Origin of the sequence: Streptomyces viridochromogenes (genome assembly GCF_001270495.1) — a bacterium.
Taxonomy (GTDB): Bacteria; Actinomycetota; Actinomycetes; order Streptomycetales; family Streptomycetaceae; genus Streptomyces; species Streptomyces viridochromogenes_A.
In genome coordinates this window covers 1-57,671 of record NZ_LGUR01000211.1, presented here as the reverse complement: position 1 = coordinate 57,671, position 57,671 = coordinate 1, and the positions used below count along the sequence as shown (strand labels likewise).

Below are 57,671 nucleotides of genomic sequence, written 5' to 3'. Positions count from 1 at the left end.
AGCAGCCACACCGCGGCGCTGAAGGCCGCCTGCCGGCCCCCATGCGCGTCGAGGAGCCTGTACCCGCCGACGGCACCGTCCACGTCGTCCCGTGCCAGTCCGCGCCCGAGCAGCAAGGCGGCGCGGGTCAGCCGGGACGGGGCGACCGTGTCGAGCTCCTCCAACTGTTCCAGCGCGGCACCGGCGTCGGCGACGCCCTCCGGGTCCCGCGACGCGTAGCAGAGCACCCGCAGCAACGGCCGCTCAAGCCCCGCGGTCCGGCCCGCCCGCCACAGCGCGTCGCAGTCCCGCCTTCCCTGTCGCCACGCGCCCGCTGTGTCGCCCTGGCCGTGCAGCAGCCCCGCGCGGGCCCAGCTCAGCAACGGCAGGTGCTCCGCGCCGTCCGCGACCCGGTCCAGCCAGGCCGCCGCCCGCCCGAGGTCGCCCCGCCGGCGGCAGATCTCGGCGGCGAGGGCACGACTGTGCAGGTACAGCGGACCGCGCCCGGTGGCCCCCGGGCCCGCCTCGAGGCTGCCCGCCAGGCTCAGGGCGACGTCCCAGGATCCGGTGAGGTACTCGCGGACCAGGGCTTGGTGGACGTGCAGCGGACTCTCCGGGAACACCTTGGGCCTCTTTCCGGGCAGGGTCGCCCAGCAGCTCGCCAGATCACCGAGCCCGAGCGCCTCGCGGATCGCGTACGGCACCCCGGGCGCCCGCGCGGCACCCCGTGCCCCCTCGGTCCACGTGTTCAGGGCCCGGATCAGCACCTCGGCCTCGTCGGCGGACGGCAGCTCCGCCGAACCACCCGCGAACACCGGCAAGCAGTCGGACGGCAGTCGGTGCGTCCCGGAGTGCAGGCGTGCGGCGAGGGTCACCAGTGCCACGGCCTCCGGCATCCGCCGCGCCACCCGGGCGGCCGGGGAGTCGTGGTCCACGGTGTACAGACCGAGCCACTGATCGTGTACGGCGGCCAGGGCCCAGGCCTGTGCGAGCTGCGCGAGGACGGCTCCCGGGGCGAGGCGGGGCAGCAACCGGGTGCCGAGGGCGAGCAGCTCGGCGGGGAGGCCGTGGCGGAGCAGGAGGGGGACAGCGCTGTGCAGGATGCGGGGCAGGTGTGCGTCGTCGGCGGGGAGCTCGTCCAGGAGCGCCCGGCAGGCGCCGAGGGTCCGTAACGGCTCCTGCGGGTCCTGCTCTCGGACGGCGGCCAGCAGCAGTTCGGTCCGCAGGGGAGGGAGAAGCCGGGTCCCGGCCGCGAGCGCGTGGTCGACGAGGCGCGGGGCAGGTGGCCGGGCGCGGTGCGGCCGGTACGCGTTGAGCACCAGCCGGACGTGCAGCCGGGCGACGTCGTCCTCGGTGCGGTGGGCCGGGAGTTCGGCGGCCGCGGGGACGGTGCAGGTGAGCCGCTGCCGGTCGTCGACGGCGACCAGTTCCAGGGACACCAGGGTGTCGAGGAGCCGGCCCAGGCGGTCCTGTGTGGTGCCCAGTTCGGGAGCCAGATTCAGGTAGTCGTCCACGGTGGTCTCCCCCACCCCCGTCAGCCGGGTCAGCAGGGCCAGCACCTCGCCGGGGAAGGGGTCGTCGGCCGACCCGCGCCCGTCCGTACTCGGCAGCCATTCCCTTGGCCGTGCCTGGAACAGGGGCAGCAGTATCGGGGTGCGCGGGTCGGCCAGGTAGACGCGTTCGTCGACCACGACCAGCCGGTCGCGCTCCCGCAGCGTATCGACCGCCCGCATCACCGCCCCCGGGTTTCCCCCGGCGTCCGGTCCGAGGCCACGGCGGACCGCGGCCACCAGCTCCGCGGCGGGCGGCACGCCGAGACGGCTGCTGATCAGCTCGGCGCACTGCCCGACGGTCAGGGGCGGCAGTTCCAGGGTCCGGTCCGCCACCCCGGCCAGTCCCCTGACCAGGCTCGGGTCCACCGCCTCCAGCACCCCGCACACCAGGACGCACGCACCGGCCGACCGCAGTCCCAGCAACAGCGCGGCGACCGGACCCCGGTCCTGGGCCGCCAGGCGGTGGGCGTCGTCGAACAGCACCGCCAGCGGCCGGGGCCCAGCGGCCCGTATCACGGCCGACAGGGTCCGCAGCATCAGGGCGAGCCCGTGCCGGCCGCGCCGGAGCGCCGCCGCCCGGACGGCGGCTCCCGAACCGCCCTCCTCGGCCAGGAGGGCGCACACCTGGTCGACAAGCGAGTCCAGCCCGGGTGTGCCGCGCGGCCCCGGCCGCAGTCTGATCACCAGGTGCCCGTCGCGCGCGACCGGGCGCAGCGCGGCCTCGGCCAGTGTGGTCTTGCCGACCCCGGGCTGGCCGTGCACGGCCAGCAGACGCCCCCGGGAACCGGCGTCGCGCAGTGCGGCGCCGAGCTCGTCGAGCTCGTCCTCGCGCCCGACCACTACGGTGGTCTCCCGGTTCGGAATGGGTGACACCCTCGGCACCTCCGAGTATGCGCTTTGATCGAACTTCCATCCGGACAGCCCTAGTTGATCTATAATTGCTTGAACGGTCAATAAGGCTGCTGGTCCGTCCGGCATGCTTCCGGCACGGGTGGAAGGCGGCTCACCAAAACCTTCAGGGGGTGGCCATGACCGCACGCTGCGCCGATCACCCGGGCACGAGCGAGGAGCCCGCCGGCCCTGCCGCCCCGCGGGAACCGGTCGGGCGGGACGACGAGATTCGCCGCCTGTGGGACGCGGTCACCTCCCCCTCCGGCCCCTTCGTCGTGCTGCTGCACGGTGAGGTCGGAGCCGGGCGCAGCACCGTGCTCGCCACCCTCGGCCGTCGGCTGCGGGCCGCCGGCACCCCCGCGCACCTCGTGCGGTGTCTGCCCGGCGAGGCGCTGACGCCGGGGCTGCTCGCGCACCGGCTGCTGACGGCGCTCGTGGATCCGACGCCCGCGTCCCCCACGGCCGGCCGCACCCTCGAACCCCGCCGGGGCGGTGCGACCACCAGTCCGTACGACCAGTGTCCGCGGGACGGTTCCGGTGCCCTGGAGCAGGCGCTGCGTGCGCACGGGCCCGTCGTCCTGCTGGTGGACGACGCCCAGCACGCCGACCCGGAGACGCTGGCGCTACTGCGCTCTCTGTTGCCGACGCTGCCGTCCGTCCGGCTCGTCCTGAGCGTCGTCGGGCCCGGGTCCGCTCCATGGGACGGGACTTACGTCGTCGAGCTCCCCCCGCTCACCCGGAGCGACCTGGTCCGGTTGCTCACCGACCGGCTCCGGGCCGTACCGGACGACATCCTGGTGGACGAGGTGCACCGGCTCAGCGGAGGTAACCCCGCGGCGGTCATGGCGGTTGTCGCGCCCGCCGGGTCGGCCATGATCCGGGTGCTGATCGGCCGCGCGCATCTGGTGGCGGACCAGCCGCCGCCCGTGCTGCGCGGCAACGACCGTTTCACTGCGTTCCTGCACGGACTCGGCGACCCGATCTGGCGGACAGCCCGCGCGCTGAGCCTGCTGGAGGACCTCGCCGAACAAACCCCGGACCTCATCGCCACCGCGACGGACCTGCCCCGCGAGACGGTCACGGAGGCGCTGGACCACCTGACGCGATGCGGCCTGGTGACGGGACCGCGATCCGCGGACACCGACGCGCGGCCCCCAGAGGCCGGGCCCCGACCCCTGGGGACCGGGGTGCGGTCCCCAGCGGAAGGCACGCGACACCCGGAGAACGGAGCGCGGTCACCAGGTGTCGGGCCACGGTTCCCGGAGGCCGAGGCTCGGTCCCCGGAAGTCGGGCCGCGATCCTGGAAGGCCAGCACGCGGATTCCGGAAGCCGAGACCCGGTCCTCCGACGTCGGGGCGCGGATTCCGGAAGCCGAGACCCGGTCCTCCGACGCCGACACGCGGATTCCGGAAGCCGAGACCCGGTCCTCCGACGCCGGCACGCGGATTCCGGAAGCCGAGACCCAGTCCTCCGACGCCGGGGCGCGGATTCCGGATGTCGACGCTCGGTCCTCTGCAGCAGGGGCGCGGGAGCCGGTCGGCTGGAGGTTTCGGATTCCGCTCGTCGGCGTCGCCCTGCGGACCCGGGCGGGGCCGTACGAGCGGCGGGTCGTGTCGGCCGTTGCCGTGCGGGCCCGCTGGGCGGCGGAGGACCGGGCGGACGGGGACGGCACCCGGCAGGGCGACGATCCGGCGCGGGACGCCTGGCTGGCGGACCGGCTGGTGGACGCCGGCGGCCTGGTCGACCGGGAACGGGCCGCCCGCGACCTGTTCGGCATCGTCGAGCGGCTGTCCGACTCCCGGCCGAGGCAGTCCGCCGGATGGCTGACGGCCGCCGTCGAGGCCTGCGACGACGACCAGCGGTGCGCGGCCGCGGTGACCGACTACGCGGTGCGCACACTGCACATGAAGCAGTTCCAGCCCCTCGACGAGACCGTGTGGGCGCTGGTGCGGAACCTGCCCGAACAGCCGGACCCCTGCACCCGGCGGCGACTGCTGGCCGTCGAAGTGGCCCAACTGGCCGCGCGCGGCGACACAGCCGGGCTGTCGCAGCGGTACTGGGCGCTGGTCACGAACGCGCGCGAGCGCCTCATGGTCCCCGCCGTGCTGGCCGCCTCCCTGCTCGGCCGCTGGTCTGACATCCCCACGCTGCTCACGGCCGCGGACACGCGCCGGTTCACGGAGGAGTGCGAGCGGCAGGCCGCGAACGCCTCCAGGGCGGTCGTCGGGCTCATCGCGGGCGATCCGACGCCCCTGTACGACTTGCTGCGGACCCCGGCCGACCGTCCCTCCAGCCACGTACGCACGTTCGAGTACACGGCATCCCTGTGCGAACATCTGCTGATCGCGGAGGACTCCCGGAAGGTCACGGAGCTGCTCGCCGAGCAAGGGGTGACCGTGGACTGCCTGCCCCTGAAATACACCGTGATGCACCGATTCCTCACCGGCGCCTGGCAGCAGGCGCTGGCCGCCGCCGGCTCCCTCATGGCCAACAGCCCGCCGACCGCGCGCGGACCACTCGACCTCCTGGTCCACGCGAGGGCGGCCACCGCGCTGCTCGCACAGGGCTGGCCCTCCCGGGCGGGGACGGTGCTCGACCTCCCGGACCCGGCCGGACTGCCGATGTCGTACCTGCTGGCCGCCGAAAAGGCCGCGGTCCACCGGTTCCTCGGCCGGACCGACGCGGCACGCGACACCCTGCGCCAAGGGCTGTCCGAGGCCACCCGCAGCGGCTTCGTGCTGGGCACGGCGGCCTTGTGGTCGGGACTGACCCTGATCGAGGCCGAGAGGGGGCGGCCCGACCTGGTCGCGTCCGGTCTGGGCGAGCTGTCCCGCGTCGCCCGCAGGGGCCGCGACTGCGACCGGCTGACCCATCTGCGCACCCGCATCGAGACCCTCACGGCACTGCCCGGCCCGCACCGCCGGCCCTTCAAGGGGGTCCCGGACGCACGCGCCGCTATCACCCTGGCCCGTTCACTCGGGCAGCCGTTCGAGCTGGCCCGGACGCTGCTGGCAGTCGCCCGGGCCGAACACGCGGCGCCCGGACGCGGGGAGCCACCGCACGGCGACGCCACTGCCGAACAGCTGCTGCGCGAGGCGTACGACCTGTTCGGTGGGCTGGGCGCGCTGCTGTGGCGGCACCGGACCAGGGCGGCCCTGCGGGAGGCCGGACTGCCGGTGCCCCGGCACCCGGCGGTCGCCGAAGAGACCGAGGTGCTGCTGGCCCGGCTGGTCTCCGAGGGGCTGTCGAACCGCCAACTGGCCGAGGTCCTGGCGGTGAGCGAGACGAGTGTGTCGACCCGTCTGAACCGTCTCTACCGGCGCATCGGCGTACGGTCCCGAGTGGAACTGGCCACCGCCGTGGCGACCGGCCACCACGCTCCTCCCACGGAGCCCTGACGTCCGAGGCCAGCCCGGAACGAAAAGTCCCCGGACCGTCCATGAGGCCGCGATCAACCATGATCAATCGTGAGAAATTCCATGTCAGAGCCACAGTCAAGCGCCGATCCTTTGTAGGTGAAGTACAAGGAGACGGCGCGGGGCGGGCTCGCGGTGAACATCATCGAGTGCTGAGGGAACAGGCCCTGACCAGCGCGTTCGTGTCTTTCAGCGCTGTCGGGGCCTTTCCTTCTTACGCGACGGAAAGTCCCTGGAAGCTCCCTGGGACTGACGTGAAAGTCCCTGAAAAGTCCCTAGGAAATCCCACGAAAACAGGCGTCTGACCTGGTGGTTCGCGCTACCTGCCAGTCCGCGGACCGCCTGGAGCGACGGCTGGCCGACCTCTTCCCCACGTTCACGACGGCACAGGCGCGTCGGGCCCTGCTCTCCCCCGCGATCTGGCGTCCTTGGCCGCGGAAGGAAAGATGGACGAACTGTCCCGCGGGGTGTACCGGCGGACAGACGCCTCGGAGACCGCACACGCGGACCTACTGGCCGTGTGCGCCTCGCGCTGTCATGTGCGGTGAGTCTGCCCCGCCCTGCACGAGCTGATCGACGACATCCCTGCGGCGGTACACATCGCCGTGCCGCCCGGTTCACCCGCCCCACGATTTCCTACCCGCCGACCGTGGTGGCGCAGTACGCCTCGAAGACCTTCACCCTCGGCATCGAACGGTTCCAACCAGCCCAGGAGAGACCATCCCCGTGTACAACGCAGCCCGCGGCGGGGGCAGCGAACTCCCGCACATCGCGCGCGAACTGCGCGCGCTCTCCATCGCCCGCCCCTCGGTAGAGGCAGTGCTCGCCTGATAGCCCCCCACCAAGCGACACCACCGCCGACCGCGTCCCCAACGACCTGCGCAACCTGACCCGCCGCAGCAGCCGGCCCACGGACGAGATCATGGTCGAGCTCACGCCGACAAGCACAGCGGCCCACGCGGTAACAACAGCAGCCCTTGGAAGGGACGCCGCCCTCCTGCGCCTCGGTCGTCACAGTCGCCGGTGTCTCCCCGCCCGCGCGCTCCGGCGCATCGATGTGGAGCAGCTTGAGCAGGTCGGCAGTGACCACCCGATAGGCGTTCCCCAGGCGGAGGACCGCGCACGGATACTGGCCGCGCCTGGCGATGTCGTACCCCGTCGTCCTACTGAGTGACAACGCGCGGTTCGCGGTCTCCAAGTTCACAGCCGCCGGCAGTGCGAGCAACTGCTCGCGTGTCAGCCCCTGCGGTGTATCGGTTCCTTTGAGGGTCACCGGTGATCTTTAGCCCACCTGGCGGTCGACATGCCGGCCCTGGGCTCCGGTCCGCGACTGCGGATCACCAGTCACTCGCCGTGGTAGAGGCGGGTCAGGTCGATCAGCTGGACGGTGGGGTCGTTCTTGGCGAGATGGCGCAGTTCGTCGGTGAAGCCCGCTCCGCTGAAGCAATGCAGCCGGGTCGCCTCGGTCGCGGTGCCGCGCGTGGCGAGCAGAGCGCGGATGTGTCGGAGGCGTTCCAGGTGGCCGACCCCCATCACGTCGTTCCACTTCGCCTCGCCGATGCCGAGCAGCGCTTCACGACCGTTGTCGGTCTCGCCATGGACGGCGACGTCGACTTCGTGACTGGTCCTGGCGGCTGGATCGTTGACTGTGCCGCTGGCGACCCGCGTGACCTGTCCGCCATGCGTGTCGGGCTCTGCATGCCAACGGGCCCACTCCCGGCAGATCTGCTCGAAGTGCGGTCCGACGACCTTGCTGCGGAAGGTGGACTGGGCACGCTGCCATACGGCGGGAGCCCGCCCAGGCCGTTCCAGGTCGCCCCATGCCGGGCGCATAACCGCGTGGTAGAAGGTGACGAGCGGCTCGGCGATGCGGTAGGCGGAGCGGTTGCGGCGGAAGGCGTCCGCCTCATGGGTGATCATGCCGACGTCCTGGAGAACGCTCAGCGGATGGGCAAGGTCGGTGGACTTGCGGCCGAGGTAGTCGGCGATGCCGCCGCGAGCGGGGTTGCCCGCGGCGATGGCCGCCAGTACGGAGTGGTACAGGGCGGTGTCGTGGAGTTCGGGCTCTTCGGCGAGCAGGTACCGGGCCTCCCTGAAGAGCGGGCGTGCCGGGTTGAGCACGGCACGGGTCACCCAGGCGTCGAAGTCGTCCGGCCCGGCCGGAGTGTCCCCTTGGGTGAACTCACGGCGGTAGGCAGGTGTGCCGCCGACGATGGCGTTGGTCAGCAGCGCGGTACGCGGGTCGGTGATCTGCCAGAAGTCCGCCGCGAGGCGGAAGTCCAGGGTGGGAACGACCAGTTCGAGGCCGGCACGACCGCGCAGCGGAGCATTCCCGGACAGCAGCCTGCCCATGAAGGACAGCGCGGAGCCACACAGCAGCAGGCGTACCGGGGTGTTGGTGTGCTGGGCCGCAGGGTCGAGCACACGCTGGATGATCGAGGGCAGGGACGGAGACGCCTTGGCAAGGAAAGGGAACTCGTCGATGACCGCCACTGTGGGGTCGCCGCCGCCGGCGATGCGCATGAGTTCGGTGACCGCCTCGTCCCAGTGCGCGAAGCGGAACGGAGTGGGCTGGCCCCGATACCGGGCCAGCGCCTCGCCGAACTGGCGCAGGGCGTCCGCCTCGGTGGTCTCGGTGGCGGTGAACATGAAGCCGCCGCTGGCACGGGCGACCGCGTCGAGCAGGAAGGTCTTGCCCTGACGACGGCGGCCGGAGACCACGCCGAGCGTGGCCCGAGGGCCGGGCAAGGCGGCGAACCGGGTCAGCTCGGCCCATTCGAAGTGCCGGTCGAACATCTCAGCAGGCTTGTCCACGGACCCTCTCTTGGATAGATGCATTTATTATATCTGAGCTTATTGAAGGGTCCCCCGGCTGGCGCATGGCTGTTCCCTATGGCGCGCGCCACGGGGAACAGCCTTTGCCTGACACCTGTACGTCACGCGGCGGTCGGCACGGCCGGCGCCGCAGGCACGCCCGGCACTCGGCCCGTTTGGCGAACCTCCGCACCTGTCTGAGCGATCAGTTTCGCGTCCTTCTCGTGGAGGCTGGCCAGCAAGGACGTCACCAGGTCTTCCAGTCGGGCTCCAGCCGCGTCCCTGGGCACGGTCACCCAGGCCGGTCCGCCCTGCGCCGTGTCGCTCACGGCATGCCCCCAGAAGCGCTTCGCGTCGAATTCGCTCTCAAGGATCCGCACCCCGCAGTAGTCGATCAACTCCTGCAGCGACGCGACCGTCTCGGGCTGCGCGTACTCCCGCCCCCGTGCGATGAAGTCGTTCAGCCTGGATCGCAGTTCATCGGCTTCCTCCAACGTGAGTGCGACGTGCTTCGAGCCCCACAGGCCGCCAACGGTCAGGTCGATCTGCGGCCACCGGGCGTGCGCCATGTGTTCCATGACGACTTCAAGGGTTTCGGGGTCGGGCTCGTCCTTGGTGCGGGCGACGGGCTGGAGGTCGAGTTCCATGGTGTGCTCGTGCGTGGCGTGGAAGTGATCGACCAGGAGCCCGTCCAGGGTGTGCCCGTCGTCGTCCCGGTACTGGCACCAGGGCGGGCAGAGAGCGACGAGTTCGAGAGGACGGGCGGCGGACGGGTAGTGATCGACGCTTTCAGGGGCGCCACCGCGGATGACGGTGTCGTACCGGTGCCTCAGCCCGCGCAGACGCATCGCGAAGTGCTCCAGAGCGTCGAGGAGGGCGCCCAGAGCCGCACTGTCCAGCTCGGCGGTGCCGTCGGCGGCCGACAGCCACAGCCGGGGCGACTCGCCGCGTGCCTCCTCGTCGTGGGTCAGCCCGATCTGCACGAACAGCAGGGGCACTTCGAAGCCCAGGGCCATCCCTTCCGGCGCCGGCAACCGGACCGGGACACTGACATGACTCCCTGTCGCCTCGGCATGCGCCTCCTGCCCGCACCAGGCAGGGCAGGGGTGTTCGGAGGGCTGCAAGGTCAGGACTGTCGCGTTGGACATGACGTCTCCTTGAGGTCGGAGTGACTTCCTGTCCAGAGGTTTGCCCTGCTCGCAGACGTGCGGGCCTACACTCGCGTTCTGGGCATTGAGCCCGTGGGCCGGCATCAGGCTGGAGCCCGGCGACGACCACGCGACCACGGCGGACGCGTCCATCACCCCTGCCCCGCAGCAAGGACCGCACCGGCAAGCGGGGCACGTCCGCCCATGCCGAAGCCCTCATCCAGCGCCGACTCGAAAGCGACCGGCTACGCGAACTCATCGAAGACGCCGAAACCGAACACGGACCGTCGACCAGGCCGCGGTCGATGCCAAGCGGGCGCTCCTACGCGGCGACACGGCAGGCTCGGCGGACGCCGCGGGGGCGGCATCCGAATCCTGGACTGCCAGGGCCTGTCCAAACTCGTACGCCGCATCCCCGAACTCACCGAATGGCCGGCCGCCTCCGAGGACATCCGCGTCATCACCAACTCGCTCACCCGCGTCGAAGCCTGCGACCCCAAGACCGACCAGACCCCCTTCGACTACGCCGTCTCCCGTGTCAACAGCGCCCCGCCCACCGAAGCCATCGCCCGCCACTCCGGCAGACTCCTCGCCGCCCCGGGCGATGGCTTCGATCATCCGGTCCGCCGTGGCACGGGAAGCTGCGGGCAGTAGCCCTCCTCGGCCAGCCAGGCCCTGACCCGGCCACGCTGCCGCTCATCGCTGAGCCGGTGATACCGGCGCCAGGCACGCTCGTCACAGGCGAGGACGTCCTTGAAGCGCCGGAAGGCGCCCCGCCCGCCGACGGCGATCCGCAGTCGGTCGGCGAGGGCCGCACCGTCGAGCCCTTCGATGAAAGCTCCATGTCTCCGCAGCCGGCACGGGAACCCAAAGCCGGCACATGCACCCATCGCTCGGGATCATCCACCTCCTCGACCTCGGACCCGGCGTCCAGGCCCTCGGTGAACGTCGGCCAGCAGTCTCCGGTGGACAGATCGAGCCGACCACCGGACTCGGCCGGATCTCCCTCCAGCAGCATGGCAAGCATCTCCGGATCGACTGCCAGCGGGCGCAGGAGAGGGATCACGGCGTGTCCCGTGACTGTGCGCAACCGGTCTGCCAGTTCCTCGTCGCCCCGGAAGCCGCGCTCCTGGAGTGCGCCGAGAAAAGAGGCCGCCATCTCCGCCGCCCCCGGCAGCCCTTGCGCTGCGGCCCCGGCCACACCATCGCCGGCCAGTTGCAGCACCTCACGTACAGGGCCACGGCTCACTGCGGCGAGGAGCGCCGCCCAGTCCTGTTCGTGGAGCGCGCCGCGCACGGCCCGCAGTCCGTCCTCGCCCCATTCCTCGGCCACGCCCCGACGGTAGCGCGCGCCACTGAGGACGTACGACGCCGCGGGCCTCCCGGCTCCGTGCGTGTGCCGACGCCGCCCGCGGGAATGAGCAGGGCTGCCCTGGTCAGCGCCGCCGCTTGCGGCCGCTCTTGCCGACGCGGCGCCCGTGCTTCCGGACTCGGCCGAGGCGGGCGGCTGGAGTGCGCAGTGTTCGGGCCGCCAGCTGCCTGAGTTCTTCGAGCCCCGCCCGGTCCGGGTGCGCGGAGTCCAGCGCGGCGGCGACCGCGTCCCTGGCCTCGGGGCCCTGGGCGCGCAGCGCATCCGCGGCGCCGTCCTCTCCACCCGCCAGCTCCATGAGCTGGAGCAGGCTCTCGGCGAGCACCAGCAGACGCTCCGCATCGGTCATGTCCTCGGGGGACAGCAGTTCACGGTGCGCCAGCGCGTTCAGCGCGAGCGGCGCCAGCCGGGCATCGCCGCGCAGCGCGCGCAGCAGCCGTTCTCCCTCGCCGTCCGGCAACGCCGTCAGAAGTACGTCGAGCATCGCCTGTGCCCGCGTGCGGAAGGCCATGGTCCGTACAGCGTCAGCGAGTTGCCGCAATGCGGTATCCCACTCACCGCGGGCCGACATCCAGCCGGCCAACTCCGCGCGGGCGGCATCCGGGTCGTAGTCCTCGGCGATCACCCCCAGCAGGCCGGCCGCCGATGCCTGGGCCAGTTCACCGACCAGCGGTGCGTCCCGGCCGACCGCCAGCAGGCGCTGCCGTACGGCCCGGGTGCCGAGCTCGGTGAGACGGATGAGTTCGACCGGTCCGGCAGTCAGCTCCTCACGCCGGGCGCGGGCGCGCTCCTGCGCCGACACGTCCTTGGGCGCTCCCGCGATGCCCAGCAGCTCCGCGAGCTCCGGCGGCATGTCCGCGGGCAGCTCGTCTCCGGCACCGGAGAGGTCGACGTCGAGGAACACCGGATCGGCCATACCCCTGTCACGCTCGATCGCACCCAGGTCCACCAGCACGTCGAGCACCGTGCGCAGATCCCGGTCGGCGTGGTCGAACCACATACTGTGCTGGAGGTCCGCCCCGCCGTCGAACTGGAACCGAGCACGGTAGGCCAGGTGCACGGAGTCTCGCAGGTGCGGCCAGGGCATCGAGTGCGGCAGGCTGTAGAGCGTGTTCAGCACATCCTCCAGCACCTCCTCGTAGACATCGAACAGCATCGACTCGACGTGCCACCCGCTGCGCGCCCCGATCAGTGCCTGCCGCAGCTCGGAGCACGCGTCGAAGGCACGCAGCCACAGCTGAAGCGGGTCGGCGAGCACCGGCCGGGCCTTGGCCACCGCATACAGCCGTCCCTTGGCCACCCGGACCAGCCGCGCCTTCTTCGCCCACTCCACCAGCAGCCCCAACCGCGGCAGGTCGGCCGAAGAGCGCACGCCTTCCCACTTGTCGCCAGTGCCCAGTACGTCCACCAGCTCGCGCGCGTCGGCGATCCGCAGCCGACCCGCCGCCGTCACCGCACGACCGTCGCGCCCCACCCACTCGGCGAGCCCGCGCAACCGCGCCACGACCGCAGACTCCTCAGCCCGTCGACGCAGTTCGTCGTCCGGGGGCAACACCACGGGCAGTTGCGGCTCGGCCCGGACCACGCCGGCCAGAGCACGGCCGGTCAGCCGCCGTTCCATGACCGCGTCGAGGGCCTGCTGATCGTAGGCGACCTCCCCGCGCTGCGCCCGCTCCGCGAACCGCTGCAACGCCGCCCCGTCCAGGACGTCCACACCCTGCTCAGCGGCTGTCATCGCCCAGAACTTCGCCAAACCCCATCGGGTGCGGTCCGCCATCGCCGCCGGATACTCCTTTCCGACCGCGTCGACCGCGGTAAGGGAGTCCTCTAGTGCGGGACCGCGTGGATCCGCCAACTGCGCGGCATGCAGAAAACGCAACAGCGTACGCAACGTGCCCGGCGCATCGCCGCGTTCCTCTCCGGGAAGTTCGGTGACCTGCTCCGGTAACCAGACCAGCAGCAGTTCCTCCACATGCCTCGGCTCCCACAGCCCCAACCGGCCGTCGACAGTCGCCCGGTGCCGGTACTCCAGCGCCGCCTCGGCCAGGAAACCGTCCACCGGCAGCCCCCGCTCCCCGGCCCAACGAACCAGCCGGTCGACCAGCAGCGCGCCCCCCGCCTCGAACTCCTCCTCAGCCCCGGCTTCGAACCGCATCCGCATGAACCCGCCCGCCCAACCTGTCCGCAGACTGCTTGCCTCGCCACGCTATCGCCGAACCGCGACACAACAACCCGGCCGAGGAACAACAGCCCACCACCGGGCGAATGTCAGCCTTAGCGGAGCGGTCCGCACCCTGGTCTGCTCAAGGCCGCAAGGCCTCGCGTCAGGGGAAGCAGGCCGTGAACAGTCACCCTGATGAAAGGGGGTGGTAGGCAGGGTGTGCGGTTTCCTTGAACGTGTGTACCTGACGCCAGACATGGCTTGCGGGTCCCAGGCCGTCCAGGGCCCGACCCACCTCCCTGAGGGCCCGCCCGTCGACCGTCGCATCCAGGACCGTGATCGTCGCGGCGTCGACGTCGTCCGGACGCAGGCGGTCCAGCGTCGTCACGGCGCGGAGTCGGAGGGCGGTGCGGGCCACCTGGGTGATCGCCGTTCTGGTCACGGGGCTGGTGTCCTGGCCGACGACCAGGAGCCGGTCGGACTGGGCCAGTGCCGCAGCGACCGCTGTGTGCAGATCGTCCATGGTGTAGCACCACTCGCGTGGATGCTGGCCCCGCAGGCGCGGATGGCGACGGCGCAGCACCCTGAGGATGTCCGCCACCTCGGAGACGAGGGCACCGGGGGCGACGACGAACGCGAGACGGTCAGGGTCCGCGACGGCGAGGGTCTCCGCCTGTCGTGGAGTGCTCACCACTCTGAGGTCCCCCTGGAGGGTCCGGCCCACCCAGGCGCCTGATCCTGTGAGCGGTGTGCCCACGACGACCACCTCGTCCCCCCGTTCCAGGAACCGGTGCAGCGCACGTTCCGCGTTCTCGGCCGACGGGCACGCGGCGGCGGCAGGGCAGCCGCAGACGCGCCACCGATCGCGGGAGCCCCCAGGAGCCTGCGGCGGCACCGAGGCGCTCAACGGCCGCGGGCCAAGGGGGTCCTGTGCGGCCACGTAGAGCACTCGCCGGGTACGCAGCACGGCTCGCCAGGAGTCGATCTGCCGGCGGGCGAAGCAGAGGGCGGGGGGATCGTCACTGCGGGCGGCGAGAGCGAGGCCGCGATGTCCGCCTTCGGGGCGCTCGTAGGAGACAGTGAAGACAGTCGTCGGCGCGGTCGTGAGGCCGTCTCGGAGTTCCTCGTCCGGTAAGGGGCGGGAGTCGGCGGCGAGACCGGACTGCCGAGCGTGTGCGGCGACCAGACGATGGGCCGGACAGTCAACCGGGCCGCGCGTGGGATGCCGCCAGGATGTGGCCACCATGAGGCTGCCGGGGGTGACATGGAGGCTGGTGGAGTCGAGCACTTCCGCGAGGACGCTTCGGTTCATCTTCCTGGTGGGGTTCGAAGGAGGGCGAGTCTGCAACGTCATCCAACAGGTCCGCGCTGCTCGGGCCCTCCCCGTGCCCGCGTTTGTCACTCCAACGGTCCCCTCCGGCGTCCGCGCGTGCGCATCCCACGTGCTCGTCCGAGGAGTGCCGCAGCAGCGGGGTTCTCGGCGTTCGGGCGGAGTGAGGCGATCAGCGTGCGAAGGCGGTCGTCGGCGCGGGCGCTGCGTATGTCCGGAAAGATGTCGAGGAACTCGTGCCAGGTGCGGCACGCCTGTTCCAGGTGGCCGGACGCCAGCTGGGTCTCGGCCAGTTCGGCGAGGCAGAGGGCACGGGAGCGGCGCTCGCCGGCGGGCCGGTCACGCAGCGAGAGGGCGAGCGCCCGGGCGGCCGTACGGTGCTCTCCCTGGCTCTTGGCCACGGTCGCCCGCTGGAGCGCGAGTGAGCCGGAGTGGAAGGCGCCGATGGCGGAGGCGCCTTCGGCCGACCTTTCCAGGCAACGCTCGGCCGCCATGAGGTGGCGGGTGTACCGGCGGTCGCCCCGGCGGGCCTGAGTCACGGCCAACTGGCCGAGAAGGAAGGCTTGTTGGTGCGGCGGTGCGTGCCGCACGCCGGTCCGTACGGCATGTTCGGCCAGGTGATCGGCCTCGGCGAAGTGCCCCAGTCCGTGGGCCTGCACGCTGAGTCCCCGCAGAGCGAGCGCGTAGCCGATGATGTCGCCCGCCTCACGGGCGAGTTCGACGCTCGTGAGATAGAGACGCTGGGCCGCCGCGTGGTGGTTCATGTCGAAGTGAGCGAACGCGCAGAGATAGGTGAGCTGTGCGGCCACCGTGAACAGCTCACGCCGGACGGCGGGTTTCAAGTCGCCTCGGAGCCAGGGAAGCAGCGTGGTGGACAGGTACTGGCGCAGGGGCTCGCACACCGATCCGGCTCCGAGCACCATGTCACCGCGCGAGAACACCATGAGCAGTTCCCGGGCCGAACTCACGTGCGCCGGACCGACGGAACTCGGCGGGTCCAAAGCGGCGGGCCGGCCTTCTCCGGCGGCCGGCGGACCGGACGGAATCACCAGTTCCGCCAGCGAGTAGGCGCCGACGAGGGCGATGCGGCGGCGGTCGGTGTCACGCAGTATCCGGTCGAGGCGTTCCACGGCGCTCCCTTCACCGGGCGGCGTCCCGGCGCCGTGTCCCGGCAGCGTGGTGTCGAGCAGCCCAGTGTCCTGCACCAGGACCGGTCTGCCGAGACGGCGGGAGAGGGCTTCCGCCACGAGGGCGGGAACGGGCGGTCGGGGGCGACTGCCGGCCAGCCAGTGGGCGACCGTGGTGCGGTCGTAGTGCAGCGGGGTGCCGCGCTCGGTGCCGAGCGAGTTGACTTGGCGCGCGAGTTGGGCCCCGCTCCACCCGGCCTCGGCCAGGAGGATTCGCAGGGCCTGGTTCGGCGTACGGGGCGATCGCACACTCCTCTCCCTGTCCCTCTCTTCCGGTCGCGTGCACTTGCGTTCAACGTCCGCATGTGTTCAACACGTTTGCCTCCCGCATAGGCGGTGGAAGCGCTTTCGACCAGGCAGGCTCAGGGTGCGGCGCCCCTCTCGGCCGTGAGCAGTGCGCACTGGAGGCGCACCCGTGACGGTCGTACGCCCCTCGTGCACCGACGACCTGCCCGACCGGGCGGAAGGACGAGATGTCCACAAGTCCCTCGCGCGGACCGAAGCGTCCGGCTTCCTGGCACGGATCCGTCCATCTGTTCCCGGGCCAGGGAGACTTCTCCGTCGGCGCCCTGACCCGCGCCGCACGCGCCGCCCGCGCCGCACGCGCCGCCCATGCCGCCCGCGCCACCCGTTCCGACCGCCTGAACCCGGCCCTTCGCGAGGTCTTCGAGCAGGTCGACGAGGTCGCGGTCGAGCGCGGCATGCGACCGCTCGGTCCCTGGCTGCTGGGGCGACAGCCGCCCACCGGAGCCGAGTTGGCGCAGGCGGCCACGGGCTCCTCCCAACTGGCCCTGTTCGGTGCCTCGATGGCGGTACACCGGGCACTGAGCGCGTCCGTCGGAGCCCCCACGGCGGTCGTCGGGGTGAGCTTCGGGGAGATCGCCGCGCTGACCGCCGCCGGGGTCCTCAGCGTCGGCGACGGGGCACGCGCGGCCCATGACCTCGCTGTCGTGCTGTCCTCCTGCCCCGGCGGACTGACCCTGCTCGGCTGCTCGGAGCAGTCCGCCCGCCGGCTGCTGGACCGCACCGGGGCGCCGGACGCCGTGGTGGCGGTGGTCAACGACGACCGGTCCGTGGTGATCGCGGGCCCCGTGCCGGCCCTGGCCCGGATCGAGAAGGTGGCCGACGACACGAACGTGGCCGCCGTACGGCTGCGGCTGCCGTTCTCCTCCCACCACCCGGCGCTGGCCGCCCAGTCCGAGGTGTTCGCGTCGTCGGTGCGCGCCTACGCCCTGGCGCCGGCGCGCGTACCCGTCTACTCGGCCGTGGCCGGACGCCGCTACCGCCCCGACGACGACCTGCCCCGGCGCCTGGCGGACTGCCTGGTGCTGCCGGCCGTGGTGCCCACCGCGCTGCGCCAGGCGGCCGCGCACCGGCCGGAGGTCTTCTTCGAAGCGGGCACGGGCGACGCCCTGGCCTCCAGTGCCCGCAGGGTCCTCTCCACAAGCCCCGCACCACCACCCGTCCACGCCCCGCTCGCCGAACCCGACTTCCCCTGGTGACGCACGCTCCCCCTGGAGGACCAGCGATGCCCCCCGCACACCGGCCCACGGCCGCCCGCGACGAGATGCGGCGGCTCGTCCACGGCCCCTGCGACCCCGCCTTCCTCTCCGAACTGCACAAGGCACTCGCCACCGACGCCCCGGCCGGCAGCGGAGGCCGACAACTCCTGGACCGTCTACGGCGGTTGGGCGAGCCGCTGCCGTACGACCTCTTCGACGACCCGGCGCGGCTGACCGCGGCGCACGCCTGGGCGGCGGTCGCCGACCCCTCCCTCTGCCTGGCGGCACTCGTCCACCACCTGCTCTGTCTGGGGTCCATCGTCCAACTGGGCGGCGATTCGGTCGACTTGACGTCCCGCGTGGCGGCCCTGCGGTCCGGCCGGGCCAAGGGCGTCTACCTGATCACCGAGGCAGGGCAGGCCAACAGCCACCTCGCGACCCGCACCCGGGCCGAACTCGACCCGTCCACCGGCGAGTTCGTCCTGCACACCCCGGACGAGGCGGCCGCCAAGTTCGGCAGCGCGGGCACCCTGGACGTACCGCAGACGGCGGTGGTGCCGGCACGGCTGGTCACGGGCGGCACCGACCACGGGGTCTTCGCCTTCGTGGCCGACCTGACCGGCGACGGCGGAGCACTGCCCGGCGTCGAGATCTCCTCGCCCATCGGTCTGGGCGCGCTGCCCCTCGACTACGTCCAGGTGCGCTTCCACCATGCCCGGCTCCCGCACGCCCACTGGCTCGCCGACGGCGCCCGCATCGCGCCCGACGGCACCTTCCACGATCCCGCCGGGTCCGCCGCGGGACGCCTGCAACGCACCCTGCGCGTCGGCCAGGGGCTGTGGGCGGCCATGCCGGCGGTCGCCGCAGCCACCAGCCGGCAGGCCGCCGTCCAGGCCGTCACCTACGCGCAGGGGCGCCGCACTCAGGGGCGGCTGGCCCCCGGCGTCCCCCTGCTCACGTACCGCACCCAGCAACGCGCCGTGCTGGGCGCGCTGGCCGACGCGTTCGCCCTGTCCTGCGCCGCCCATGGAGCACGCGCGCTGTGGGAGGAGTCCCGCAATGCCCCCGCGGAGGGAAGCGTCACGGAGATGGGGTTCAGTCCGTGGACCGCCGTCAGCCGTCCGCTGGCCGCGTACAAGGCCGCCGCGGTCCGGCTGGCCGCCCGCGTCACCGCCGAGTGCCAGCGCCGCTGCGGCCTCTCGGGACACCTGGACGCCAACCGGCTGGCCGGATACCACGGCTTCCACCACGCCTTCGACACGGCCGGCGGGGACAGCCAGCTCATCTTCTACGACATCGGGAGCGCCCTGGCCGAAGCGGCCGGCCGGAAAGCGGACGACAGGAAAACGGACGCCGGGACTTCGCCCTCGCCGCTGTCCCCGGGGTGGTGGCCGATGGTCGTACGCCGTCATCGGCACGACCTGACCCGGCACCTGGCGAAGCGGCTGGGCGGCACCGAGGCCGCCGTCCCCTTCGAGGCGTGGAACCCCTTGCTGGAGGACGCGGGTGTGCTCGGCGAGGTCTACGCGGACTCGCTCATCGCCGAGGACGTCGTCCGCGCCCTCGCCGGGACACAGGACCGCGACCTGGCCCGCGCGCTGCGGCCGCTGGCGGCACTGCACGGCGTCATGGCGGCCCGCCGCCGATCGGGCTCCCTCCTCGCGCTCGAAACGCTGCGGCCGGCGGACATCCAGGCCCTGTCCGACGCCGCCGACCGGCTCTGCGACGAGGTCCGGCCCCACCTGCCGCTGCTCATCGAGGCGTTCGCGCATCCCGCCGACCTCGCGCCCACGGACTGCGACACCGCCCTGCGGACCACGCTCACCTGGACACGAGGAGGCACGGCATGACGGGTGAGCGCCGTATCGGCGTCCTCGGTATGGGCACCCACCTGCCGCCCACCGTGCGCACCAACGCCGAGGTGGCGCTCGGTGCGGGCGTGACGGCGGAGTGGATCATCGAGCGTACCGGAGTCCTCAAACGCCATGTGGCCGCCGACGACGAGGCCGCCTCGGACCTCGCGGCACACGCGGTGCGGGCGGCGGCCGACGCCGCGGGCGTCGACGTGGCCGACATCGGCCTGCTGGTGTGCGGCACCTCCACACCCGACGAACTGGGACCCTCGACCGCCTGCCGCATCCAGACCGCGGTGGGAGCCCGTGCCGCCGTCGCCCTCGACGTCAGCGCGGCCTGCTCGGGCTGGCTGTTCGCAGCCAAGGTGGCCCACGACTGGCTGCGCGGCAGCCCGGAGATCCGGTACGCGGCCGTCGTCGGCGTCGAGGCCTACTCGAAGTTCCTCGACCCCACCGACCGGGGCACCGCCGTCCTGTTCGCCGACGGGGCCGCCGCCGCGATCCTGGGACCGGTGCCGGGTGGCCAGGGGTTCACCCATTTCGGCCTCGGCTCCGACGGCGCCCTCGCCGACCGCGTCCTGATCCCGGCCGGCGGCAGCCGCAGCCCGGCCAGCGCGTCCACCCTCGGCGAGCGCGCCCACTGCATCCGGATGGACGGCCGCACCATCGGCCGGTTCATCACCGACACCTTCCCCCGGCTCATCACCGACGCCCTCGGCCGGAGCGGGCTGAGCATCGAGGACATCGACTGCTTCGTCGCCCATCAGCCCAATCCCGTACTGCTCCGGCGCATGGGTGCCGACCTCGGCATCCCCGCCGACCGCCTGGTGGTCGTCGGCCACGAGGTCGGCAACATCGGCGCCGCCAGCGCGCCCTACGCACTCGCCCGCGCCGTCTCCGCACACCCGCTGCGGCCCGGCGACCGCGTCCTGGTGGCCGTCTTCGGCGCCGGCATGACCTGGGGCAGCGCGCTCCTCACCTGGAGCGGCGCACCCGCCGTCACCTCTGTGGCCACGGCCACCCACCGTCCGTCCGAGTCAGAAGGAGCCCCGCAATGAACGCCATCGACATGTTCCGCCTGGACGGCGCCCGCGCGCTGGTGACGGGCGCGTCCCGTGGCATCGGCAAGGCCGTCGCCGAGGGCCTGGCCGACGCGGGCTGCGACCTGGCGGTCACCGCACGGACACTGCCCGCGCTCGACGCGACCCTCCGCGCGGTGGAGGAGCGGGGGCACAAGGCCGTGGCCCTCGACGGGGACCTGACCGAACCCGGCGCGGCGGCCGACCTGGTCGACCGGGCTGCCGCCGCGCTCGGCGGCCTCGACGTCGTCGTCCACAACGCGGGCACCCTGCCCACCGCCGAGGACGGCAGCCCCCTGCTGGCGCCGCTGCAGCACGCCCGCCAGCAGGACTGGGAAACCGTGGTCACCGTGAACCTCAACGCCACGGCCGCCCTGTGCCGGGCCGCCCACCCCCATCTGGCCGACTCACGCCGCGCCAGCCTCATCCTGATGTCCTCCGTCGCCGGCCTGGTCGGCACGCCCATGATGGAGGCGTACGCCGCCACCAAGGCCGCGCAGCTCTCCCTCACTCGCAGCCTCGCGGTCGGCTGGGCCCGGCAGGGCATCCGCGTCAACGCCCTGTGCCCCGGCTGGACCCGCACCGACATGACCGCGTTCGCCAGCGAGACCGGCCCCCTGTCGGACTGGCTCACCAGCCACGTCCCGATGGGCCGGTGGGCCACCGCGGACGAGGTCGTCGGAGCCGCGCTCTTCCTCGCCGCCCCGGCCTCGTCGTTCGTCACCGGGCACGCCCTGGTCGTCGACGGCGGACTCGCCGTACCGGACGGCGGCCTGGCCGGCCACCCCAAGCCCGCCTCGCCCTTCGTCACCGTATGAACAGCGGCGAATCCCAAGGCAGTTCGAGCGCACCGCGCTCCACCACGGGCGGGTCGGGAGCGGAGGCCGCCACGGGGGCCGAGGGCGTCGCAGGCACCAGGGACGGGACTCGGGCCGTCGTGGGAACCGCGGTCGTCACCGGAATCGGAGCCTGCCTCCCGCACCCGGTCGTCGACAACGACACGGTCGTCGCACGCGGCGCGCTGCGCACCGACGACACCTGGATCCGGGACCGCACCGGCATCGCCCGCCGCCGTCACGCCGAGCCCGGCACCAGCACCGGCGACCTGGCCGTCGGCGCGGGACGGGCCGCGCTCGCCTCTGCCGGAAACCACCGACCCGACATGCTGCTGCTCGCCACCACCACACCCGACCACCCGTGCCCCGCCACCGCTCCCGCCGTCGCCCACCGGCTGGGCCTGGGCACCGTCCCGGCCTTCGACCTCTCCGCCGTGTGCTCGGGCTTCCTGTACGCGCTGGCCACGGCGACGGCGTTCGTCCGCGCCGGCACCTGCGCCATGCCCCTGGTGATCGGCGCCGACACCTACACCACCATCGTCGACCCCACCGACCGCGAGACCGCGCCGATCTTCGGCGACGGCGCCGGAGCGGTGGTGCTGCGCGCGGGCACCACGGACGAACCCGGGGCGGTGATCGCCACCGACCTCGGTACCGACGGCGGTGGCGACGACCTGATCACCGTCCCGCACGGCGGCTCCCGCCACCCGCGGCACCTCCCGCCCGCCGCCCCCGCGGACCGGTACTTCCGGATGCAGGGCCGGACGGTCTACGCCCACGCGGTACGCCGGATGACCCAATCCGCCAACTCGGCGCTCAGCCAGGCCCATTGGCTCCCGGAGACGGTACGGGCGTTCGTCGGCCACCAGGCCAACCAGCGCATCCTGGACTCGGTCGCGGACCGCCTGGGCATCGCGCCCGCCCACCGGTACGGCAACATCCGCGACCTCGGCAACACCGCGGCCGCCTCCATCCCCCTGGTCCTGGCGGACCCCGCCGTACACCAGGCGGTCCCGCCCGGCGAGCGCGCGCTGCTGACCGCCTTCGGCGGCGGTCTCACCTGGGCCTCCGTCGCCCTGCGCTGGCCCAGCGCCGTCCCCCGTGCCGAAGCACCGCCCACCGACCTGGACACCACGCCACTGTGCACACCCGGCCTCACGCCCGACCTCACAAGGAGCCACCCGTGGACCGCGTCTACGACCGCCTCGTAACCCTGCTCAGCGACAAGTTCGAGGTCGATCCCGGCCAGATCGGCCCGGACGTCACCCTCGACGAACTGGAACTGGACTCCCTCGCCGTGGTGGAGCTCTACGTCACCCTCCAGGAGGAGTGGCAGGTCCCGCTGGACGACTCCGCCGCATCGGCCGACCTCACCGTCACCGACGTGGCCCGCGCGGTGACCGCGCTCCTGGACACGACCGAACCCGGCGCCGGGCACGAGGCCGTGCAGTGAACGACGAGGTGGCCGTCACCGGCGTCGGCCTGGTGACGCCCGGCGGCACCGGCGCCCCGGCGACCTGGGAGACGGTGTGCGCGGGCAGGGCCACCGCGCGCCCCGATCCCGTCCTGAGCGAGATGCCGGTGACCATGTCCTGCCGGGTACCGGCTCTCCCGTCCGGCCGGGGCGGCCGCCTGTGGCGCTACGACCGCGGCACACGGTTCCTGCTGACCGCGGCCCGGGAAGCTCTCGACCATGCCGGCCTGCACCCTGACGGCTGGGATCCCGCCCGCGTGGCCGTGGTCATCGGCACCGCGGCCGGCGGCATCGACACCCTCGAAGCGCAGCACCACAAGCTCCTCGCCACCGGCCCAGCCGTCGTCTCACCGCTCACCATGCCCGCCTTCCTCCCCAACATGACGGCCGGCCACCTCGCCCTGGACCTCGGCGTCACCGGCCCCTCCCTGCAGACCTCCACCGCCTGCGCCTCCGGAGCCACGGCCCTCATCACGGCCTGCCTGCTCCTGAAGGCCGGAACCTGCGACATCGCGATCGCGGGCGGCACCGACGCCATGGTCACCCCGCTGTGCACCGCCGCCTTCGCCAAGATGGGCGCCCTGTCCCGGCGCAGCCACGACCCCGCCCATGCCTCACGCCCCTTCGACAAGGACCGCGACGGTTTCGTCCTCGGCGAAGGTTGCGGCGTCCTTGTCCTCGAACGCGGACACCACGCCGACGCCCGCGGTGCCCACGTACTGGCCCGCCTCGCGGGCCACGGCGCCACCGGCGACGCCTATCACGCGACGGCCCCGCACCCCGAGGGCGCGGGCCTGCGAGCGGCGACCATGACGGCGCTCGCCCAGGCGGGAGCCACCCCCGACGACGTCGATCACATCAACGCCCATGGCACCAGCACCCCGCTCAACGACAGCGTGGAAGCCACGGTGATCCGGGACCTCTACCGCCGCCGACGTCCCTCCGTCACCTCGGCGAAGGGCGCCCTGGGCCACACCATGGGAGCCGCCGGCGCCGTCGAGGCCGCCCTCACCGTCCTGACCATCACCTACGCGACCATGCCCCCCACGGCGAACTTCACCGCACCCGACGACACCACCGCCGGCATCGACATCATCGCGTCGGCCGCCCGCCCCCGCTCCGTCCGTCTGGCCCTCAGCCACTCCCTGGGCTTCGGAGGCCACAACACGGTACTGGTCTTCGCGGCCCCGTGAACGCGATCGTACGATCGCTCAGCGGTCATTCGCCGTGTGAGAGGCGAGCAGGTCGATCAGGTCGCCCGAGCCTCGCAACCTTGCCTCAGCCGGACATCAGCACACGGAACACACCTGTGCAGCTTGTGGACTCCCAACAGGATTCTGGATCTCCAGGACCGGCGACCAGGCTCCACGACCGGGGAACAGCCGCCGCCCCGCGCCGCTCGCACCAGGATCCGATGGGCGGCTTCTCATCGACACTGACTCGTCACCGCCCCCGCACCACCGACACACCCGGGTATCACGAAGTCCTGAGCGATGACCTGAGCACCGATGCAAAAGGCCCTGGTCAGAGTCTTGGCCCCGCACATCCCGATGCGCACCCCTTGCGCTCCCCTCCCTCAGCAGCCGGGCCCAAAGCTGACCAACCATCAGGATTGCAACACAAAAGACCAGTTCAGAACGCATCTGACCTGGTCTCAGGTGGAGCCGCCTTCGGGATTCGAACCCGAGACCTACGTATACGAGTAAAGCGGGCCAGCGAAGCGATCGAACGCCTGCATGGAAGCAAAAGCAGGCATGTCACCTGTCGTCGGATACCTTGCAGGTAACCGTCGACAAGAAGTCCCTGAAAAGTCCCTGGCCGTGACGCAAGTCGGGCTTGCCAGACTAAATCCGCAGGTCAAATGCGTGGTCAAAAGCCGCCGACATGTCGGTCAAGTACAAGGAGACGGCGCGGGGCGGGCCGGCGGTCGACATCATCGAGTACTGACGGGCGGGGCACCGGGCCGCCGTCCCGGTGCTGCCGTCGGCACCGCCTCCGACACCTCCGCCAGGAGGCGCTCGACCTCCGCACCCCAGCGCGAGACGATGACCAGATCGCGGGCCGGGTCCACCCACAGCAGATGGTTGCCGCCGTTGCCGCGGGCGCAGCGGCCCGTGCGCGGGGCGCGGGGCCACACCGTGCCCCGGTCGTTGAGCCACCAGGACAGGCCGTATTCGGGCTTGACCCGGCAGGGCGTCCACAGCTCCTCGATCCAGCGCCGCGACACGACCTGGCGCCCGTCCCAGGTCCCGCCCCGCAGACACAGCCGGCCGGTTCGGGCCAGGTCCAGGGCGCTGATCCACAGGCCACCGCCCCAGTGGGCGCCGCCGGAGACGACGGGCACCTCGGTGCCGTCGATCTCCACGACCGAGCTGTCGTAGCCGTGCCAGGACCATCCGTCCGAGGCGCCGACCGGCGTCAGGACGCGCTCCCGCAGGACCTCCGGCAGGGCGCGGCCGAACAGGACCGTGAGCGCCAGCGCCGTCAGGTTCACCCGCACGTCGTTGTAGGCCCAGCCGGCGCCGGGCGGCCCGCCCGCCGATTCCGTGCCCTCACGGGTGCTCTGCGCGTCCACCCACGTCGGCTTGGACCACAGCTCGCCCTCCCACTGGCTGGTCTGGTCCAGCAGATGCCGCCACGTGATGCCGCGCCCGTGAGGGGTGTCGAACTCCGGGAGGTCCACCGACTCCACCACCGGCTCGTCCAGACGCAACGCCCCGTCGTCGAACGCGACACCCGCCACCAGCGACAGCACGCTCTTCGTCGCGCTGAAGGCCATCTCCACGCGGGCCGGATCGCCCCAGGAGGCAAGCACGGCGCCGCCCCGCACGACGACCCCACTCGCTCCCCGCCCGTCGAGAAGCGGGCCGACGACCTCCCGATGCGCGGCATCCGACACCTGGTCCGCGAGATACGACGCCATGTCGTCGACACCGGCCACCGACCGCCCCGCCTGCGCCCGCACGGCCCGCGACAGCGCCGCCTCGTCCACGCCCTCCCAGGGGTCCTGGGCCCGGTCGCCGCTCTCCAGGACCATCGCCATGTTCGCCCTCCCGACGAATGTTGACAATTTCACGTCAGGTACGCGTCAGACATGCCAGGCTGGGGCATACACCCCACCCAACTCCTCTCCCCTCACCAGCACTTCAGGGAGTCCCCCCATGATCCGCGGCATCGATGTCAGCGCGTACCAGTCCTCGTCCTATGACACCGACGGCATCTCCTTCGTGTTCATCAAGGCGACAGAGGGCCGCTCCTACATCAACCCCAAACTCGCCGCCCAGACCAAACGCGCCCGCGACGCCGGCCTGGTCGTCGGCTTCTACCACTTCCTCTGGCCCGGCAACCTCTCCGCCCAGGCGGACTACTTCGTCAGCAAGGCCCCCGAGCGGGCGGGCGACATCCTCGCGGTCGACTGGGAGACGACGAGCGAGGGGACGCATGCGAGCAACGCGGAGAAGGATCTGTTCATCCGGAAGGTGAAGGAGAAGCGGCCGAACAATCCGGTCATTCTCTACGCGAACAGAAACTACTGGCTCAACGTCGACACCACGTCCTATGCGGGTGACGGCCTCTGGATCGCCGACTACGTCACCGCGGGCAAGCCCCGCATCAAGGCGAAGTGGCGCTTCCATCAGTACACCGACAACCCGCTCGACAAGAACGTCGCCGATTTCTCCAGCAAGGCCGCCCTGCGCGAGTGGGCCGAGAACGCCTGACGGGCATACCGAAGGGGCGCCCGTTCCGCCTCCGCGGTGAACGGGCGCCCCTTCGGTGGGTGTCACTTGCTCAGGAACGCCCAGAACTCGTCGAACGACAGCAGCTTGTCGCCGTTCAGGTCACGGCTCTTGATGATCGCCTCGGCGACCGCCTCGGTCACGTTCCAGTCGCCGCCCTGAGCCAGGGCGGACTTGAACTCGGCGGCGGTGATGGCGCCGTCCCCGTCCGCATCGATGCGCTCGAACTGCTTGCGTGCTTCCTCGATGTCGATGTGCGCCACCGGTCCGCCCCTTTTCGTCGTTCCTTGTCGTCTTGCTGACGGAGGTCAGATTAACCGTGCACCCTGGCCCGCAGTGCGGCGACCACCCACGCGAAGTCCTCGGCGTGCGGGGGCCCGGGCTGCCGGTTCACGACGGCGAGCAGCTCCCGGTAACGGCCGACCCGCTCGTCGAAGCCGGCCGTCATCCGTTCCAGTACGGCGGCCCGGTCGGCGTCCCCGAACAGTTCCCGCAGCACCTCCTCGGCCTCGGGCGCCGCGGGTTCGGTACCGCGCTCGCGCACCGGGCCCGCCAGTTCCACCAGACGCCGCGCGAACCACACGGACCGGCCGCGGGGTGCCCCCGGCTCCCGGTCGGCGGCGTTGAACTCGACCGCCCGGCGCATCTGCGCCCGAAAGCCCGGGTCCTGAAGCATCTCGGCCAGCTCCACCCAGGCGTCGACCTGCTCGGGTGTCGGGTTCTCCGCCAGATCGACCGCGGTGCGCCGCATCCGGTCCTGGATGTCGGGGTCGACGGTGTCGAGGCCGTGCAGGGTCTCGGCCACGAACTCCTCCATGATCCGTTGCCGCTCCGCCGCCGACAGCCGTGCCAGTCTGTTCATCAGGGTCGTCTCCTCCGCGCTCGAACCGCGCCTCGCCACGGTCGACAGCACCGCCCGGGTCACCTTCAGAGATCGGATCTGCGCGTCCAGGGCCGCCACATGCGCGGCCGCGACCGACGCCACGTCCTTCTCGCCACTGACCACCTGCCGTACGTCGGCCAGGCCCAGGCCCAGTTCGCGCAGGGTGCGGATCAGCTCCAGGCGGGCGACGGACTCGGCGTCGTAGAGCCGATAGCCGCCGCAGGAGCGGGTCACCGGGTGCAGGACGCCCTCGTCGGACCAGTAGCGAATGGTCCGGACGGTCAGTCCGGTGGTCCGGGCCAGCTCGCCGATGGTGAGGAGTCCGGTGCCGTCTTCGGTCATGTCTGGGAGTGTGGGCCTTCCAGTGGGTGGAGACTCAAGGAGCGCGGGGAGGGGCCGCCATGGCGGAGACCTTGCGGGACATTCTGGAGGCGGCGGCGCGGGGTGTCTTCCCGCCCGCGGACGGCCGTACGACCGTCGTCCCCCAGCCCTCCGACCGGAACGCAGGCGTCCTCTCCTTCACCGCGCACTCCGTCGTCTTCACCGACGAGGATCCCGGGTGGGTGTACGACACCCTGCGCGGCCTCGACTGCGACGCGCTGTCCGCGACCATGAACCCGCGCTTCCTGGCCGCCTTGATGGACCGGACGGGCCGGACGGCGGAGACCATCGACGCGGTCCTGGTCGGCTCCCCGCTGCCGGGTGAGCCGCCGCCCGCGTTGAGGTTGAAGGAGATCGAGGACGCCGGCCATCCCCGGATCGTCTACGCCCGACGACGGCGGGAGGACGTGCGCGCGTGGGCGGCCGAGGGCGGCGTGCTGGTGGTGGGGCGCGGGGTCGCCGGGCGGCTGGAGGTGTCGGTGGAGGTGGCGCAGGACGTACGGCATCGAGGGCTGGGGCGGCTGCTGGTGACCGCGGCCCGGCATCTCGTCACGGAGCCGCTGTGGGCGCAGGTCGCACCGGGGAACGCCCGCAGTGTGCGGGCGTTCCAGGCGGCCGGCTACCGGCCGGTGGGCGCGGAGCTGCTGCTCAGTGCCATGCCTCGAAGTGCGGGTTGCTCTGGCAGCCGCTCATGATCTCGACCTTGGTCGTCTTGTTCACCGGGCAGACGCCGATGATGTACTTCCGCGCGATACCGCCCGGGAAGGCGACCTCCACCTGATCGGCCCACTTGTGGGTGTCGCCGATGGTCTTGTTGACGTCGATGCCGCCGGGGGCGTCGATGTAGTAGTTCCAGCCCGATTTCCACCAGTTCTTGTACAGGTCGTGGTCGTACGTCGTGGAGACGTACGGGGAGGGCTGGTTGACCAGGACGTACTGCTCCAGGTCGTACTGGCCGTTCACGACGTCCTTGGGCTTGAAGCCTTCCTCGAAGACGATGTTCGGGCCGCGGCCGTCGGCCCGGTAGAGCGTGCCGCAGCTGGTGCGCCACGCCGGGTCGGGGGTGATGCGGTCGACCTCGACGCGGCGGTCGACGGCCGCCTTGATCCGGTCGTCGAACTGGACGGGACAGGCGGCCGGACCGGGAGCGGCAGCCGGGGCGGCGGCCTTGGCGGCGGTCGCGGGAGCCGAGGCGGGGGACGCGGGAGCCGTGGCGGCCGTCGTGGCGAGGACGGCCGCGAGGGACAGGACGGCGGCAGCGGCGCGCCGCCGCAGGCGAGTTGTGATCATAGGGAGCACCATTGCGGGCTCGCGGTGGTGCGCCCTGGATCTTCACCCGTACGGCGGCGTGTCCGCTGACCGCCGGTCAACCGGGCCGACCGGTCAACTTGCCGTCCGCTAGCGGAAGATGCCGGTGTGCCCCAGCGAGTAGCGGCCCGGCTGCGGGTAGACGGCGAGGCCGTGCGGGCCGCTGCCGACAGGGATGCGGGCGAGTTGCTCACCGGTGCGGGTGTCGATGGCGTACACCTCGGAGTCGTACCGCCCGGACAGCCACAGCACCTTGCCGTCGGCGGAGACGCCGCCCATGTCGGGGCTGCCGCCGTCGGGGAGGTGCCACTTCTTGGTGAGCTTGTTCTGGGTGAAGTCGAAGACGGAGACGCTGCCTTCACCGCGGTTGGAGACGTACATCTCGCGGGAGTCACGGCTGACGTAGAGGCCGTGGCAGCCCTTGCCGGTGGGCAGGAGGGTGGGCTCGTCGAACTTCTCCCCGTCCAGGACCCACATGCCGTGGGCCATCATGTCGGCGATGTAGAACCGCTTGCCGTCGGGCGAGATCTTGACGTCCTGCGGCATGGCGCCCTCGAACGGGAGCCGCTGCTGCCCGACGACCTTCATCTTCTGGGTGTCGACCTTCAGCAGTTCGCCGCTGAACTCGCAGGAGACGATGAAGTACCGGCCGTCGAGGGAGAAGTCGGCGTGGTTGACGCCGAAGCAGGTGACCGGCTCGGTCTTGATCCGCTTCATGGTGTGCGGGTCGCGGAAGACGAGTTCGCGGTCGAGGGAGGCCATGACGACGGCGTACTTGCCGTGGGGCGTGAAGTAGAGGTTGTACGGGTCGTGGACCTCGACCTCCTTGCCCGCCTTGCCGGTCTTCGGGTCGATGGGGGTGAGGGTGTGGCCGCGGTTGTTGTTGACCCAGAGGGTCTTCAGGTCCCAGGACGGGACGACGTGCTGGGGCTGGCGGCCGACGGGGATGGTCTCGACGATCTCGTACGTCTTCGGGTCGATGACGGAGACGGTGTCCGACTCGGTGTTGGGGACGTAGACGCGGGACGGGAAGTCCTTGACGACCGGGGAGAGCTTGCCCGGGCGGTCGGCGGCGTACACGTCCTTCGGGTCGAGGACGGGGGGCATGCCGGGCAGGCCCTTGACGGTCTCCTTCTTCGCCGGGGCGGGGATGGCGGCCTGGGTGCCGCGGGGTTCGGTGGAGCGGGTCTTGTCCCTGGCGGTCTCGGTGCCGCAGGCGGCGAGTGCGACGAGGCCGACGCCGGCGAGGAGGGTGCGGTGCATGAGGTTCATCGGCAGGTCTTCCGGGGTGGCTGGGGAGGGCGACGACTGCGACCATTTAATGAGCATTACGTCATAAATTGCGCGATTTGCCCGATAAACATTTCGCGCGGGTCGCCGGCCCAGCGAACTTCGCCCCCGCCGCCCCTACCCGTCCCATCCCTTGAAGGGGCTCCGCCCCTTCGACCCCCATCGGCCCGAAGGGCCTCGTCCTCAAACGCCGGACGGGCTGAAGATGCCCGGACCGGCCCCAGAGAGTGGTCGTCGGCGGTCGTGAGGTGAAGTCCCTGCGCGGACCGAAGAGGGCGGACCGGCATCGCCCCAAAGGGGCGCGGGGAACTGCGCGACCAGCCCCCACCGACCGTTGACCGCCCCGCCGGCCTCAGCCCTCGCGGCGGGGGGCTGGGGGCGGAGCCCAGTTGTGGCGCGCCGTGGACTTCGGCTCAACCGCCGGAGGCAACCGTCAGCGGTCGGCCACCCTCATCTCGAACCAGGTCGTCTTGCCCCGCGGCAGCAGGTCCACGCCCCAGCGGTCGGAGAGTTTGTCCACCAGGAACAGGCCCCGGCCGCTGATGTCCATCTCCTGGACCGGCATGAGACAGGGCAGACCGCGGGACGGGTCGCGGACCTCGATGCGGATCCAGCCGCGGCGGCGCCGCATGCGAAGGCCGAAGACTCGGGCGCCGGTGTGGCGGACGGCGTTGCCGACCAGTTCCGAGACGAGTAGGACCGCGTCCTCGGTCATCTTGGGGGTCAGGCCCCATTGGCGCAGGACCACCACCTGCGCCAGCCGCCGCGCCGTCGCTGCGGACTCCGGGCGGGACGGGAGCGGAACCTCGGCCTCCGTAGGATTGCCGAACAGCTCCAGCACCTTCGCAGCAGCTTCGTCCTCGACCGCCGGCGACCAGCGCGCCGCAAGAGAAGCACGGCCGTGTCCCCGCGGCTGTTCGATACCCTCCAGCCCCGCCATGCCCCCATCATGGCCGCCCACAGGGCCCTCCGTGGCCGTTCCCGAGGAATACACCCCTCGGAAGCGCTCATTCCGTACGGCTCGTTCGACATATGCCAGGGGCAGTTCGGGGCCGTCGGCAGCCCGGCCGACCTGGGACGAAGGGTCCGCTGGGGGCAATCGACAGGCTCCCTCGACAAGGCACGCTTAAGGTTGCCTTAAGGCTGCCATAAACCGCCCCATCGAGGGACCCCGGATCAGACGTCCTGTCAATTGCAAGTGGTTCTACGGAGTTTCGGGCCAGACTTCGCCAGCCTCAGAGGAACTTCGCCTTGCCCGGGCCCTCCTCCACGAAGCTCCGCATCCCCCGCTCCCGGTCCTCGGTCGCGAACAGGCCCGCGAACCAGCCCCGTTCCACCGCGAGCCCCGTCTCGATGTCCGTCTCCAGGCCCGTGTCGATCGACTCCTTCGCCGCACGCAGGGCGATGGCCGGACCCTGCGCCAGCTTCGCCGCCCAGGCGTGCGCCTCGGCGTAGACCTCGTCGGGTGCCACGACGCGGTCCACCAGGCCCATCTCCCGCGCCTCTTCCGCCTTCACCATACGGCCGGTGAAGATCAGGTCCTTGGCCTTCGACGGGCCGATCAGGCGGGCCAGCCGCTGGGTGCCGCCCGCGCCCGGGATCAGGCCGAGCAGGATCTCCGGCTGGCCCAGCTTGGCGTTGTCCCCGGCGATCCGGTAGTCCGCGCACAGCGCCAACTCGCAGCCGCCGCCCAGGGCGTAGCCCGTCACCGCCGCCACCACCGGCTTGGGGATCCGCGCCACCGCGGTGAACGACTCCTGCAGGGCCCGCGCGCGCAGGACCATCGCGGTGTGGTCCATGGCCTGCATCTCCTTGATGTCCGCGCCCGCCGCGAACACCTTCTCCCCGCCGTAGATCACCACGGCCCGTACGTCCTCACGCCGGCCCGCCTCCTCGGCGAGTTCCTTGAGCCTGTCCTGGGTGGCGACGTCCAGCGCGTTCATCGGCGGGCGGTCGAGGCGGAGGGTGCCGACGCCTTCGGCGACTTCGAGATTCACGGTCATGCCAGCAGGTTAACGCTGACTAACGGCTACCGCTTCGGTGCCTTCGATCACACCCGGCCGGGGGTCTGGGGGTCGCCCCCAGGCAGGCACAGCACGCTGACTAACGGCTACAGCTTCGGTGCCTTCGATCACACCCGGCCGGGGGTCTGGGGGCCAACGGTTACGGCCCCGGTGCCGTACCTCACATCGAGGCAGAGCGCCGGGGCCGTACGTCCGAAAGTGAGCCCTACGCCTTCCACTTCTCCCAGGACATGTTCCAGCCGTTCAGGCCGTTCTCCGGAGCCACCGTCGCGTCGTCGGAGTTCTTCACGACCACCACGTCGCCGATCATCGAGTGGTTGAAGAACCACGCGGCCGGGGTGCCCTTGTCCCACGCGCCCTTGACGTCGCGCAGGCCGATGCAGCCGTGGCTGGCGTTGGTGTTGCCGAAGGCGTTGCCGCCCCAGTAGTTGCCGTGGATGAAGGTGCCGGAGTCGGTCAGGCGGGTGGCGTGCGGGACGTCCTTGATGTCGTACTCGCCCTCGTAGCCGACCGTGTCGCCGTTCATACGGGTCTGCACGAACTTCTCCGTCATGACCATCTGGCCGTTCCAGGTCTCGTACCCGGGCGCGCCGGTGGTGACGGGGATGGTCTTGATGACCTTGCCGTCCCGCATGACCTTCATCTTCTTGGTCTTCGCGTCGACGACCGAGACCTGGTTGCGCCCGATGGTGAAGGTGAGCTTCTTGTCCTGCTCGCCGTAGACGCCGGGGCGGCCCTCGACGCCGTCGAGGTTGAGGTCGACCGTGACCTTGGTGCCGGCCTTCCAGTACTTCTCGGGACGGAAGTCCAGGCGGTCGTTGCCGAACCAGTGGCCCGCGACCTCGACGGCCGGCTCGGTCTTGATGGTGATGGCCTTCTCGACGTCCTCGGGGCTGGTGATGCCCCGGGTGAAACGGATCGAGAACGGCATCCCGACACCGACCTTGGAGCCGTCCTCGGGAGTGAAGTTGCCGAGGAAGGTGTTCTCGGGGGTCAGGGTGGTGAAGTCGGCCTCCTCGGCGGCCTCCAGCCCGTCGGAGTCCTTGGCGACCGCGTGCACCGTGTACTTGGTGGCGGCCGCGAGGTGTGTGGACGGGGTCCAGGTGCCGCCGTCGCCGGATATCTTCCCGGCTATCGCGTTGCCCTCGTCGTCCTTGACCTGGACGCCCGTCAGCTTCCCCTTGGCCGCGGTCACCTTCAGCGCGCCGCTGGTCTCGACGGACTTGGCGCCGTCTCCCGGGGCTATCGTCACGACGGCCCGGGACTTCCCGGCCTCCGCCGTGCCGGCGTCCTCGCCCTTCCCGGCGCCGGCCGCCGAGCCGGATCCACCGCCCCCACCGCACGCGGTGACGGCGAGCAGCAGCGCTCCGGCCAGTGCCGCCATGGCCTTGCGCCGACGCCTGCCGCCGGCGTCCACCGCGTCAACCGACGCCCCCGATATCGGCCGCACGTTCAAGTCCTTCTCCCCTCCCCGGGCCTGGTCAGCCCGCGCCCCCACGCGTTTCACGCGCGCATCGGCGCATATTAACCACAAGGTCATACACGTCGGCGCCACGTGATTGTCACCGTTCCGTTCCAACATCGGCAGATAGCCGGTTGGTCGAGTAACTCACCCCCCTGTCCTGTTACTTCACCGCACTCCCTGCCTTCCACTCCTTCCAGCCCATATTCCATCCTCCGAGGCCATTGTCGGGAGCGACCTTTTTGTCGTTGCTGTGGACGACCTCGACGACGTCCCCGATCAGACTGCGGTCGAAGAACCAGCCCGCGGGTGTCTCGGAGCCGCCGCCCTTGACGTCCCTGAGCCCCACGCAGCCGTGGCTGACGTTGCTCTGTCCGAAGATCGAGGCGTCCGCCCAGTAGTTGCCGTGCAGGAAGGTGCCGGAGTCCGTGAGGCGCATGGCGTGCGGGACGTCCGGGATGTCGTACTCGCTCTTGCCGTCGGCCTTTCTGAAGCCGACCGTCGCGCCGTTCATGCGGGTCAGTTCGAGCATCTCGGTGACGACCATCTTGCCGTTGTACGTCGTGTTCTTGGGGGCGCCGGCCGTGATCGGCACGGTGGTGAGCAGCTCGCCGTCGCGCCGGACCTCCATGGTGTGGTCGGCCGCGTCGACCACGGAGACCTGGTGGCGGCCGACGGTGAAGGAGAACGTCTTGTACTGCTGGCCGTACACCCCGGGCGCACCCTCGACGTCCCTCAGCCGCAGCGCGACGGTGACCTGGGTGCCGGGCTTCCAGTAGTGCTGGGGGCGGAAGTCGAGGCGGGCCTTGCCGAACCAGTGCGGGCGGATCTCCACGGCGGGCTCGGCCGTGACGTGGATGGCGCGTTCGACGGCGGCCCGGTTCTCGATCTCGCGGTTGAACTCCAGGGAGACGATCATTCCGGTGCCGACGGTGGAGCGGTGCTCCGGGGCGACGTATCCGATGAACCGCTCGTCGGGGACGTACGTGGTGAAGGTCGTGTGCCGTGCGCTGCGGCGCCCGTGGCCGTCGAGGGCCACCGCGTCGATCGTGTACTTGGCGGCCAGCGCGAGCCTGGGGTCCTCGGGCTCCCAGCGCAGGCCGTCGTTCGAGATGCGCCCGCGGACCGGGGTCTGCTGGGCGTCCTGGTCCTTGACGACCTTCACCGACTCCAGGCGTCCGCTGAGCACCCGGACGAGCAGCCGGTCGTCCGGGCGTGCGCCCTTGGCGCCGTCGTCGGGCGTGACCCGGATGACGTCCTCGGGCGCCGGGGGTTTGCCCAGCATCTGGTCGACACCGCCGCCCGAAGTACAGCCGGCGGCCCCGGCCAGCAGTCCTGCCCATGTCAGTACGGCGGCCAAAGCGGCCCCCGCGCGCCGCGCGCGCCCTTGTACGTGCCTCACGAAGACCCCAACGACCGGGGCGGCCCCGGGGAAACGTGAGCACCGAGGGCTCCGCGGGCTGGGAGGCGACAAGCCGTCCGCTGCCGAACCGTAGCCGACTTCGCCAGGGTCGCTTGGCCACCGTGTGGGCAGAACATGTGGGAGGACGACGCGATGGGGAGCCGCGGAACGGGACGCCGGGGCTCTCCGTCCACACTCGTGTGGTCCCTGAGCCGTGGGAGGCCGACAGGTGTCGAGCGCAGCCGAGCAGGAGGCGGTGGCCGGGGCGGTCGCCGCTGAGGAGGGGCGCCCGGCCGCCGTCGTGAACGGCGCGCGGCTCAAAGCCCCTGCCGTGCCCGTGTGGCCGGGCGCGCCCATGCCGCTCGGCGCCCGTTTCCGGGTCGGCCCGGACGGGGTGGCGGGTACCAACTTCGCGCTGTGGGCGGGGGGCGCGGAGGCCGTCGAGCTGTGTCTGTTCGACGAGGAGGGGAAGGAGACCCGGGCCAAGCTGACCGAGCTGACGCACGAGATCTGGCACGGGTTCGTGCCGGGTGTGATGCCGGGTCAGCGCTACGGCTACCGGGTGCACGGCCGTTGGGACCCGTGGACCGGCGGCCGCTGGAACCCGGCCAAGCTGCTCCTCGACCCGTACGCCCGCGCGGTGGACGGTGACTTCAGTCTGCCGCCCGAGGTGTACGGGCACGTCCGCGACTGGCCCCAGCAGCATGTCGCCGACACCGTGCGCGACGACCGGGACTCGGCGCCGTACGTCCCGAAGGGCGTCGTCGTCCATGACGACGCCCCGGACGACGAGTGGCGGGACGACCGCCGGCCGAAGACACCGTGGGCCGACTCGGTGATCTACGAGGTGCATGTACGGGGCTTCACCCGGCTGCACCCGGGGATACCGGAGGAGCTGCGCGGGACGTACGCCGGTCTCGCGCACCCGGCGGCGATCGAGCACCTCGTCAAGCTGGGTGTCACGGCCGTCGAGCTGCTGCCCGTGCACCAGTTCGCGCACGAGGACCATCTGCTGCGCAAGGGCCTGCGCAACTACTGGGGCTACAACTCCATCGGCTACTTCGCCCCGCACGCGGCCTACGCCGCCTCCGGTACGACGGGTCAGCAGGTCGGCGAGTTCAGGCGGATGGTCCGCGCCCTGCACGCGGCCGGGATCGAGGTCATTCTCGACGTCGTCTACAACCACACGGCGGAGGCGGGCGAGCTGGGCCCGACACTGTCGCTGAAGGGCATCGACAACCGCGGCTACTACCGGTTGCAGTCGGACGCGCGCCGCTACGCCGACTACACGGGCTGCGGGAACACGCTGCACGTCGTCCAGCCGCACGTCCTGCGGCTCATCACCGACTCGCTGCGGTACTGGGTGACGGAGATGGGCGTGGACGGCTTCCGCTTCGACCTGGCGGCGGCGCTGGCCCGCTCCATGCACGACGTCGACATGCTGTCGCCGTTCCTCGCGGTCATCGCGCAGGATCCGGTGCTGCGGCGGGTGAAGCTGATCGCCGAGCCGTGGGACGTGGGCTCGGGCGGCTACCAGGTGGGCGCCTTCCCGCCGCTGTGGACGGAGTGGAACGACCGCTACCGCAATGCCGTACGGGACTTCTGGCGCGGTGCGCTGCCGGACGTACGGGATCTGGGGTACCGGCTGTCGGGGTCGAGCGACCTGTACGCGTGGGGAGGGCGGCGGCCGTACGCGTCCGTGAACTTCGTGACCGCGCACGACGGTTTCACCCTGCGCGACCTGGTGTCCTACGAACGCAAGCACAACGAGGCGAACGGGGAGGGCAACCGGGACGGGGCGAACGACAACCGGTCCTGGAACTGCGGGGCCGAGGGGGAAACGGACGACGAGCGCGTACGGGCGCTGCGGCGGCGGCAGTTGCGGAACCTGCTGACGACCCTGCTGCTGTCGACGGGCGTACCGATGCTGGTCGCGGGGGACGAGCTGGGGCGGACGCAGCGGGGCAACAACAACGCGTACTGCCAGGACAACGAGATCAGCTGGCTGGACTGGGGGCTGCTGGAGGACCCGGGCTGGAAGGCGTTGTTCGACCTGACCTCCCGGCTGATCGAGCTGCGGCACCGGCATCCCGTACTGCGGCGGCGGGCCTTCTTCTCCGGGCGGGCGCACTCGGCGGACGGGCTGCGGGATCTGGCCTGGTTCACGCTGCGCGGCTCGGAGATGACGGAACGGGACTGGTACGCGCCCGCCGCCACGCTGGGCATGTACCTGTCCGGGCGGGACATCCCCGGCCGGGACGAGCGGGGGGCGCCGATCCTCGACGACAGCTTCCTGGCCGTGCTGCACGCCGGGGACCGGCCGGTGAGCTTCGTGCTGCCGGGACCGCCGTGGGCGGAGCGGTACGAGGTGGTCGTCGACACCTCGCGGGAGGAGCAGGAGGAGGCGCCCGGGACGGAGCACCTGGCGGGGGCTGCGATCACGGTCCCGGCGCGGGCGGTGCTGTTGCTGAGGGTTGGCTGAGCGTGCGTTCCGGGGCCTTGCGGCAGCGTTTCAAGGTCATGAAATCCGCGGCGGATTCCTGGTCATGAGATCGGCGCGCTGATCGACTGGGGCGCATGCCCGAGATATCCCGCCGTGCCTTCGGCGGTCTGGTCGGCGGTGGCGCCGTGACCGCCGTCGCCGGTACGACGACCGCCGCCGAGGCCGCCGCAGCCGCCCCCGCCGAGCGCCCCTTCAAGGCCCGTCCCGCCGCCTCCGGGAAGCGCCCCAACTTCCTCGTCGTCCTCGGCGACGACCTGGGCTGGGCCGATCTGTCCTCGTACGGCGCCCCGCACATCAGGACCCCGAACCTGGACCGGCTGGCCCGGCAGGGGGTGCGGTTCACGAACGCGTACTCCGGCTCGGCGACCTGCTCGCCGACCCGGTTCAGCCTCTACACCGGGCGCTATCCGGGCCGTACGCCGGGCGGGCTGGCCGAGCCGATCGCCGACAAGGCGCAAGGGCTGGACCCGAACCACCCCACCCTGGCCTCCCTGCTGAAGCGGGCGGGTTACGCCACCGCGCTCATCGGCAAGTGGCACTGCGGCTGGCTGCCGGACCACAGCCCCACCAAGTCCGGTTGGGACGAGTTCTTCGGCAACTTCGGCGGCGTCCTGGAGTACTACTCCAAGCTCGGCCAGCTCGGCGCGTACGACCTCTACGAGGGCGACGCCGAGTACAAGGACCTGCGGTACTACACGACCGTACTGACCGAGCGTGCCGTCGAGTACGTGAGCCGGGACCACGAGGACACGCCGTGGCTGCTCAACCTCAACTTCACCACCCCGCACTGGCCCTGGCTCGCGGAGGACGACGAGGAGACCGGCGCCGAGATCGAGGCGAGGATCCGGGCCGCGAAGAGCCAGGCGGACGTCAGCCGGGCGCTGAACCACTACGACGGCGGCTCGGTCGAGAAGTACACGCAGATGGTGGAGAGCCTCGACGCGGCGGTCGGCGAGGTGCTGGACGCCCTACGCCGGTCGGGACAGGAGCAGAACACCGTCGTGCTGTTCGCCAGCGACAACGGCGGTGAGCGCTACTCCTACAACTGGCCGCTCAGCGGTGAGAAGTTCGTGCTGCTGGAGGGCGGCATCCGGGTTCCGTCGATCCTGCGCTGGCCCGCCCGTATCGACGGCCGGCAGGTCAGCCACGAGCCGGTCTTCTCCCCCGACTGGACGGCGACCCTGCTGGAACTCGGCGGCGCGCGGCCCGATCCCGCACACCCCCTGGACGGGACCAGCCTCGCGGACTACCTGCTGCGCGGCGAGGACCTGCCGGAGCGGGACCTGTTCTGGCGGGTGCGGGCCAACCGGGCGCTGCGGCGCGGCGACTGGAAGTACTACCGGGACGCCGACGGCAAGGACCACCTCTACGATCTCGGCGCCGACCTGCGCGAGCAGGCCGACCGGGCCCCCGACGAGCCGGAGCTGCTGGCCGAACTCAAGGCGTCCTGGGAGCGGATCGCCTCCGGTCTCCTCCCCTACCCGGCCGGCTAGCCGAGGATCCCCCGCTCGTACGCCGTCGCCACCGCCGCCGCCCGGTCCTTGACGCCCAGCTTGGCGTACAGGTGGGTGAGGTGGGTCTTCACGGTCGCCTCGCTGATGAAGAGTTCGCGGGCGATCTCGCGGTTGGACGTGCCCCTGGCGACCAGGGCCAGGACCTCGCGCTCGCGGGCGGAGAGGGGTTCGTTGCCGGGGGTACGGGGCGTGCGGACGGCGGAGACGAGGCGGGAGGCGACGGCCGGGGAGAGGACCGTACGGCCCTCGGCGGCGGCCCGGACGGCCGTGAAGAGCTCGTCGCGCGGGGCGTCCTTGAGGATGTAGCCCGTCGCGCCCGCCTCGATCGCGGGAAGGGTGTCGGAGTCGGTGTCGTACGTGGTCAGCACGAGGACCTTGGCACGGGCGCCGGTGCGGGTGAGACGGGCGATCGCCTCGACCCCGCCGCCGCCCGGCATGCGCAGGTCCATCAGGATCACGTCGGGGTCGAGGGTGGCGGCCCGCTCCAGGGCCTCCACGCCGTTCGACGCCTCGCCGAGGACCAGGAAGCCGGGTGCGGACTCGAACATGCCGCGCAGGCCGTCCCGTACGACGGGATGGTCGTCGACGATCAGGAGGGAGATTGACGCCTCGTCGCTAGTCATGGCGCACCAACGGTACGCGAGCCGACAGGGCCGTGCCGTGTCCCGGCTCGGACTCGACGGTGAGGGAACCGGCGATGCGTTCGGCGCGGGCGCGCATGCCGGCGAGGCCGAAGCCGCCGGTGTGGCTGCGCTCGGGGAGGGCGAGCGGGTCGAAGCCGCGGCCGTCGTCGCGAATGTCGAGGATGACCTCGTCGCCGAGGAAGGAGAGGGTGACGCCGACCCGGGTCGCGCGGGCGTGCCGGGCGGCGTTGGAGAGGGCCTCCTGGGCGATCCTCAGCAGGGTCGCCGACAGCTCGTCGTGGAGTTGTTCTGTGGTGCCGGTGACCGTGAACTCGGCGCGTACGCCGGTCCGTTCGGCCCATTCGGCGACCGTGCCCTTGAGGGCTTGCGGGAGTCCGTCGTGCTCCAGGGCGACGGGGGCGAGGTTGTGCACGGAGCGGCGGGCCTCGCCGAGGCTGTGGCGGGCGAGGGCGGAGGCGCGGTCCAGGTGGGTGCGGGCGGTCGGCAGGTCGGGGGCGTTCGCGACGACCTGGAGCTGGGCGATGATGCCGGTCAGGCCCTGGGCGATGGTGTCGTGGATCTCGGCGGCGAGCCGACGGCGCTCGTCGGCGACACCGGCTTCGCGAGCCTGGAGGAGGAGTTGGGTGTGGAGGGCGGCGTTCTCGTCGAGCGCCTGCTGCAACGCCGTGTTGGTGCGTTCGAGCTCGGCAATGGTGGCCGCCCGGTTGCGGGAGCGTTCCTCCTGCTGTGTGGTGAGGTGGCCGACGACCGTCAGCATGACGCTGTTGACCACCACGAGCCCGGCGAACACCGCCCACTGCACCGGCTCGTGGAACGGCAGTCCCCCGGCCTGCGCGCCCGAGACGGCGATCGCGCAGGCGAACGGCCCGATCCACCGAAGGGTCCGGCCGGGCATCAGCTCGTCGGCGTCGAAGTAGCCGGTCGCCACATAGAACGCGAAGAACGGATTGAGCCATGTGAGGGCGAAGCCGAGTCCCCAGCGCACGGTGTAGTAGACGGTGCCCGCGCTCGACGGTCCCGGACGGGTGCGGCTCGCCCGGCCCCACCACAGCTGGAGTCCGAGCCCCGCGGCGACCAGCACCGCGACCGCGATCCGTTCCGTCGTGCCCGGCGTCAGCTCGGCGGTGGCGACAGACAGCAGCGTGGCGACCGCGAGCAGCCCGTACGGCCCCTTGCTGCGGATCAGCTCCCAGCGCCGCTCGATGTCCGTGTCCGCCGCGGTCATGCCACCAGTCTGCACGGCCGGCCCCCTACTCCCAGCGGAACCAGCGTGCGGCGGCCACCGACAGCGCCACCGTCCAGCCGGCCATGACACCCAGGTGGGCCCAGCCGGGCCAGTCGCCCACCATGGCCTCGTTCAGGGCCTGCGCGGCGGCGCCGAACGGCAGGAGGCCGACCACGTCGGCCATGACGTCGGGCATGGCCTGCACCGGCAGCCACACCCCCGCGCAGAACAGCATCGGGAAGAACACCGCCGTCCCTATGGCGCCCGCGATCTTCACCGTCCGGGACACCGCCGAGATCACCGACCCCAGGGCGAGCGAGACGACCACCGCCAGCACCAGCGCGAGCAGATAGCCGTACGGCTGCTCCGGCAGTCGTACGTCGTAGGCGAGCCGCCCGACCGCGAGTGCCAGCAGCGCCGAGAGCACCGCGGCCACGGCGTGGACCAGCATCTGCGCGGACAGCAGCGCCGACGGCCGGACCGGCGTGGTGGACATCCGGCGCAGGATGCCGTGCTCCCGGTAGCCGGTCAGGCCGGCCGGCATCGACTGCACACCGGCGACGATCATGCCGACCAGCACGGTCACGGGCACGTAGGTGTCGACGATGCGCAGACCGTCGAGCCCGTCCTGCGGCTCGCGGAACGCCGGGACGGCGCCCAGGATCGCCAGCAGCACGGGCGGGAAGACCAGGATCCAGAAGAGGCTGCCGGGTTCGCGGGCGAGCAGGCGGGCCTCGGTGCGCAGTACGGCGGTGTTCATGACGTGGTCTCCGTGAGGTCCGTCTTCGTCAGGTCAGTCGTCGTCAGGTCAGTCGTCGTCAGGTCCAGGAACGCGTCGTCCAGCGTGGCGTCGCTGACGCGCAGCTGGTGGGCGGTGATGTGACGGCGTGCCAGCAGCGTGATCACGGCGTTGACCGTCTCGTCGCCGCCGGCCAGGGTGATCCGGCCGTCCTTGTACGCGACGGAGGAGAGGGCGGGAAGCGCGCTGAGCTCCTCCTCGTCCAGCGGCGCGGACGGCGTGAAGGTGATCACGGTGGCGCCGGCGGAGCGGCGGATCAGCCCGGCCGGGGTGTCCAGGGCGGCGATCCGCCCCTTGTCGATCACGGCGATCCGGTCGCAGAGCCGCTGCGCCTCCTCCATGAAGTGGGTGACGAGCAGGACGGTGACCCCGCTGTCCCGCACCTCCTCGATGAGCTGCCAGGTGTCCCGGCGGGCCCGCGGATCGAGGCCGGTGGTCAGCTCGTCGAGGACGACGATCCGGGGGTTGCCGACGAGGGCGAGCGCGATGAACAGCCGCTGCTTCTGACCGCCGGAGAGCTTGCCGAAGCGGGCGCCGAGCCGGTCGCCCAGCCCGAGGCGTTCGGCGAGCGGGCGCCAGTCGGCGGGGTTCGGGTGGAAGGCGGCGTACAGCTGGAGCGCCTCACGCACGGTGAGCTTCTCCTGGAGGCGGCCCTCCTGGAGCTGGGCGCCGAGGACGTGGGCGACCCGGTCGTGGTCGGCGACGGGATCGAGGCCGGTCACCCGGACACGGCCGGCGTCGGGGACGCGCAGGCCCTCGACGCACTCGACGGTGGTGGTCTTGCCGGCGCCGTTCGGGCCGAGGATCCCGAAGATCTCGCCCTCCTCCACGGCGAACGAGACTCCGTCGACGACGGTCCGGCCGCCGTACGACTTGCGCAGATCGGTGACTTCGATGACGGACATGGCATCAGGGTCCCGGCGGGAGGAGGCCCCGCACATCGGCCGTCACGCTCGAAGCCGCATCGGCCGATCGGTTGATGGCGCCGTACGACTCCTCGAACACGCAGGTTGTAGGTCCAGCGGCCGAGCGCGGACCGGCCAAAACTCGGTGGGCAGTGTCAGTGGCGATCCGTAGGCTCGAAACTGATGGTGACGACACGTGCAACCGCCGAGGAAAGCCCCGACCAGAGCGACCAATCCGACCAGCCCGACCAGTCCGGCCGGTCCGCCGTACGGACGCTGCTGCGGCTGTGGCCGTATGTGCGGCCCGCGCGGGTGCGGTTGTTCACCGCCGCGGCCGTGGCCGTCGTCGCCTCCTGTCTGACGCTGGTCATCCCGCTCGTCCTGAAGTGGATGGTGGACGGTCCCGTCGCCGACCGGGACCCGGCCGGCGTGTGGCTCGGGGCGCTGTATCTGCTGCTGCTCGGGTTCGCGGAGGCGTTGCTGTTCGGGCTGCGGCGGTGGCTGGTGGCGCGACCGCTGGCCGGGGTCGAGGCATCGATGCGGGCGGATCTGTACCGGCATCTCCAGCGGCTGCCGGTGGCGTTCCACGACCGGTGGGCGTCGGGCCAGTTGCTGTCGCGGGGCACGACCGATCTGATGCTGCTGCGGATGTTCCTCGCGTTCCCCTTGACGTTCCTGCTGGTCAACAGCGTGACGATTCTGGTCGGCGTGATCATCATGCTGCTCCAGGACTGGACGCTGGGGCTGGTCATCCTCATCCCGGCCGTGCCCGTGATGGTCACCTGTGTGGTCTTCGAGAAGCGGTACGCCTCCGTGGCGCGCCGCGCGCAGGACCAGGTCGGCGATCTGACGACGGTCGTCGAGGAGAGCGTGCTCGGCATCCGGATCATCAAGGGGTTCGGCCGGCACCGCAGTCAGGCGCGTGCTTTCCGGGAACTGTCACGGACACTGCGCGGCACTGAGCTCCACAAGGCCCGGCTGCTGGCGACGATCTGGGGCGTCATCGTGACCCTGCCGGAGCTGGCCATCGGCGCGGCCCTGGTGCTGGGCACCGTCCAGGTGGCGGACGGCGGCCTCTCGGCGGGCACCCTGGTCGCCTTCCTGTCGACCGCACTCGCCCTGCGCTGGCCCGTGGACTCGATCGGCTTCCTGCTGGCGATGAGCCAGGAGGCGGCGACGGCCACGGAGCGTTACTTCGAGGTGATGGACGCGGTACCGGAGGAGCCGGCCCCCGCCGCCCCGGCCACTGTGGGCAGTCGTTCCGCAGGGCGGAACGGGTGGGCCCAGCCCGCGGCGCCGGGCACCGGCTCAAAGGGCCTCAGGGGCGACGGACTTCGCTTCCACAACGTCCAGTTCCGCTATCCCGACGCCCCCCAGGACTCCCCGCCCGTCCTGCACGACATCGACCTCCACATCCGCCCCGGCGAATCCATGGCCCTGGTCGGCGCGACAGGCAGCGGCAAGACGACCCTGACGGCCCTCGTCCCCCGCCTCCACGAGGTGACATCCGGCCGTATCACCCTCGACGGCGACGACATCACCGCCATGTCCCGGAAACAGCTGCGCTCCCTGGTCGCGGTCGCCTTCGAAGAGCCCACCCTGTTCTCCGCCAGCGTCGCGGACAACGTTCTCATGGGAACCGGAGACGGAGCCGGAGAGCCCGAGTTGGAGCGGGCGCTGGCCGTCGCGCAGGCCGACTTCGCGCATGCCCTGCCCCACGGCACCGAGACGCAGGTGGGCGAACAGGGCCTCAGCCTCTCCGGCGGCCAGCGCCAGCGCCTCGCGCTCGCGCGGGCGGTCGTCGGCCGGCCCAGGTTCCTCGTGCTCGACGACCCCCTGTCCGCCCTCGACGTGCACACCGAGGCCGCCGTGGAGGCCGCCCTGCGGGAGGTGCTCGCGGAGACGACCGCCCTGATCGTGGCCCACAGACCCTCCACCGTGCTGCTCGCGGACCGCGTCGCCCTGCTCTCCGAGGGTCGTATCGCCGCCGTCGGCACCCATCACGAGCTGCTGCGCGGCAACGCCGAGTACGCCCACCTGATGGCCGGGACCGAGGAGGCCGACCGATGACGGCGACCACCGCCAACGCACCGGGCAAGGACCAGCCGGCCGAGGAACCCCGCAAGCCGGACGACCCCTTCGACCGCGACGTCCTGCCCACTCCCCCGGGCGCCACCGCCGCCCTCCTGCGCTCCCTGCTCGCCCCGATGAAGGCCCGCGTCGCCGTCACCACACTCCTGCTGCTGCTCCAGCAGGCGGCCGTGCAGACGGGCCCGCTGCTGGTGGCGTACGCCATCGACTCGGCCGTACCGGCGTTCCGGCGGGACGACCTCGGGCCGCTGATCGCGGTCGGTGTCGGCTATCTGCTGTGCGCGCTGGCCTCCGGCGTGCTGCAGTACGCGTTCATCCTGCTCTCCGCCCGGGTCAGCCAGGACGTGCTGCTCGATCTGCGCGGCCGTATCTTCCGCCACGCCCAGGCCCTGAGCGTCGACTTCCACGAGCGCTACACCTCGGGGCGGCTCATCTCCCGTTCCACCACGGACGTGGAGTCCCTGCGCGAGCTGCTCGAGGAGGGCCTCCAGGAACTCGTGACGGTCATCCTGTCCTTCGTCTACATCTCGGCCATGCTGCTGTGGCTGGACCTCGGCCTGGGCGCGGTCGCCGTGGCCTCCTTCGTGCCGCTGTACCTCCTCGTGCGGCTGTACCGGCGGCGCGCGGCGCGCGTGTACACCCTGCGGTCCACCGCGATCGCCGCCGTGATCGTGAAGTTCGTCGAGACGATGAACGGCATCCGCCCGGTGCGCGCCTTCCGCCGTGAGGCCGTCAACGACGCCGACTTCCGGGTGCTCAACTCCCGCCACGAGCGGAATAACGGCGACGCGCTGCTCGAGATGGCCCGCTATGTCGTCGGCTCCCGGCTCGTCGCCAACACCGCGGTCGCGGGGATCGTGTTGTGGGGCGCCTACCGGGTGGCGGGCGGCACGCTGGCCCTCGGCGTGCTGGCGGCGGCCGTGCTGTATCTGCGGCGGCTGTACGACCCGATCGACCGGCTCGGCATGTTCCTCAACTCGTACCAGTCGGCGGCGGCCTCCCTGGAGAAGATCGCCGGGCTGCTGGCACAGACGCCGTCCGTCCCCGAGCCGTCGCAACCCCGGCAGCTCCCGGCACCGGAGTCGGAACACCCCGGCCGCGAGGTCGTCTTCGACGGGGTCCGGTTCGGCTACCGCACCGGCGGCGAGGTGCTGCCCCGCTTCGACCTCACCCTGCCGGCCGGACAGACGGTCGCGGTCGTCGGCTCCACCGGCGCGGGCAAGTCCACGCTGGCCAAGCTGCTCGCCCGGTTCTACGACCCCTCCGAGGGCCGGGTCCTGCTGGACGGGGTCGACCTGCGCGAGCTGGCCGTGCCCGAACTGCGGCGCGGGGTGGTGATGGTGACGCAGGAGGCGTTCGTGTTCTCCGGCACGGTCGCCGAGAACATCGCCATCGGGCGGCCGGACGCCACCCACGAGGAGATCGAGCAGGCCGCGAAGGCCATCGGCGCGCACGACTTCATCACCTCGCTCCCCGACGGCTACGACACCGACGTACGCAAGCGGGGCGGCCGGATCTCCGCGGGCCAGCGCCAACTCGTGGCGTTCGCCCGCGCGCTGCTCGCCGACCCGGCCGTGCTGATCCTCGACGAGGCGACCAGCTCGCTGGACATCCCCGGCGAACGGGCCGTGCAGCGCGCGATGTCGACGGTCCTGCACGGGCGTACGGCCGTCGTCATCGCCCACCGCCTGTCCACGGTCGAGATCGCGGACCGGGTACTGGTCATGGAGCACGGGCGGATCGTCGAGGACGGCACACCGGCCGAACTCATCGCGGGGACCGGCAGGTTCGCCGATCTTCACCAGGCGTGGCGGGACAGTCTGGCGTGACGTTCCAGGGGGACGACAAGTGATCGACGCGTACGAGGATCCGGGCGAGCCCGACTGTCGCGGCGGGGGGCGGTATCTGTGGTGGCTGGTCAGGCGCCAGGCGACACGGTCCGTCGTCGGGGCGCTGATCTCCAGTGTGTGGATGGTGCTGCTGGCCGCGACGCCGTACCTGATGTCCCGTGCCGTCGACGACGGGTTGACGGCCGGTGACTACGGCGCGTTGGTGGGGTGGACGGGCGCGCTGTTCTCGGTGGGCGCGTTCAACGCCTGGCTGAGCATCATGCGGCACCGCACGATGACCCGGGTGCGGATGGACGCCAACTTCCGCACGGTCAAGGTGCTGATGGGGCACGCTGTACGCCTGGGTGCCGCGCTGCCCCGCCGGATCGGGGCCGGGGAGGTCGTCACGATCGGTGTGGGCGACGTCCAGACGATCAGCCAGTCCCTGACCGTCGTCGGCCCCGGGTTCGGGGCGGTCGTCGCCTATCTGGTGATCGCCGGGCTGCTGGTGTCCGTGTCGGTGCCGATCGCCGTCGTGGTGCTGCTCGGGATGCCGCTGGTCGGCGTGCTCGTCGGACCGCTGCTGGGGCGGCTCCAGGGGACGGAGACGGAGTACCGGGAGCGGCAGGGCGTACTGACCGCACGGATCGCCGACCTCGCGGGCGGGCTGCGCGTACTCAACGGCCTCGGCGGCAAGGGCCTGGTGGCCGACGCCTTCCACCGTGACTCGCAGCGGCTGCGGGCGCAGGGGTACCGGGTCGGCGCGGTGACCAGCTGGGTGCAGGCACTCGGGGTGGGGCTGCCGACGCTGTTCCTGGCCGTGGTGACCTGGCTCGCGGCACGGCTCGCGGCCCAGGGGGACATCACCGTGGGCGAGTTGGTGTCGGTGTACGGCTATGTCGCGGTGCTGGTGGGGCCGGTGGCGTTCTTCATCGAGTGCGGCTACCAGGTCAGCCGTGGCGTGGTGGCGGCGCGACGGATCGTACGGTTCCTTCGGCTTGAGCCGATGCCGGACACGGGCACCCGGGACGCACCGGCCGAACCGGCGGTGCTGTACGACCCCGAGTCCGGGGTACGGGTGCTGCCGGGGCGCCTGACCGCGCTGGCCGGGGCGCTGCCCGCCGACGCCGTGGCCGTCGTCGACCGCCTGGGCCGCTACACCCCGTCCTCGGCGAGCTGGGGCGAGGTGCCCCTGTCCGAGATCGCGTTGCCGCAGCTCCGACAGCGCGTCCTGGTCGCCGACCACGAGGCCGACCTGTTCGCGGACACCCTGCGCCAACTGGTCGCCGGCCACACGGACCGGGGCGAGGCGACGATCGCGGAGGCGGTGCGCACCGCGGTCGCCGAGGACATCGTCCGGGGCCTGCCCGACGGCCTCGACACCCCGATCGACGCCCAGGGCCGCAACCTCTCCGGCGGCCAACGCCAACGCGTCCGCCTGGTCCGCGCGCTGCTGGCCGACCCTGACATCCTGCTGGCCATCGAACCGACCTCGGCCCTGGACGCCCACACAGAGGCCCGCGTCGCCGAGCGCCTGCACGCGACGCGGCGGGGCCGCACGACGCTGGTGACGACGACGTCCCCCCTGGTCCTGGACCGAGCGGACACGGTCCACTACTTGGTCGAGGGCAAGGTGACAGCCACAGGCACCCACCAGGAACTCATGCACACCGAGCAGGGATATCGAGCGCTGGTGGCACGGGCCGAAGACGCCGAGGAGCTTGCCCAGTGACGGAAGGCGAACGTCCCAAAGGGACGCGGGGCCGTATCAATCAGCGGCTCCGCCGCGGGGCGCGGCAAGCCACGACGCACCCGCACCCGGCACACGGCCCCGAGTCCCGAGCTCTCACCCGCCCAGCCCTCCCCGTAGCCGCGCCCAAAGACGTCCGCAAAGCCACCGCCCACCTCGTCCGAGCCGACGCGAAGGCCTTCACGGCCGTACTCGCCCTCAACGCCCTCGCAGCCCTCGCCGGCCTCGCCGGCCCCTACCTGGTGGGCCGCATCATCGACGAAGTCAAACGCGGCGCCCCCGTGACGACCGTCGACCACCTCGCCCTCGCCATCCTGATGGCGGCAGCGGCCCAGCTGCTGCTGGCCCGCTGGGCTCGCTACGTCGGCCACCGCTTCGGCGAGCGCACCCTCGCCCGCGTCCGCGAGGAGTTCGTGGACCGCGCTCTCGCCCTGCCCGCGTCGGTAGTGGAACGGGCCGGCACCGGGGACCTCACCGCACGCGGCACCGCCGACGTGGCGGCCGTCGGTACCACCCTGCGCGACGCCGGGCCGGAGCTGCTCATCAACTCCGTGCAGGTTCTGTTCCTGCTGGGCGCGGTCTTCGCGCTGGACCCCCTGCTGGGCGCCTGCGGCCTGCTCGGTCTGGCCGGTCTGTGGCCGGTGCTGCGCTGGTATCTGCGCCGTGCCCGCACCGGCTACCTCGCCGAGGGCGCGGCCACCTCGGACGTCGCGGAGATCCTCGCGGCGACCGCATCCGGCGCCCGGACGGTGGAGGCACTGCGGCTGGAGCAGCGACGGGTGGCGGAGAGCCGGGACGCACTGGAGACGTCCCGCCGGACCCGGCTGCACACCCTCTTCCTGCGCTCGGTGTTCTTCCCTTCGGTCGAGATCGCCTATCTCGTCCCTGTGGCGACGGTCCTGCTCGTCGGCGGGGCCCTGCATGCGAGGGGCACGATCAGCCTGGGCACGGTGGTCGCGGCCGCGCTGTATCTCCAGCAGATGGTGGGGCCGCTGGACGAGATCCTGATGCGGATCGAGCAACTGCAGAGCAGCGGCGCCTCGTTCGCCCGCGTGGAGGGGCTGGCGCGCGCCCCGAGGGCCACCGGCACCGACTCCCCCGCCCCGGCGAACGACCTGATCGAAGTGACCGGCGTGCGCTATGCCTACGACCGCGGCGGCGAGGTCCTCAGCGACGTCGACCTGACCGTCCGGCCGGGGGAACGGCTGGCCGTGGTCGGTCCGTCCGGCGCCGGGAAGACGACCCTGAGCAGGCTGCTGGCGGGCGTGGACGCGCCGACCGCCGGCTCGGTGACGGTCGGCGGCGTCCCGGTCGTCTCGCTCGGCCCGGAGCAGCTGCGCCGCCAGGTCGTCCTCGTCACCCAGGAGCACCATGTCTTCCTCGGCACGGTCCGTGACAACCTCCGTATCGCCGAGCCGTCCGCCACGGACGAGGAGGTGTGGGCCGCCCTGACCGCGGTCGGCGCCGACGGCTGGGTACGGCGGCTGCCCGACGGCCTCGACACGGCGCTGGGCGACGGAGGCAGCCCCACGGACGGCTCTCAGGCCCAGCAGCTGGCCCTCGCCCGCGTGGTGCTGGCCGACCCGCACACCCTGATCCTCGACGAGGCGACGGCGCTGCTCGACCCGACGACCGCCCGGCACACCGAGCGCGCCCTGGCCGCCGTGCTTCAGGGCCGTACCGTCATCGCCATCGCCCACCGTCTGCACACCGCGCACGACGCGGACCGTGTGGCCGTGATGGAGGGCGGCCGGCTCACCGAGCTGGGCACCCATGACGAGCTGGTCGCGGCGGACGGGGCGTACGCGGCGCTGTGGCGGTCCTGGCACGGGGAGCGGCCCGCCTCGTCCGGAACGGCGTGGGCCTGATCAGGCGATCTATGCTCGGTTCCAGCACTGTCCGCTTCTCCTGGGGAAGTCCGTTGAACTTCTGGTCGATCTACCAGCACGGCTTCGCGCGCGTCGCCGCGTGCACCGGCCACACCGTCATCGCCGACCCGCACGCCAACGCGGAAGCGGTTCTGCGGCAGGCGCGCCGGTGTGCGCGGGAGGGCGTGGCCGTCGCCGTCTTCCCCGAGCTGGGCCTGACCGGCTACTCGATCGAGGACCTGCTGCTCCAGGACGCGGTGCTCGACGAGGTGGAGGAGGCGCTCGGGGCGGTGGTCGCCGGGTCGGCCGACCTGCTTCCGGTGCTGGTCGTGGGGGCCCCGCTGCGCCATCGCCACCGGGTCTACAACTGCGCGGTGATCGTGCACCGCGGCCGGATCCTCGGCGTGGCGCCGAAGTCGTACCCGCCGAACTACCGCGAGTTCTACGAGCAGCGGCAGATCGCCTCGGGTGCGGACGAGCGGGGCGGGACGATCCGGGTCGGCGGCGCGGAGGTGCCGTTCGGTGTGGACCTGCTCTTCGAGGCGGAGGACGTTCCCGGTCTCGTGGTGCACGCGGAGATCTGTGAGGACATGTGGGTGCCGGTGCCCCCGAGCGCGGAGGCCGCGCTGGCCGGCGCGACCGTGCTCGCCAACCTCTCGGGCAGCCCGATCACGGTCGGCCGGGCCGAGGACCGACGGCTGCTGTGCCGGTCGGCGTCCTCGCGCTGCCTGGCGGCGTACGTCTACTCGGCGGCCGGGCTGGGCGAGTCGACCACGGACCTGTCCTGGGACGGGCAGACCATGATCTATGAGAACGGCGCCCTGCTGGCCGAGACGGACCGCTTCCCGCTCGGCGAGCAGTTCGCGGTCGCCGACGTCGACCTGGACCTGCTGCGGCAGGAGCGGCAGCGGATGGGCACGTTCGACGACAACCGCCGTGCGCACACCGGGCGTACCGGGGACTTCCGGCGCATCGGGTTCCGGCTCGACCCGCCGACGGTCGACCTCGGGCTGAAGCGCCGCGTCGAGCGCTTCCCGTTCGTGCCGGCCGACGCCGACCGGCTCGCCCTGGACTGCTACGAGGCGTACAACATCCAGGTCGCCGGTCTCCAGCAGCGGCTGGCCTCGATCGGCGGCCCGAAGGTGGTCATCGGGGTGTCCGGCGGCCTGGACTCCACGCACGCGCTGATCGTCGCCGCGCGGGCGATGGACCGCGCGGGCCGGCCGCGCAGCGACATCCTGGCCTTCACCCTGCCCGGCTTCGCCACCAGCGACCACACCAAGGACAACGCCCACAAGCTGATGAACTCGCTCGGCGTCACCGCGGCCGAGCTGGACATCACGCCGACCGCACGGCTGATGCTCAAGGAGATGGGCCACCCGTTCGCGTCCGGTGAGCCGGTGTACGACGTCACCTTCGAGAACGTGCAGGCCGGTCTGCGCACCGACTACCTGTTCCGGCTCGCCAACCAGCGCGGCGGGATCGTCCTCGGCACCGGCGACCTGTCGGAGCTGGCGCTGGGCTGGTCCACGTACGGCGTGGGCGACCAGATGAGCCACTACAACGTCAATTCCGGTGTGCCGAAGACGCTGATCCAGCATCTGATCCGCTGGGTCATCGGCAGCGGCCAGTTCGACGAGGAGACCGGCCGGACGCTGGCCGCGATCCTGGACACGGAGATCAGCCCGGAGCTGGTGCCGGGCGAGGAGATGCAGTCCACCGAGTCGAAGATCGGCCCGTACGCGCTGCACGACTTCACGCTCTTCCAGGTGCTGCGGTACGGCTTCAGGCCGTCGAAGATCGCCTTCCTGGCCTGGCACGCCTGGCACGACCCGGAGGCCGGGGCCTGGCCGCCGGGCTTCCCCGAGGCCAAGCGGGTGGCGTACGACCTGGCGGAGATCCGGCGCTGGCTGGAGGTCTTCTGCCGTCGCTTCTTCGCGTTCGCACAGTTCAAGCGGTCCGCCATGCCGAACGGGCCGAAGGTCTCGGCGGGGGGTTCGCTGTCCCCGCGCGGCGACTGGCGCGCGCCGTCCGACGGTACGGCGCATGCCTGGTTGCGGGATCTCGAACGCTTCGACGCGCCGGGCGGCGGGGACTAGACGGTACGGCGGGTACCCGCGTCGGCGCCGGGCCCGCGCCATCCCGTACGGGGGTGGCGCGGGCCTCCACCGTTCCGGTCCGTATACCGAACATGAACTCCCGGACAACGAACGATTTCCGGCCAAAGTCCTGACGCGGTCCTGACAGAAACCGCAGTCACCTGCCACTCTTCCCACGACCGCGACACAGCAACCCCACAACACCGTCACACGACGGTGCCCGCGGCTGAACTCCCGCACGCGCACGTCCGTTCCCGCACGCGCACGTCGTTCTGCGTACCACCTCGCTCCGCCCGGACGGCCCACCCGCCGGCCGGTCTCCCCTGGCCGCGTGATCCGCGGCCGCGCAGAAGGAGTCAGTGTTGAGAGACAGTTCCTCCCACAGACGCACCCCCCACGCCACGCGTCGCCCCACGGCGCCCCGCAGGGCCGCGGCCGTCGCCCTCGTCGGCGTCGCCGCCCTGATCGCCGCGGCCGTCCAGTCGGGCGCCGCCACCGCAGCCCCGGAGAAGGCACCGTCGGCCGCGAGCAAGGTCATACCGGGCGCCGAGTCCGTCAAGCTGTCGCCCGCCCAGCGCGCCGCGCTGATACGCGAGGCCAACGCCACCAAGGCGGACACCGCCAAGGACCTGGGCCTCGGCGCCAAGGAGAAGCTGGTCGTCCGTGACGTCGTCAAGGACGGCAACGGCACGGTCCACACCCGCTTCGAGCGCACCTACGACGGTCTGCCCGTCCTCGGCGGCGACCTCGTCGTCGAGACCGCGAAGTCCGGCGCGACCAAGGACGTCGTCAAGGCGACCCGCGCCGCCATCAAGCCGGCCACCACGACCGCCGCCCTCCCCGCCGCCAAGGCGGAGAAGCAGGCACTGGCCGCCGCGAAGGCGGAGAAGGCCAAGAGCCCGGACGTCAACCGGGCGCCCCGCAAGGTGATCTGGGCCGCGAACGGCACGCCGACCGTGGCGTACGAGACGGTCGTCGGCGGCTTCCAGCACGACGGCACCCCGCAGGAACTGCACGTCATCACCGACGCCACCACCGGCGAGCAGCTGTACGAGTGGGAGGCGATCGAGACCGGCACCGGCAACACGGTGTACAGCGGCACGGTCAACCTCACCACCACGCAGTCCGGTTCGACGTACAACCTCACCGACGGCGCGCGCGGCGGCCACAAGACGTACAACCTGAACCGCGGCACGTCCGGCACCGGCACGCTCTTCTCGGGCGCCGACGACATCTGGGGCAACGGCAGCCCGTCCAACCTGGAGTCCGCGGGCGCCGACGCACACTACGGTGCCGCGCTGACCTGGGACTACTACAAGAACGTGCACGGGCGTTCGGGTATCCGCGGCGACGGCGTCGGCGCGTACTCCCGGGTCCACTACGGCAACAACTACGTCAACGCGTTCTGGTCCGACAGCTGCTTCTGCATGACGTACGGCGACGGCTCGGGCAACGCCAACCCGCTGACGTCGATCGACGTGGCCGCGCACGAGATGACCCACGGGCTCACGTCGAACACGGCCGGCCTCAACTACAGCGGCGAGTCCGGCGGCCTGAACGAGGCCACCTCCGACATCTTCGGCTCGACCGTCGAGTTCTACGCCAACAACTCCTCCGACGTCGGTGACTACCTCATCGGCGAGGAGATCAACATCAACGGCGACGGCACGCCGTTGCGCTACATGGACAAGCCGAGCCAGGACGGCGCCTCGAAGGACGCCTGGTACTCGGGCATCGGCTCGATCGACGTGCACTACTCCTCGGGCCCGGCCAACCACTTCTTCTACCTCCTCTCGGAGGGCAGCGGCACCAAGACCATCAACGGTGTCACCTACAACTCGCCCACCTCGGACGGCCTTCCGGTCACCGGCATCGGCCGGGCCAAGGCGGAGAAGATCTGGTTCCGCGCGCTGACCACCAAGTTCACGTCCACGACCAACTACTCGGGCGCCCGCACCGGCACCCTCGCGGCGGCCGGTGAGCTGTACGGCACCACGAGCGCCGAGTACAAGGCGGTGCAGGACGCCTGGGCGGGCGTCAACGTGGGCGCGCGCTCGGACGGCGGGGGCGGCGGTGGCGGTACGTCCTTCGAGAGCGGAACGGACGTATCGATTCCGGACAACGGGGCAGCCGTGAACTCCCCGATCACCGTGTCCGGCCGAACCGGCAACGCGCCCTCCAACCTCCAGGTCGCCGTGGACATCGTCCACACCTACGTCGGTGACCTCAAGGTGGACCTGGTCGCCCCCGACGGCACGGCGTACACGCTGAAGGCGTACGGCACCGGCGGCAGCTCGGACAACCTGAACACCACGTACACGGTGAACGCGTCCTCCGAAGTCGCCAACGGCGTCTGGCAGTTGCGCGTCCAGGACAACGCGGCCATCGACACCGGTCACATCAACAGCTGGAAGCTGACCTTCCCGTAGGCCCGTTCGCGGCCTGCCAGGACAGGGCGCCGTCTCGGTGGGTTGAACTCCCGCCGGGGCGGCGCCCGTTCACATTTCTGAAACATTTACCGGACAGTCAAGTTTTGGCCAACATCACCGCACACTCCTGACATGTACGCGCCCTAGGTGTCACTCTTCGTGCACCCGCCGCACAAGCACCACCGCACTTCCCCCACAAAAGGAGCTCGTGTGACCTCCCTCTACGCGCGTCACAAGCGCACCACTCTGGCCATCGCCACCGCCGTCGCGGCCGGAGCCCTGCTCACCACCGGTCTGGCCACCGGCACTTCGGCCGCCGCCCCCGTGGAGGCCGGCACCAAGGCCGCCCCGCTCGCCGTCCCGGTCGCCCTGGCGCCCGCGGCCCGCAGCGCCCTCATCAAGGACCAGCAGGCCGAGGCGGCCGAGACCGCCGACAAGATAGGTCTCGGCGCCCAGGAGAAGCTGGTCGTCAAGGACGTCGTCAAGGACGCCGACGGCACGGTCCACACCCGCTACGAGCGCACCTACGCCGGCCTACCCGTCCTCGGCGGCGACCTGGTCGTGCACGAGTCGGCGACCGGCGCGGCCAAGGGCGTCACCAGAGCGACGAAGGCCACCATCAAGGTCGCCTCGCTCAAGCCGGCCATCACCGCGGCCAAGGCCGAGGGCCAGGCCGTGAAGCTGGCCAAGGCGGCCGGCTCGGAGAAGACCGAGGCGGACCAGGCACCCCGCAAGGTGATCTGGGCCGCGGACGGCAAGCCGACCCTCGCCTACGAGACGGTCGTCGGCGGCCTCCAGGAGGACGGCACCCCGAACGAGCTGCACGTCATCACCGACGCGGCCACCGGCAAGAAGCTGTTCGAGTACCAGGGCATCGAGACCGGCAGCGGCAAGAGCCTCTACTCGGGCACGGTCACCCTCGGCACGACCCTGTCGGGTTCGACGTACCAGCTCTACGACACCACGCGCGGCGGCCACAAGACCTACAACAAGGCCCGCAGCACCAGCTCCTCCGCCGGCACGCTGTTCACCGACGCCGACGACACCTGGGGCACCGGCGCGGCCTCCAGCTCCTCCAGCGACCAGACCGCCGCCGTCGACGCGGCCTACGGCGCGCAGGAGACCTGGGACTACTACAAGAACACCTTCGGCCGCAGCGGCATCAAGAACGACGGCAAGGCCGCCTACTCCCGCGTCCACTACGGCAACGCCTACGTCAACGCGTTCTGGTCCGACAGCTGCTTCTGCATGACGTACGGCGACGGCGAGGGCAACACCAACCCGCTGACCTCCCTCGACGTGGCCGGCCACGAGATGACGCACGGCGTCACGTCGAACACGGCGGGCCTGAACTACTCCGGCGAGTCCGGCGGCCTGAACGAGGCCACCTCCGACATCTTCGGCACGGCGGTCGAGTTCTACGCCAACAACTCCTCCGACGTCGGTGACTACCTCATCGGCGAGGAGATCGACATCAACGGCGACGGCACCCCGCTGCGCTACATGGACAAGCCCAGCAAGGACGGCTCCTCGGCCGACAGCTGGTCGTCGTCGCTGGGCGGCATGGACGTCCACTACTCGTCGGGCCCCGCGAACCACTTCTTCTACCTCCTCTCGGAGGGCAGCGGGGCGAAGACGATCAACGGGGTGAGCTACAACTCGCCGACGTCCAACGGCTCGACGGTCACCGGCATCGGCCGCGCCAAGGCCGCCGCGATCTGGTACAAGGCGCTGACCGAGTACATGACGTCGACGACCAACTACAAGGCCGCCCGCACGGCGACCCTGAACGCGGCGTCCGCCCTGTACGGCGGTACCAGCAGCACCGAGTACAAGGCGGTGGCGGCCGCGTGGTCGGCGGTCAACGTCAGCTGAACCACGCGTAGTTGACACAGGCGGCACCCGGGACGAAGGCATCCCCGGGTGCCGCCTTACGCTTGGGACCCATGTCCTTCACGTACGACGCCGTCGGCGCGACCCGGGAGAACGGCTTCTGCCCGCCCGGCTTCCACCCCCTGCATGTGCGCTCCCGCATAGGCGAGGGCGAGGAGGTCTTCCGCAGAGCCGCCGAAGCGGTCATGACCTGGGAGATGCACCGCGCGCTGGGCGTCGGCATCGACGCCTCGGCCGACCGAGCGGCCCCCGACGTCGATGTCACGGTCACCCTCGTCGGCCTGATCAAGGCCCCGTGCCGGGTCGTCTGGACGGCCCAGGAGCACCGACGCATCGGCTGGGCGTACGGCACACTCACCGGCCACCCCGAGTGCGGCGAGGAGGCGTTCCTCGTGGAACGCACGGGCGACGGCACGGTCTGGCTGACCGTCCGGGCCTTCAGCCGCGCGGCCAAGTGGTACGCCCGCGCAGGCGGACCGGCCACGCGCGGCTTTCAGCACGCCTACGCGCGGCGGTGCGGGGCGGTGTTGCGGCGGTTGTGCGGTGGCGAGGAGGCGGGCTGAGGGGGCTTCATTCGTCGACCACGCCAGCTGCATCCCCCATGGACACATCCCAGCGAAATTCATACCAGAATGCCCCCTCACGGTAAGCCTCGGCGTCAACCTCGCAGATCACCTCTTGCACTCGCCGAGCCGCAGCCTCCCATTCCTCGTGATCAGAATCTTCAGAATAGAAGGGCATCAAATCTGGCAGCCGAGTAATGCAATCCCTGAACTGGCCGATCGATGCATTCACCACCGTCACCTGATCGGAATCTAAACCCGATAACACCACACCGGATCCTTCGTCCCAAAAGACAGAGGTCGCCCTGCCAATTACCCCGAAGCGGATCAAGGATCGCCCCGTCTCAGTTGACACACGTTCCGCCGCATCCAGCGCACGATAGGCGAAGAATCCGTCCGGCACGATCAGCTCAGACTCGCCATTTTCAACCGCCACAGTCTCTCCTTCACCGCATCAACACCCCCCCCCCCCCCCCCCAC

At 71.4% G+C, this 57,671-nt stretch carries 41 protein-coding genes and 1 pseudogene (1 of these 42 running past the window's edge); 21 read left to right on the top strand and 21 right to left on the bottom strand.

Going from position 1 to position 57,671, the window contains the following annotated elements:
* Positions 1–2,405: the 5' portion of an AAA family ATPase gene (locus ADK36_RS27585; protein WP_159391207.1), read on the bottom strand. The gene continues 364 nt to the left of window position 1, outside the view; only the first 2,405 of its 2,769 coding nucleotides appear in the window; the start codon lies at positions 2,403–2,405; its stop codon lies beyond the left edge, outside the window.
* Between the two features lie 155 nt (positions 2,406–2,560).
* Between ADK36_RS27585 and ADK36_RS27580 the strand changes: the two genes are divergently transcribed.
* Complete coding sequence (locus tag ADK36_RS27580; RefSeq protein ID WP_053199444.1) at positions 2,561–5,821, top strand: LuxR family transcriptional regulator; 3,261 nt, start codon at positions 2,561–2,563, stop codon at positions 5,819–5,821.
* A 1,066-nt stretch (positions 5,822–6,887) separates the two neighbouring features.
* On the opposite strand, the pseudogene ADK36_RS50480 reads toward ADK36_RS27580, so the two are convergent.
* The 3 genes and pseudogenes from ADK36_RS50480 to ADK36_RS27565 form a co-directional block, all read right to left on the bottom strand.
* Positions 6,888–7,112, bottom strand: a pseudogene (locus tag ADK36_RS50480) (hypothetical protein); the annotation flags it as partial.
* Between the two features lie 71 nt (positions 7,113–7,183).
* The gene (locus ADK36_RS27570; RefSeq protein ID WP_199830261.1) at positions 7,184–8,635 is read right to left on the bottom strand and encodes an AAA family ATPase; all 1,452 of its coding nucleotides are present in this window, start codon (positions 8,633–8,635) and stop codon (positions 7,184–7,186) included.
* A 140-nt stretch (positions 8,636–8,775) separates the two neighbouring features.
* Positions 8,776–9,801 (bottom strand): DUF6907 domain-containing protein, encoded by a 1,026-nt coding sequence (locus ADK36_RS27565; RefSeq protein ID WP_159391206.1) that lies wholly within the window; start codon positions 9,799–9,801, stop codon positions 8,776–8,778.
* A gap of 204 nt (positions 9,802–10,005) precedes the next feature.
* On the opposite strand from ADK36_RS27565, the gene ADK36_RS51280 reads away from it, so the two are divergent.
* Positions 10,006–10,455 (top strand): hypothetical protein, encoded by a 450-nt coding sequence (locus ADK36_RS51280; RefSeq protein ID WP_199830258.1) that lies wholly within the window; start codon positions 10,006–10,008, stop codon positions 10,453–10,455.
* A gap of 782 nt (positions 10,456–11,237) precedes the next feature.
* On the opposite strand, the gene ADK36_RS27550 is transcribed toward ADK36_RS51280, so the two are convergent.
* The 3 genes from ADK36_RS27550 to ADK36_RS27540 all read right to left on the bottom strand — a co-directional run bounded on the left by ADK36_RS27550 (position 11,238) and on the right by ADK36_RS27540 (position 16,097).
* Positions 11,238–13,325 (bottom strand): hypothetical protein, encoded by a 2,088-nt coding sequence (locus ADK36_RS27550; protein WP_053199438.1) that lies wholly within the window; start codon positions 13,323–13,325, stop codon positions 11,238–11,240.
* Positions 13,326–13,518: 193 nt separating this feature from the next.
* Positions 13,519–14,643 (bottom strand): hypothetical protein, encoded by a 1,125-nt coding sequence (locus tag ADK36_RS27545; RefSeq protein ID WP_053199436.1) that lies wholly within the window; start codon positions 14,641–14,643, stop codon positions 13,519–13,521.
* Positions 14,644–14,729: 86 nt separating this feature from the next.
* A complete protein-coding gene (locus tag ADK36_RS27540; protein ID WP_053199435.1) occupies positions 14,730–16,097 on the bottom strand; it encodes a tetratricopeptide repeat protein in 1,368 nt (455 codons plus the stop codon).
* A gap of 224 nt (positions 16,098–16,321) precedes the next feature.
* On the opposite strand from ADK36_RS27540, the gene ADK36_RS27535 reads away from it, so the two are divergent.
* From ADK36_RS27535 to ADK36_RS27505, 7 genes are read left to right on the top strand one after another with little or no spacing between them, the layout of a single operon-like run.
* The gene (locus ADK36_RS27535; RefSeq protein WP_053199432.1) at positions 16,322–17,350 is read left to right on the top strand and encodes an ACP S-malonyltransferase; all 1,029 of its coding nucleotides are present in this window, start codon (positions 16,322–16,324) and stop codon (positions 17,348–17,350) included.
* A 26-nt stretch (positions 17,351–17,376) separates the two neighbouring features.
* Positions 17,377–19,200, top strand: coding sequence for an acyl-CoA dehydrogenase (locus ADK36_RS27530; RefSeq protein WP_048583347.1), 1,824 nt, complete (start codon positions 17,377–17,379; stop codon positions 19,198–19,200).
* Entirely contained in the window at positions 19,197–20,261 is a 1,065-nt protein-coding gene (locus ADK36_RS27525) for a 3-oxoacyl-ACP synthase III family protein (RefSeq protein WP_048583346.1), read from the top strand. The genes ADK36_RS27530 and ADK36_RS27525 overlap by 4 nt, the downstream gene beginning before the upstream one ends.
* Positions 20,258–21,100: an SDR family NAD(P)-dependent oxidoreductase gene (locus tag ADK36_RS27520; RefSeq protein WP_048583345.1), complete on the top strand. Its 843-nt coding sequence runs from the start codon at positions 20,258–20,260 to the stop codon at positions 21,098–21,100. Before ADK36_RS27525 ends, ADK36_RS27520 begins: the two co-directional genes overlap by 4 nt.
* On the top strand, positions 21,097–22,329 hold the full coding sequence (locus ADK36_RS27515) for a beta-ketoacyl-ACP synthase 3 (protein ID WP_078916390.1): 1,233 nt from the start codon (positions 21,097–21,099) through the stop codon (positions 22,327–22,329). Before ADK36_RS27520 ends, ADK36_RS27515 begins: the two co-directional genes overlap by 4 nt.
* Complete coding sequence (locus ADK36_RS27510) at positions 22,302–22,571, top strand: acyl carrier protein (protein ID WP_048583343.1); 270 nt, start codon at positions 22,302–22,304, stop codon at positions 22,569–22,571. Before ADK36_RS27515 ends, ADK36_RS27510 begins: the two co-directional genes overlap by 28 nt.
* Entirely contained in the window at positions 22,568–23,785 is a 1,218-nt protein-coding gene (locus ADK36_RS27505; RefSeq protein ID WP_048583342.1) for a beta-ketoacyl-[acyl-carrier-protein] synthase family protein, read from the top strand. Before ADK36_RS27510 ends, ADK36_RS27505 begins: the two co-directional genes overlap by 4 nt.
* A 740-nt stretch (positions 23,786–24,525) precedes the next feature.
* Here the strand turns inward: ADK36_RS27505 and ADK36_RS27500 are convergent.
* Positions 24,526–25,635 carry a serine hydrolase domain-containing protein gene (locus ADK36_RS27500; protein ID WP_048583325.1) on the bottom strand — a complete coding sequence of 370 codons (1,110 nt, stop codon included), beginning with the start codon at positions 25,633–25,635 and terminating at the stop codon, positions 24,526–24,528.
* A gap of 118 nt (positions 25,636–25,753) precedes the next feature.
* Here ADK36_RS27500 and ADK36_RS27495 point away from each other — a divergent pair, with 118 nt between their 5' ends.
* Positions 25,754–26,311 (top strand): glycoside hydrolase family 25 protein, encoded by a 558-nt coding sequence (locus tag ADK36_RS27495; RefSeq protein ID WP_030052341.1) that lies wholly within the window; start codon positions 25,754–25,756, stop codon positions 26,309–26,311.
* A gap of 62 nt (positions 26,312–26,373) precedes the next feature.
* On the opposite strand, the gene ADK36_RS27490 is transcribed toward ADK36_RS27495, so the two are convergent.
* Both ADK36_RS27490 and ADK36_RS27485 read right to left on the bottom strand, forming a co-directional pair.
* Entirely contained in the window at positions 26,374–26,592 is a 219-nt protein-coding gene (locus ADK36_RS27490) for an EF-hand domain-containing protein (RefSeq protein ID WP_048583324.1), read from the bottom strand.
* Positions 26,593–26,642: 50 nt separating this feature from the next.
* Entirely contained in the window at positions 26,643–27,554 is a 912-nt protein-coding gene (locus ADK36_RS27485) for a MerR family transcriptional regulator (protein WP_053199430.1), read from the bottom strand.
* Positions 27,555–27,613: 59 nt separating this feature from the next.
* Here ADK36_RS27485 and ADK36_RS27480 point away from each other — a divergent pair, with 59 nt between their 5' ends.
* On the top strand, positions 27,614–28,288 hold the full coding sequence (locus ADK36_RS27480; RefSeq protein WP_048583322.1) for a GNAT family N-acetyltransferase: 675 nt from the start codon (positions 27,614–27,616) through the stop codon (positions 28,286–28,288).
* Here the strand turns inward: ADK36_RS27480 and ADK36_RS27475 are convergent.
* From ADK36_RS27475 to ADK36_RS27450, 6 genes are all read right to left on the bottom strand, one after another.
* Complete coding sequence (locus ADK36_RS27475; protein WP_048583321.1) at positions 28,242–28,883, bottom strand: ADP-ribosyltransferase; 642 nt, start codon at positions 28,881–28,883, stop codon at positions 28,242–28,244. The genes ADK36_RS27480 and ADK36_RS27475 overlap by 47 nt on opposite strands.
* Before the next feature lie 108 nt (positions 28,884–28,991).
* Positions 28,992–30,173, bottom strand: a complete 1,182-nt coding sequence (locus ADK36_RS27470) for a YncE family protein (protein ID WP_053199429.1) — start codon at positions 30,171–30,173, stop codon at positions 28,992–28,994.
* Between the two features lie 451 nt (positions 30,174–30,624).
* Positions 30,625–31,131, bottom strand: a complete 507-nt coding sequence (locus ADK36_RS27465; RefSeq protein ID WP_048583319.1) for an ATP-binding protein — start codon at positions 31,129–31,131, stop codon at positions 30,625–30,627.
* Between the two features lie 295 nt (positions 31,132–31,426).
* Positions 31,427–32,194 (bottom strand): enoyl-CoA hydratase/isomerase family protein, encoded by a 768-nt coding sequence (locus tag ADK36_RS27460; RefSeq protein ID WP_048583318.1) that lies wholly within the window; start codon positions 32,192–32,194, stop codon positions 31,427–31,429.
* Between the two features lie 226 nt (positions 32,195–32,420).
* Entirely contained in the window at positions 32,421–33,671 is a 1,251-nt protein-coding gene (locus ADK36_RS27455) for a L,D-transpeptidase (protein ID WP_199830257.1), read from the bottom strand.
* 169 nt (positions 33,672–33,840) lie between these two features.
* Complete coding sequence (locus ADK36_RS27450; protein ID WP_048583316.1) at positions 33,841–35,079, bottom strand: L,D-transpeptidase; 1,239 nt, start codon at positions 35,077–35,079, stop codon at positions 33,841–33,843.
* 229 nt (positions 35,080–35,308) lie between these two features.
* Here ADK36_RS27450 and glgX point away from each other — a divergent pair, with 229 nt between their 5' ends.
* Positions 35,309–37,561 carry a glycogen debranching protein GlgX gene (gene glgX / locus ADK36_RS27445; RefSeq protein WP_048583315.1) on the top strand — a complete coding sequence of 751 codons (2,253 nt, stop codon included), beginning with the start codon at positions 35,309–35,311 and terminating at the stop codon, positions 37,559–37,561.
* A gap of 95 nt (positions 37,562–37,656) precedes the next feature.
* The gene (locus ADK36_RS27440) at positions 37,657–39,075 is read left to right on the top strand and encodes a sulfatase family protein (protein ID WP_048583314.1); all 1,419 of its coding nucleotides are present in this window, start codon (positions 37,657–37,659) and stop codon (positions 39,073–39,075) included.
* Here the strand turns inward: ADK36_RS27440 and ADK36_RS27435 are convergent.
* Genes ADK36_RS27435 through ADK36_RS27420 form a run of 4 tightly spaced genes read right to left on the bottom strand, consistent with a single transcriptional unit; the run spans position 39,072 to position 42,669 of the window.
* Positions 39,072–39,719, bottom strand: coding sequence for a response regulator (locus ADK36_RS27435; protein ID WP_053199425.1), 648 nt, complete (start codon positions 39,717–39,719; stop codon positions 39,072–39,074). The genes ADK36_RS27440 and ADK36_RS27435 overlap by 4 nt on opposite strands.
* Positions 39,712–40,965 carry a sensor histidine kinase gene (locus ADK36_RS27430; RefSeq protein ID WP_053199423.1) on the bottom strand — a complete coding sequence of 418 codons (1,254 nt, stop codon included), beginning with the start codon at positions 40,963–40,965 and terminating at the stop codon, positions 39,712–39,714. Before ADK36_RS27430 ends, ADK36_RS27435 begins: the two co-directional genes overlap by 8 nt.
* A gap of 25 nt (positions 40,966–40,990) precedes the next feature.
* Positions 40,991–41,725 (bottom strand): ABC transporter permease, encoded by a 735-nt coding sequence (locus ADK36_RS27425; RefSeq protein ID WP_048583311.1) that lies wholly within the window; start codon positions 41,723–41,725, stop codon positions 40,991–40,993.
* Positions 41,722–42,669 (bottom strand): ABC transporter ATP-binding protein, encoded by a 948-nt coding sequence (locus tag ADK36_RS27420; protein ID WP_053199421.1) that lies wholly within the window; start codon positions 42,667–42,669, stop codon positions 41,722–41,724. The genes ADK36_RS27425 and ADK36_RS27420 overlap by 4 nt, the downstream gene beginning before the upstream one ends.
* Before the next feature lie 183 nt (positions 42,670–42,852).
* On the opposite strand from ADK36_RS27420, the gene ADK36_RS27415 reads away from it, so the two are divergent.
* The 8 genes from ADK36_RS27415 (at position 42,853) to ADK36_RS27380 (ending at position 57,191) form a co-directional block, all read left to right on the top strand.
* Complete coding sequence (locus ADK36_RS27415) at positions 42,853–44,739, top strand: ABC transporter ATP-binding protein (RefSeq protein ID WP_048583309.1); 1,887 nt, start codon at positions 42,853–42,855, stop codon at positions 44,737–44,739.
* Complete coding sequence (locus ADK36_RS27410) at positions 44,736–46,589, top strand: ABC transporter ATP-binding protein (RefSeq protein ID WP_048583308.1); 1,854 nt, start codon at positions 44,736–44,738, stop codon at positions 46,587–46,589. Before ADK36_RS27415 ends, ADK36_RS27410 begins: the two co-directional genes overlap by 4 nt.
* Positions 46,590–46,608: 19 nt before the next feature.
* On the top strand, positions 46,609–48,321 hold the full coding sequence (locus tag ADK36_RS27405) for an ABC transporter ATP-binding protein (protein WP_048583307.1): 1,713 nt from the start codon (positions 46,609–46,611) through the stop codon (positions 48,319–48,321).
* The gene (locus ADK36_RS27400) at positions 48,318–50,207 is read left to right on the top strand and encodes an ABC transporter ATP-binding protein (protein WP_234329894.1); all 1,890 of its coding nucleotides are present in this window, start codon (positions 48,318–48,320) and stop codon (positions 50,205–50,207) included. The genes ADK36_RS27405 and ADK36_RS27400 overlap by 4 nt, the downstream gene beginning before the upstream one ends.
* Before the next feature lie 53 nt (positions 50,208–50,260).
* Positions 50,261–52,306 carry an NAD(+) synthase gene (locus ADK36_RS27395; RefSeq protein ID WP_053199471.1) on the top strand — a complete coding sequence of 682 codons (2,046 nt, stop codon included), beginning with the start codon at positions 50,261–50,263 and terminating at the stop codon, positions 52,304–52,306.
* Positions 52,307–52,668: 362 nt separating this feature from the next.
* Positions 52,669–54,735, top strand: a complete 2,067-nt coding sequence (locus ADK36_RS27390) for a M4 family metallopeptidase (RefSeq protein WP_048583306.1) — start codon at positions 52,669–52,671, stop codon at positions 54,733–54,735.
* A 210-nt stretch (positions 54,736–54,945) separates the two neighbouring features.
* Positions 54,946–56,610, top strand: a complete 1,665-nt coding sequence (locus tag ADK36_RS27385) for a M4 family metallopeptidase (RefSeq protein WP_048583305.1) — start codon at positions 54,946–54,948, stop codon at positions 56,608–56,610.
* A gap of 71 nt (positions 56,611–56,681) precedes the next feature.
* On the top strand, positions 56,682–57,191 hold the full coding sequence (locus tag ADK36_RS27380) for a DUF1990 family protein (protein WP_048583304.1): 510 nt from the start codon (positions 56,682–56,684) through the stop codon (positions 57,189–57,191).
* 7 nt (positions 57,192–57,198) lie between these two features.
* Here the strand turns inward: ADK36_RS27380 and ADK36_RS27375 are convergent, their stop codons facing one another.
* Positions 57,199–57,627 carry an SUKH-4 family immunity protein gene (locus ADK36_RS27375; protein ID WP_053199419.1) on the bottom strand — a complete coding sequence of 143 codons (429 nt, stop codon included), beginning with the start codon at positions 57,625–57,627 and terminating at the stop codon, positions 57,199–57,201.
* Between the last annotated feature and the right edge of the window lie 44 nt (positions 57,628–57,671).

Coding starts and splice junctions, on each gene's coding strand:
- ADK36_RS27380 (WP_048583304.1), top strand. CDS start 56,682: ATGTCCTTCACGTACGACGCCGTCGGCGCGACCCGGGAGAACGGCTTC.
- ADK36_RS27435 (WP_053199425.1), bottom strand. CDS start 39,719: ATGACTAGCGACGAGGCGTCAATCTCCCTCCTGATCGTCGACGACCAT.
- ADK36_RS27425 (WP_048583311.1), bottom strand. CDS start 41,725: ATGAACACCGCCGTACTGCGCACCGAGGCCCGCCTGCTCGCCCGCGAA.
- ADK36_RS27475 (WP_048583321.1), bottom strand. CDS start 28,883: ATGATCACAACTCGCCTGCGGCGGCGCGCCGCTGCCGCCGTCCTGTCC.
- ADK36_RS27415 (WP_048583309.1), top strand. CDS start 42,853: ATGGTGACGACACGTGCAACCGCCGAGGAAAGCCCCGACCAGAGCGAC.
- ADK36_RS27480 (WP_048583322.1), top strand. CDS start 27,614: ATGGCGGAGACCTTGCGGGACATTCTGGAGGCGGCGGCGCGGGGTGTC.
- ADK36_RS51280 (WP_199830258.1), top strand. CDS start 10,006: ATGCCGAAGCCCTCATCCAGCGCCGACTCGAAAGCGACCGGCTACGCG.
- ADK36_RS27550 (WP_053199438.1), bottom strand. CDS start 13,325: ATGCGGTTCGAAGCCGGGGCTGAGGAGGAGTTCGAGGCGGGGGGCGCG.
- ADK36_RS27500 (WP_048583325.1), bottom strand. CDS start 25,635: ATGGCGATGGTCCTGGAGAGCGGCGACCGGGCCCAGGACCCCTGGGAG.
- ADK36_RS27440 (WP_048583314.1), top strand. CDS start 37,657: ATGCCCGAGATATCCCGCCGTGCCTTCGGCGGTCTGGTCGGCGGTGGC.
- ADK36_RS27545 (WP_053199436.1), bottom strand. CDS start 14,643: ATGAACCGAAGCGTCCTCGCGGAAGTGCTCGACTCCACCAGCCTCCAT.
- ADK36_RS27530 (WP_048583347.1), top strand. CDS start 17,377: ATGCCCCCCGCACACCGGCCCACGGCCGCCCGCGACGAGATGCGGCGG.
- ADK36_RS27570 (WP_199830261.1), bottom strand. CDS start 8,635: ATGTTCGACCGGCACTTCGAATGGGCCGAGCTGACCCGGTTCGCCGCC.
- ADK36_RS27535 (WP_053199432.1), top strand. CDS start 16,322: ATGTCCACAAGTCCCTCGCGCGGACCGAAGCGTCCGGCTTCCTGGCAC.
- ADK36_RS27485 (WP_053199430.1), bottom strand. CDS start 27,554: ATGACCGAAGACGGCACCGGACTCCTCACCATCGGCGAGCTGGCCCGG.
- ADK36_RS27470 (WP_053199429.1), bottom strand. CDS start 30,173: ATGAACCTCATGCACCGCACCCTCCTCGCCGGCGTCGGCCTCGTCGCA.
- ADK36_RS27580 (WP_053199444.1), top strand. CDS start 2,561: ATGACCGCACGCTGCGCCGATCACCCGGGCACGAGCGAGGAGCCCGCC.
- ADK36_RS27465 (WP_048583319.1), bottom strand. CDS start 31,131: ATGGCGGGGCTGGAGGGTATCGAACAGCCGCGGGGACACGGCCGTGCT.
- ADK36_RS27520 (WP_048583345.1), top strand. CDS start 20,258: ATGAACGCCATCGACATGTTCCGCCTGGACGGCGCCCGCGCGCTGGTG.
- ADK36_RS27410 (WP_048583308.1), top strand. CDS start 44,736: ATGACGGCGACCACCGCCAACGCACCGGGCAAGGACCAGCCGGCCGAG.
- ADK36_RS27565 (WP_159391206.1), bottom strand. CDS start 9,801: ATGTCCAACGCGACAGTCCTGACCTTGCAGCCCTCCGAACACCCCTGC.
- ADK36_RS27515 (WP_078916390.1), top strand. CDS start 21,097: ATGAACAGCGGCGAATCCCAAGGCAGTTCGAGCGCACCGCGCTCCACC.
- ADK36_RS27430 (WP_053199423.1), bottom strand. CDS start 40,965: ATGACCGCGGCGGACACGGACATCGAGCGGCGCTGGGAGCTGATCCGC.
- ADK36_RS27525 (WP_048583346.1), top strand. CDS start 19,197: ATGACGGGTGAGCGCCGTATCGGCGTCCTCGGTATGGGCACCCACCTG.
- ADK36_RS27495 (WP_030052341.1), top strand. CDS start 25,754: ATGATCCGCGGCATCGATGTCAGCGCGTACCAGTCCTCGTCCTATGAC.
- ADK36_RS27460 (WP_048583318.1), bottom strand. CDS start 32,194: ATGACCGTGAATCTCGAAGTCGCCGAAGGCGTCGGCACCCTCCGCCTC.
- ADK36_RS27420 (WP_053199421.1), bottom strand. CDS start 42,669: ATGTCCGTCATCGAAGTCACCGATCTGCGCAAGTCGTACGGCGGCCGG.